This window comes from Bacillus sp. AP50, assembly GCF_040492675.1.
GTDB classification, from domain to species: Bacteria; Bacillota; Bacilli; order Bacillales; family Bacillaceae_G; genus Bacillus_A; species Bacillus_A cereus.
In genome coordinates this window covers 1-57,671 of record NZ_JBEUTW010000001.1, presented here as the reverse complement: position 1 = coordinate 57,671, position 57,671 = coordinate 1, and the positions used below count along the sequence as shown (strand labels likewise).

The window sequence follows — 57,671 nt, the reverse complement described above, 5'->3', positions numbered from 1 at the left end:
TTACGCAATGTCGTGGGCGAGGTGTATTTAGAAAAAATAAAATTACACCACTTGTAGGAGACCAAGTTGTTTTTCAGGCAGATAATCCAACTGAAGGTTATGTGCTTGAAGTGTTTGATCGAAAAAATGAACTTGTTAGACCTCCTATTGCTAATGTCGATCAAGCGATCCTTGTGTTCTCTGCAGTAGAACCAGATTTTAATCCTGGACTGTTAGATCGATTTTTAGTGCTGATTGAATATCATAACATTAAGCCAATTATTTGTATTAGCAAGATGGATTTAGTAGATGAAAAGATGAAAGCAACTGTTGAAGCTTATGCGAATGATTATCGTGAGATGGGTTATGATGTTTTATTTACTTCTATTAATACTTCAGAAAGTATTGATATATTAAAACCATACTTAGAAAATTGTGTTTCTGTCGTTGCGGGCCAATCTGGTGTTGGGAAATCTTCAATGCTTAATGTGCTACGTCCAGAATTAGAGCTGAAAACAAATGATATTTCTTCCCATTTAGGACGCGGGAAGCATACGACAAGACACGTAGAATTAATTGCAATTGGGAGTGGACTAGTAGCAGATACACCGGGTTTTAGTTCACTAGATTTCATTGATATAGAAGTAGAAGATCTTACATATTGTTTTCCAGAGTTGAAAGAAGCGAGCCAATACTGTAAATTTAGAGGGTGTACACATCTTTCTGAACCGAAATGTGCGGTGAAAGCTGCGGTTGAAGAAGGGAAGATTACAGAATATCGCTATAAGAACTATAAACAATTCGTAGAAGAAATTAGAGAGAGAAAGCCGAGGTATTAGTTATGATTAAAATTGCACCATCGATTTTATCAGCAGATTTTTCAAAATTAGGGGAAGAGATTAAAGATGTAGAAAAGGGCGGAGCGGATTACATTCACGTTGACGTAATGGATGGACATTTCGTACCAAATATTACGATTGGACCGTTAATTGTAGAAGCAATCCGTCCGATTACATCATTACCATTAGATGTACATTTAATGATTGAAAATCCTGATAACTATATCCCGACTTTCGCACAAGCGGGAGCGGATATTATTACTGTTCACGTAGAGGCGTGTCCGCATCTACATCGTACAATTCAGTTAATTAAATCTCATGGTATTAAAGCGGGCGTTGTATTAAATCCACATACGCCAGTTTCAGTGATTGAGCATGTATTAGAAGATATAGATATGGTATTACTTATGACAGTAAACCCTGGATTTGGTGGACAGAAGTTTATCCATTCTGTATTACCGAAAATTAAACAAGTTGCAGACATGGTGAAAGAGCGCAATCTAGAAGTGGAAATTGAAGTTGATGGTGGTGTAAATGCTGAAACAGCAAGACTTTGTGTGGAAGCAGGAGCAAATGTACTTGTAGCTGGGTCAGCAGTATACAATCAAAAAGACCGCGGTGAAGCAATTCGCGTAATTCGTGGGTAGTGATGAACTTTTATCCTAGTAAGGCATTTATAGGATAGGATAAAAATATGTAAAAAGGCAATCTACCGAATGGCAGATTGCCTTTTTACAATGGAAGGAGAAGAAAAAATGATTATTCATATTTTGGCAGGAGGACCTTCGGAATATTGCGCAGATTTTGCTCGATACGAGAATGAGGAAGTAGTGTGGGCAGCGGTTGATAGGGGAGTATACCGTCTATTAAAGAAAGGGATTACCCCGGCTGTTGCGTTTGGAGATTACGATTCAGTTACTGAAGAAGAATTAGTATGGATGGGACAGCAAACGAACGAATTACATATTGTTCCGCGGGAAAAAGATCAAACGGATTTAGAAATTGCAATCAACTGGGCATTAGAACAGAAGCCGGCACTAATTCGTATTTTTGGTGCTACTGGTGGAAGGCTTGATCACGGTTTGGCAAATATACAGATGCTTTTAAAAGGGTTAGAAGTAGAGATAGAAATGTGTATTGTGGACAATAAAAATGAAATAACAGTTAAAAAAATGGGTACACATATAATTGAAGAAAATAAAAATTTTCCTTATGTATCTTTTGTACCAGTTACTGAAATAGTGGAAGGGATTACATTGTTTGGTTTTAAGTACCCTCTTACTAATAAAACAATAGAGTGGGGATCAACACTTTGTATTAGTAACGAACTCGTTGAGGAAAAAGGTACTTTTTCATTTACTTCTGGCATATTAATGTTGATAAGAAGCACTGATTGAAGAAACAATTTTGCTCCTTACATCATATAGTGACCAAGTGGAGTAATGGGGATTAGGAGGGAAACCATGAGATTTTATACAATTAAGTTACCTAAATTTCTTGGTGGAATAGTTCGTGCAATGTTAAATACCTTCAAAAAAGATTAAAAAAAGCACCTATCACCGGTGCTTTTTCCATTGTTATAGTAAAAAAAGAGCCTATCGGCTCTTTTTTTTATTATTAAACACGTTCGATTTTGCCAGATTTTAATGCTCTAGCAGAAACGTAAACACGTTGAACTTTTCCGTCGATGCGTACGCGAACTTTTTGAAGGTTAGCGCCCCATTTACGTTTTGTAGCGTTCATTGCGTGAGAACGAGAGTTACCAGAACGAGCTTTTCTTCCAGTAATAGCACAAACACGAGCCATTTATATTTCCCTCCCTTGATACCTTACCATACGTAATTTTTCAATGTTAGTCTTTTATGCGATGCTAAAAACACTACTATAATTTAACACAACTAAAAAGAGAATGCAACACCGTAGAAAAAAGAAATCAAGAAAATTTACTTGACACTATATGTCAATGAAGAAAAGTTGAAATCCATAAAAATTGCTTGACATATTATAGTGGTACATGTTGTATAATAACAATGGACTATTTTGCTCATCATAAAAAAGTGTAATTTAAAACATAAAATATGAGAGTGAAAAGAAAGAACGATGGAATTTTCTTTAAAAAGATTATATGATAGTAACTAAAGTAGTCTAGCTCACTTTCACCATTTATGAAGGGGGAAACGAGATGTCAATTGAAATTAAAACGAAGTACGGTCAAATTGATATTAGTACAGATGTAATTGCAACAATTGCTGGAGGTGCCGCGGTAGATTGCTACGGTATCGTAGGTATGGCATCAAAAAATCAGTTAAAAGATGGATTAACAGACATTTTACGAAAAGAAAACTTCACTAGAGGTGTTATTGTTCGTAAAGATGAAGATGAAGTACATATTGATATGTATATTATTGTGAGCTATGGTACGAAAATTTCAGAAGTGGCACATAATGTGCAGACGAAAGTGAAATATACATTAGATCAAACTGTAGGACTAGCAGTAGATTCTGTAAACATCTACGTACAAGGAGTTAAAGTAATAAACTTGTAATGTGCATTAAGGAGGAAAATCTGTGTCAATTCAAAAAATTGATGGAAAACGTTTATCACAAATGATCATGCAAGGAGCGAATAATTTAACAAACAATGTTCAGCTTGTTGATGCATTAAACGTATTTCCAGTTCCAGATGGCGATACCGGTACAAACATGAACTTATCTATGACTTCAGGTGCGCGTGAAGTGAAAGCAAACCCTTCACAGCATGCTGGTAAAGTCGGCGTAAGTTTAGCCAAAGGATTATTAATGGGAGCTCGTGGTAACTCTGGAGTTATTTTATCTCAGTTGTTCCGTGGTTTCTCTAAATCCATTGAACAAAAAGAAGAATTAACAACAGTTGATTTTGCTGCAGCACTAGAAGCTGGAGTAGAGGCGGCTTATAAAGCGGTTATGAAACCGATTGAAGGAACGATTTTAACGGTTGCAAGAGAAACGGGTAAATATGCAGTAACAGTTGCGAAAAAACAGCGCGACTTTGTTTTGTTTATGGAAGACGTTGTGAAAGAAGCAAACGCATCGTTAAATCGTACGCCAGATTTATTACCTGTATTAAAACAAGTTGGCGTTGTAGATAGCGGTGGTAAAGGTCTTGTAGTGGTATACGAAGGATTTTTAGCTGACTTAAAAGGAGAAACGATTTCTTCTGATGCACCGACGCAACCATCTATGAATGAAATGGTACGCGCAGAACATCACCGTAGTGTACAAAGCCAATTGAGTACAGAAGATATTAAGTATGGATATTGTACGGAATTCATGGTGAAATTAGAGGCTGAAAAGGTGAAAGAGCATAATTTCTCTGAACAAAAATTCCGTGAAGATATTAGTGTATATGGTGATTCTCTACTAGTTGTGTCTGATGATGAAATTGTAAAAGTTCATATCCATGCAGAACATCCTGGAGACGCTATGAACTACGGGCAAAAATACGGTAGTTTAATTAAGATTAAAGTAGAAAATATGCGTGAACAGCATACTGCTTTATTAGATGAACCTACTATGGTTCCTGAACAACCAGCTCAATCGAAAGAAAAACAACCATATGGTATCGTAACTGTAGCTATGGGGTCTGGTATTAAAACTTTATTTGAGAGCATCGGCGCAACGAAAGTTATCGAAGGTGGTCAAACGATGAATCCAAGTACGGAGGATATCGTGAAGGCAATTGAAGAAGCAAATGCTGAAAAAATCATTATTTTACCGAATAACGGAAATATTGTAATGGCAGCAGAACAAGCGGCATCAGTTGTAGATCAAGAAGTTATTGTTGTTCGTTCGAAAACAGTTCCTCAAGGTATGGCAGCAATGTTAGCATTTAACCCAGTTGGAACGTTAGAAGAGAATGAAGAAAACATGCAAGAAGCTTTATCTCATGTGAAAACAGGTCAAATTACGTATGCTGTACGTGATACGGAAATTGATGGTGTAGCAATTCAAAAAGATGATTTCATGTGTATTGCAGATGGGAAAATTGTATCTACAAATGCTGAAAAAGTAGGAGCTGCGAAGCAATTACTAGAAGCGCTTATTGATGAAGATTCTGAAATCGTAACGATTCTACAAGGTGAAGATGCAACTGACGAAGAAGTAGCGGAGTTAGTTGAATTTGTAGAAGAGAAATTTGAAGATGCAGAAGTAGAAGTGCATGCTGGAAACCAACCAGTGTATTCTTTCATCTTCTCTGTAGAATAAGATAAGATTCGTTTTGAAAATAAATGGATTACTTACTTGCTAATGGATAAGAAGTAGTAATATGAAGTTTATTACTAGTTTTTATTCAAAAGGCTAGCATATTGAAGAGAGAAAAGAGCCTTGCTGCTAATAGTGAGGCTCTTTTTTACTTGTTTTATATAAGGGATTTGAGTAGTTTCTCTTAGAATGCCTATGATAGAATATATAAGGTGAAAGAGAGCGATTACAGATGCTAATTGGTACTCAAATAAAATGCAATAAAGAAAATAATGTGACGGGGTGTGAGAATCTTGAATGATGTTGTACAAGTTCCTGTTACGGATGTAAAGGGGATAGGAGGAGAAACATCTGAGTTACTACATGAGATGGGTATTTATACAGTTTCTCATCTATTAGAACATTTTCCGTACCGTTATGAAGATTATGCGATGAAAGATCTTGCTGAAGTAAAGCATGATGAACGTGTAACGGTTGAAGGGAAGATTCATAGTGCTCCTTTGCTGCAATATTATGGTAAGAAGAAATCGCGTTTAACAGTTCGTGTTCTCGTCGGTCGTTATTTAATTACGGCGGTATGTTTTAATAGGCCTTACTATAAGCAAAAATTAAAGTTAGATGAAACGGTAACGATTACTGGTAAATGGGATCAACATCGTCAAACAATTGCTGTATCAGAACTTCATTTTGGGCCGGTTGTACGTCAACAAGAAGTGGAACCTGTTTATTCAGTAAAGGGGAAACTTACAGTAAAACAGATGCGTCGTTTTATTGCTCAAGCGTTAAAGGAATATGGAGATTCTATAGTCGAAGTGTTACCGGATGGTTTGTTAGGGCGATATAAATTATTACCAAGATATGAAGCGCTTAGGGCATTGCATTTTCCGGTAGGACAGGAAGATTTGAAGCAAGCGCGTCGCCGTTTTGTATATGAAGAATTTTTCTTATTTCAGCTGAAAATGCAAACGCTCCGGAAAATGGAGAGGGAAAATTCAAAAGGGACGAAGAAAGAGATTCCGTCAGTAGAATTACAAGAATTTATCGATGCACTGCCGTTTCCATTAACGGGTGCGCAGCGCCGAGTTGTAGATGAAATTTTGAAAGATATGACATCTCCTTATCGGATGAACCGACTATTGCAAGGTGATGTTGGTTCTGGGAAAACAGTTGTTGCTGCGATTGGCCTTTATGCATCGAAATTAGCTCATTATCAAGGTGCTTTAATGGTTCCTACAGAAATTTTAGCTGAGCAACATTATCAGTCGCTTGCTGAAACGTTTTCGCATTTTGGTATGAAGGTGGAACTGTTAACAAGTTCTGTTAAAGGTGCGAGACGTCGAGAAATTTTAGCGAAGTTAGAACAAGGAGAAATAGATATTCTTGTTGGAACGCATGCCTTAATTCAAGATGAAGTTATATTTCATAGATTGGGTCTCGTTATTACAGATGAACAGCATCGATTTGGTGTAGCGCAGCGCCGAGTTTTACGGGAGAAAGGTGAAAGTCCAGATGTATTATTTATGACAGCGACACCAATTCCGCGTACGCTTGCAATTACTGCATTTGGAGAGATGGATGTTTCGATAATCGATGAGATGCCAGCAGGTAGAAAGGTGATTGAAACATATTGGGCAAAACATGATATGTTAGATCGCGTTCTCGGTTTTGTTGAAAAGGAGATAAAAAAAGGAAGACAGGCATACGTTATTTGTCCTCTAATTGAAGAATCTGAGAAACTTGATGTGCAAAATGCTATCGACTTACATAGTATGCTGACGCATCATTACCAAGGGAAATGCCAAGTTGGATTGATGCATGGGAGATTATCGTCTCAGGAAAAAGAAGAGATAATGGGACAGTTTAGTGAAAATAAAGTGCAAATTCTTGTATCGACAACAGTTGTTGAAGTAGGTGTGAACGTACCGAATGCGACTGTAATGGTTATTTATGATGCAGAACGTTTCGGTTTATCGCAGCTTCATCAGCTTAGAGGGCGTGTCGGCCGTGGTAGTGAGCAATCATATTGTTTATTAATAGCAGACCCTAAATCAGAAACAGGGAAAGAAAGAATGCGCATAATGACTGAAACAAATGATGGATTTGTATTGTCAGAAAAAGATTTAGAATTACGAGGTCCTGGAGATTTCTTTGGGAGTAAGCAAAGTGGCTTACCAGAATTTAAGGTTGCTGACATGGTACATGATTATCGAGCGTTAGAAACAGCAAGGCAAGATGCGGCGATACTAGTAGATTCAGAAGCGTTTTGGCACAATGATCAGTACGCTGCCTTGCGTACGTATCTTGATGGGACAGGTGTGTTCCAAGGAGAGAAGCTCGATTAAAGGGAGTCAACAAAAGTTTTTGTTGCATTCTACTTTTAATGATTATATACTACTGTTAGTACCTAGTCATAAAAATGGATGGTGCGGTATGAAAAAAAGAAGAAGTAAAAAAGAAAGACAAGAGTTATTACAACAAACAATCGAATCAAATCCTTTTATTACGGATGAAGATTTAGCGGAAAAATTTCAAGTGAGTATACAAACAGTACGACTTGATCGTATGGAATTGTCTATTCCTGAATTAAGAGAGAGAATTAAACATGTAGCTACAAAGCAACATGAAGAAGATGTGAAATCTTTACCGTTAGAAGAGGTTGTTGGAGAAATTATTGATATTGAATTAGATAGACATGCAATCTCTATCTTTGAAGTAAAGGTAGAACATGTATTTAAAAGAAATCAAATTGCCCGTGGGCATCATCTGTTTGCGCAAGCAAACTCACTAGCTGTTGCAGTTATTGATGAAGAATTAGCTTTAACTGCAAAGTCTACCATTCGATACATTCGCCCTGTAAAATTAGGAGAGCGTGTTGTTGCAAAAGCGCGCGTTGAAGATGTAGAGAATGATAAGGGACGGACGGTTGTCAAAGTGCGTAGCTTCGTTGGAGAAGAACTTGTTTTTACAGGCACTTTTGAAATGTATCGATCTAGTAATTATAGTGAGGAAGGTAACAACTTATGAAAATCGCAATAGATGCAATGGGCGGAGATCACGCTCCAAAGGCTGTAGTATTAGGGGCAATGAAAGCTATTAAGGAATATTCTGATTTACATATTACGTTAGTAGGGAAAGAAGAGGAAATTCGTCAATACTTAACGAGTGATGAACGAATTACTATTCTTCATACAGACGAAAAAATAGAATCAACGGAGGAACCAGTAAGAGCGGTTCGTCGAAAAAAACAAGCTTCAATGGTGCTTGCGGCACAACAAGTAAAGGATGGAGAAGCAGACGCTTGTATATCCGCAGGTAGTACAGGAGCTTTAATGGCAGCTGGATTATTTGTTGTCGGTCGTATGGAAGGAATTGAGCGACCAGCTTTATCGCCTACAATGCCAACTGTAGATGGAAAAGGTTTTGTTATGTTAGATGTTGGAGCAAATGTTGATGCAAAACCAATTCATTTATATCAATATGCAGTAATGGGATCTGTTTATGCTGAGAAGGTAAGAAGAATTGAAAATCCTCGCGTTGGACTATTAAACGTTGGAACAGAGGATGGAAAAGGAAACGAGCTTTCAAAGCAAGTATTTGCAATGCTTAAAGATGCGCCAATTAATTTCGTTGGGAACATTGAATCAAGAGATTTATTGCAAGGTGTAGCAGATGTTGTTGTATGTGATGGTTTTACAGGGAATGTAGCGTTGAAATCATTAGAGGGAACAGCACTTGCGCTATTCTCTATGTTGAAAGAACAATTAATGAGTTCATTTACGAGTAAATTAGCAGCGGCGGTATTAAAGCCAAAACTTATGGTATTAAAAGATAAAATGGATTATTCGGAGTATGGAGGAGCTGCATTATTTGGATTGAAAGCACCTGTCATTAAGGCTCACGGTTCTTCTAATGACCAGTCGATATTTAGTGCGATTCGTCAAACGAGAGAAATGGTAGCGAAAGAAGTAATTCCTACGATTTCAAGCGTAATGGAGAAAGAGTCACTCCAATAAGAGGAGGATTTGAAATGGGAAAAATAGCATTTCTTTTTCCGGGCCAAGGTTCACAGGCAGTTGGAATGGGTAAACAATTAGCAGAGAATAATAAAGAGGTTGCAAAAGTGTTTGCAAAAGCAGATGAGGTGTTGCAAGATTCACTTTCAGAAGTGATTTTTGAAGGACCGCAGGAAAAGCTTACATTAACAACAAATGCGCAGCCTGCATTATTAACAACGAGTTTTGCTATTTTGACAGCTTTGAAAGAGTATGACATTACACCTGACTTTGTCGCTGGTCATAGTTTAGGTGAATATAGCGCTCTTGTAGCAGCTGGTGCATTAACTTTTGAAGATGCGGTATATGCTGTAAGGAAACGCGGGGAATATATGGAAGAAGCTGTTCCGGGCGGGGAAGGTGCAATGGCAGCTATATTAGGTGCTGACCCACATATGCTGAAACAAGTTACAGAAGAAGTAACAAGTGAAGGATATGCAGTGCAAATCGCTAATATGAATAGTACGAAGCAAATTGTAATTTCTGGAACGAAGCAAGGCGTAGAGGTTGCTTCTCAAAGAGCGAAAGAAAATGGTGCAAAGAGAGCAATTCCACTAAAAGTAAGTGGGCCATTCCATTCTTCACTTATGAAGCCGGCAGCTGAGAAGTTTCAAAGCGTTTTGAATGAAATTACAATTCATGATACGAACATTCCTGTTATTGCAAATGTTACGGCGGATGTTATTACACGTGGTGCCGACATTCAAGAAAAGTTAATCGAACAGCTTTATTCGCCTGTATTATGGTACCCGTCTATTGAATGTATGGTGAAGCAGGGAGTAGATACATTTATTGAAATTGGGCCTGGAAAAGTACTTGCTGGACTTATGAAGTCAATTGATTCATCAGTGAAAGCATATGCGATATATGATGAAGAGACATTAAAAGATACCATTTCAAATTTGAGAGGAGAAAACTGATGTTAAAAGGGAAGGTAGCATTAGTAACTGGCGCTTCACGTGGAATTGGTCGCGCGATTGCGATCGATTTAGCGAAACAAGGGGCAAATGTAGTAGTAAATTATGCAGGTAATGAACAAAAAGCAAATGAAGTAGTAGATGAAATTAAGAAATTAGGTTCTGATGCAATTGCGGTAAAAGCAGATGTTGCAAATGCTGATGATGTTACAAATATGGTGAAACAAACAGTAGATACATTTGGACAAGTTGATATTCTTGTAAATAATGCTGGTGTAACAAAAGATAATTTATTAATGCGTATGAAAGAAGAAGAATGGGATACAGTTATTAATACAAACTTAAAAGGTGTATTCTTATGTACAAAAGCAGTATCTCGTTATATGATGCGTCAACGTCACGGTAGAATTATAAATATCGCTTCTGTTGTGGGTGTTATAGGAAACCCAGGGCAAGCTAATTATGTTGCTGCTAAAGCGGGTGTTATTGGATTAACAAAAACATCTGCAAAAGAGTTAGCAAGTCGAAATATTACTGTGAATGCAATTGCGCCGGGCTTTATTGCGACTGATATGACGGATGTACTAGATGAGAATATTAAAGCTGAAATGTTAAAAGTTATTCCAGCTGCTCAATTTGGTGAAGCGAAAGATATCGCGAATGCTGTAACGTTTTTTGCTTCTGATCAAAGCAAATATGTTACAGGTCAAACGTTAAATGTTGATGGCGGTATGGTAATGTAATAAAAGAATCGATTTCACCTAGTTTTTTTGGTCAATATTTAATATAATATTTGAGGGGAGGTGAATGGAATGGCAGATGTTTTAGAGCGCGTAACAAAAATCATCGTTGATCGTTTAGGAGTAGAAGAGACTGAGGTAGTACCAGCTGCAAGCTTCAAGGAAGATTTAGGAGCAGACTCCCTAGATGTAGTAGAACTTGTAATGCAATTAGAAGATGAATTCGAAATGGAAATTTCTGATGAAGATGCTGAAAAGATTGCTACTGTTGGCGATGCTGTGACTTACATAGAGAGTCATCTATAATGCTTAAGTGAAGTCCCGTTTTTTAGCGGGGCTTTCTGGCTTATATCTGGAGGGACCTATGCCGTACCGAAAATATAGAGAAAAAAAATACGAAACAAAATATCGTGAAGCATTTAAAGTGTTTCAAGAAAAGATAGGTATTACGTTTACAGATGAAAAATTATTGATTCAAGCATTTACGCATTCATCGTATGTGAATGAGCATCGAAAAAAACCGCATGAAGATAATGAGCGTCTTGAATTTCTTGGAGATGCAGTATTGGAACTGACTGTATCACAGTATCTGTTTCAAAAATATCCGACAATGAGCGAAGGAGAGTTAACAAAACTACGTGCAGCTATTGTATGTGAGCCATCTCTTGTTCGTTTTGCGAACGAATTGTCATTTGGCAGCCTTGTTTTATTAGGAAAAGGTGAAGAAATGACAGGTGGACGTGAACGACCAGCTTTATTAGCGGATGTCTTTGAAGCGTTTATTGGTGCCCTTTATCTTGATCAAGGGCTAGAAACAGTTTGGGAATTCTTAAAAGAAATTGTATATCCGAAAATTAATGAGGGTGCTTTTTCTCATGTGATGGATTATAAGAGTCAGTTGCAAGAATTGATTCAGCGTGATGGCAGTGGCAATGTTGAGTATCAAATTTTGCAAGAAAAAGGACCAGCTCACAATCGAGAATTTGTGTCACGTGTTACGTTAAATAACGTAGCTTTAGGTCTTGGTAGTGGTAAGTCGAAAAAAGAAGCAGAGCAACAAGCTGCTGCAGAAGCATTGAAAAAATTAAAAGAACAACTATAAGGAATCCCCCTTTGAATGAGGGGGATTCCTTATGCATAGAATGAAACTTTCTTTTTGTTTATAAAGAAAAAGAAGGTAAATCCGTATAATACTTGTTTTTATATAGAGAACATTTATAACGACGGAGAATAGGAGGAAGGCCTTTCGTGTTTTTAAAAAGATTAGAAATAGCAGGGTTTAAGTCTTTTGCTGAGCGTGTATCTGTTGATTTTGTCCCAGGTGTAACTTCTGTAGTAGGACCTAATGGAAGCGGGAAAAGTAATATTACTGATGCAATTCGCTGGGTACTTGGTGAACAATCTGCAAAATCATTACGTGGTGCAAAGATGGAGGATATTATTTTTGCAGGCAGTGATACGAGGAGAGCGGTTAATGTTGCTGAAGTAACAATAACTTTAAATAATGAAGATCAACGTTTACCAATTGAATACAATGAGGTGTGTGTAACACGTCGTGTATCTCGTTCAGGTGATAGTGATTTTTATATTAATAAACAATCATGTAGATTGAAAGATATTATCGATTTATTTATGGACTCTGGTATGGGAAGAGAAGCTTTTTCAATTATTAGCCAGGGGAAAGTGGAAGAGATTTTAAGTAGTAAGTCAGAAGAGCGTCGAGGTGTATTTGAAGAAGCGGCAGGCGTACTAAAATACAAACTTCGCAAAAAGAAAGCTGAAGGGAAACTAGCAGAAACACAAGAAAACTTAAATCGTGTACAAGATATAATTCATGAATTAAGTAGTCAAGTAGAACCTTTAGAAAGACAAGCTTCTATTGCGAAAGATTATCTTGAGAATAAAGAAGAATTAGAGAAAGTAGAAGCTGCGCTTATTGTTCATGAAATTGAAGAATTGCATGAGAAATGGGAAGCGCTTCGAAATCAGTTTGGGCATAATAAAAACGAAGAAGCTAAAATGTCAACGAATTTACAAAAAAGTGAAGAAGAGCTTGAGGAATTACGAGGACAATTACAAGCGGTAGACGAGTCTGTAGACTCGTTGCAAGAAGTACTTCTTCTTTCTAGTAAAGAGCTAGAAAAACTAGAAGGGCAGCGTGAGTTGTTAAAAGAAAGAAAGCAAAATGCTACGACGCATTGTGCGCAACTTGAGCAGTTAATTGTTGAATTAACTGAGAAAGCTAAAAGTTACGATGGTGAGATTGAGTCAAGTACAGAATCTTTAATGCAATTTGTGAATGAAGTAAAAGAGTTGGAGCAAAAATTGCATGATAATGAGCAACTGCTTGCTACTTTTGCTGACAATTTAGAGGAACAGATTGAGAATTTAAAAGGTGACTATATTGAGCTTTTAAATCAACAAGCTAGTCATCGTAATGAATTATCTATGATTGAAGAACAATCGAAACAGCAAACGTCTAAAAACGAGCGTCTAGATGAAGAGAATGCGAAATATGTAGAAATGCGTATGGAAATTACAGCGAAAAAGACGAAACTTGTAGAAAGTTACGAACAAGCGAAAGAAAAAGTAGCTGGCATTCTCTCAAATATACAGAAGACAGAGGCGGCGCTTGGGAAATGTAAGACGCAGTATAGTGAAAATGAAACAAAACTGTATCAAGCATATCAATTTGTGCAACAGGCACGTTCTCGAAAAGAAATGCTTGAAGAGATGCAAGAAGATTATTCTGGATTCTATCAAGGTGTACGTGAAGTATTGAAAGCTAGAGAAAATAGGTTGCAAGGTATCGAGGGTGCTGTTGCGGAACTGTTAACGGTACCGAAAGAATACGAAGTTGCAATGGAAATCGCTCTAGGTGCAGCGATGCAGCATATTGTTGTACAAACAGAGGAACATGCTCGTAATGCGATTGCATTTCTAAAGCAAAATAAACATGGACGTGCAACGTTTTTACCGCAAGCTGTTATTAAAAGCAGATCGTTATCATTTGAGCAATTACGCATTGCAAATCAACACCCATCGTTTGTAGGTGTGGCGGCAGAACTTGTGCAGTACAACAATAAATATGAAAATGTAGTTTCAAATTTATTAGGTACTGTTATTGTTGCGAAAGATTTACGTGGAGCAAATGAGTTGGCGAAACAACTGCAATACCGTTATCGCATTGTAACAATCGAAGGTGACGTAGTGAATCCTGGCGGTTCTATGACTGGTGGGGCGGTAAAGCAAGCGAAATCTTCTTTATTAGGACGCCAACGTGAACTGGAAGAGTGGACTCGCAAGTTAACTGATATGGAAGAAAAAACAACGAAGTTAGAAAACTTTGTTAAAGCAGTAAAACAAGAGATTCAAGAAAAAGAAGTGAAAATACGCGAACTAAGGCAAACTGTAGAAGCAGATCGTGTAGATGAGCAGAAATTAAGAGAAGAGATTAATCGTTTAGAATTAGAAGAACATCGTATTAATGATCGGTTGTCTATTTATGATTTAGAGATTGAAGGGTTTTTACAAGATCGAGTAAAAATGCAAGGGCGTAAAGAGGAGTTAGAAGGGGTTTTAACGAATCTTCAAGCTGAAATCACTAAGTTAGATAGTAAAATTGTAGCTTTAACAAAACAAAAAAGTGAGCAACATTCTTCGAAAGAAAAAGTTCAAAAAGAAATGACTGAGTTAAAAGTGCTGGCAGCTGAAAAGCAACAACGCTTATCTAATCAAAAAGAAAAAGTTGAACGATTGACGAAGGAAAAAGAAGAAACGGATGCGACACTTGTAAAAACGAAAGAGGATTTAGCGTTCTTAAAACAAGAAATGACATCTAATTCAAGTGGTGAAGAGCAAATTACGAATATGATTGAGAAGAAAGCATATGATCGTAATCAAACTTCAGAATTAATTCGCTCTCGTCGTGAACAACGTGTATCGTTGCAAGAGAGAGTAGAACATTTAGAGCGCAATTTGAAAGAAACGACAGGTAAACATAAATATGTTCTTGAAATGTTGAAAGATCAAGAAGTGAGAATAAATCGACTGGATGTAGAGTTGGAAAATAGATTACAACATTTACGTGAAACATATACGATTTCATTTGAAGCGGCAAAACTAAAATATACAATGACAATGCCTGCAGAAGATGCGCGTAAGAAAGTAAAATTAATCAAATTATCCATAGAAGAGTTAGGTACAGTGAACCTAGGGGCAATTGATGAATATGAACGTGTAGCGGAGCGTCATACATTCTTACTAGAGCAGAGAGACGACTTAGAAGAAGCGAAAGCGACATTGCACCAGCTTATTACCGAAATGGATGAAGAAATGAAAAAACGCTTTTCTACTACGTTTGAAGGCATTAGAATGGAGTTTCAATCGGTATTCTCTGAATTATTTGGAGGCGGTAGAGCGGATTTAGTAATGACTAATCCAGAGGATTTACTAAATACGGGTATTGATATTGTAGCACAACCGCCAGGGAAGAAACTGCAGAACTTAGGTTTACTTTCAGGTGGAGAGCGTGCTTTAACAGCAATTGCGCTTTTATTTGGTATTTTAAAAGTACGCCCAGTACCGTTCTGTGTACTAGATGAGGTAGAGGCAGCCCTTGATGAGGCGAATGTAGCTCGTTTTGCACAGTATTTAAAGAAATTCAGTGATGAGACGCAGTTTATTGTAATTACACATAGAAAAGGTACAATGGAAGAGTCTGATGTGTTGTACGGTGTAACAATGCAAGAATCGGGGGTATCTAAACTTGTTTCGGTTCGTTTAGACGCCGGAGAAGAACTTATTGCAAGTGAATAGGAAGGATGGGAAAGTATGAGTTTTTTTAAAAAACTAAAAGAAAAAATTTCAAAACAAACGGATACAGTTACAGAGAAATTTAAACAAGGATTAGAAAAAACGAGAAATTCATTTGCGGATAAAGTGAATGATTTAGTGTATCGTTACCGTAAAGTGGACGAAGATTTCTTCGAAGAGTTAGAAGAAATTTTAATCGGTGCAGACGTTGGCGTTGCGACGGTAATGGAATTAATTGACCAATTGAAAGAAGAAGTACAACGTCGTAACATTCAAGATCCAAAAGAAGTACAAGCTGTTATTTCAGAAAAACTAGTAGGAATTTACAAAGGTGACAGCGATTTTAGTAACGAAATTAATATGCAAGAGGACCAATTAACGGTCGTTTTATTTGTTGGTGTTAATGGTGTAGGAAAAACGACGACAATTGGTAAACTGGCGCATAAGTTTAAATCAGAAGGTAAGTCAGTCCTATTGGCGGCAGGAGACACATTCCGTGCTGGAGCGATTGAACAATTAGAAGTATGGGGCGATCGCGTTGGTGTAGAAGTGATTAAACAAGGATCTGGATCTGATCCAGCGGCGGTTATGTATGACGCTGTACAAGCAGCGAAAGCACGTAAGGTAGATGTATTACTATGTGACACAGCAGGACGCTTGCAAAATAAAGTGAACTTAATGAAAGAGTTAGAGAAGGTGAAGCGTGTAATTGAGCGTGAAGTACCAGGTGCTCCTCATGAAGTATTGCTTGTTATTGATGCAACAACAGGACAAAACGGTTTAAGCCAAGCGAAAACATTCCGTGAAGCAACGAATGTAACTGGTATTGTTTTAACGAAGTTAGATGGAACTGCTAAAGGTGGTATTGTATTAGCGATTCGTAACGAAATGGATGTACCGGTGAAGTTTGTTGGATTAGGAGAGCAAATGGATGACTTGCAGCAGTTTGATCCAGAACAATATGTGTATGGTTTATTTGCGAACTTAGTAGAAACAGAAGAAGTATAAGCGAAAGAAGCGGTATTTCCGCTTCTTTTTCTATAAAAAATATATGATGTTAAGAAAAAAACTTGACACTCTTTTGGACTACATGTAAACTAATTCATGTAAAGGGAAATCACTTAACAAAGGATGATCCAACATGCTCGAAAAAACAACGAGAATGAACTATTTATTTGATTTTTATCAATCGTTGTTAACGCAAAAACAAAGAAGTTATATGTCGCTTTATTATCTAGATGATTTATCTCTTGGTGAAATTGCGGAAGAATTTGATGTAAGTCGCCAAGCCGTGTATGATAACATTAAACGGACTGAAGCGATGCTTGAAGAATATGAAGAAAAATTAGTATTACTTCAAAAGTTTCAAGAGCGACAGCGACTTGTTGCAAAGCTAAAACAGCTAATCAGCGAAGAAGAGCATGTGAATGAAGAAATGAAACAAGTTGTTGAAGCTATCGAAAAATTAGATTAGGAGGGCGGCAATATGGCATTTGAAGGATTAGCCGACCGACTTCAACAGACAATGCAAAAAATCCGCGGCAAAGGAAAAGTTTCTGAAGCCGATGTGAAAGAAATGATGAGAGAAGTTCGTCTAGCTCTTTTAGAAGCGGATGTTAACTTTAAAGTAGTAAAAGATTTTGTGAAGCGTGTGTCTGAACGTGCTGTCGGACAAGATGTAATGAAAAGTTTGACACCTGGACAACAAGTAATTAAAGTTGTACAGGAAGAACTTACAGAACTTATGGGCGGAGAGCAAAGCAAAATTGCTGTTGCTAATAAGCCACCGACTGTTATTATGATGGTTGGTCTGCAAGGTGCGGGTAAAACAACGACGACAGGTAAGCTTGCGAATTTGCTTCGTAAAAAGCATAATCGTAAACCGATGCTTGTTGCAGCGGATATTTACCGTCCAGCAGCGATTAAACAGCTTGAAACATTAGGGAAGCAATTGGACATGCCTGTATTTTCTTTAGGAGATCAAGTAAGTCCTGTTGAAATTGCGAAACAAGCGATTGCAAAAGCAAAAGAAGATCATCACGATTATGTTTTAATCGATACAGCGGGTCGCCTGCATATTGATGAAGAATTAATGGATGAATTAGCGAAAGTGAAAGAAGTTGCGAAACCGGATGAAATTTTCCTTGTTGTCGATGCGATGACGGGGCAAGACGCGGTAAATGTTGCACAAAGTTTCCATGAACAGTTAGGTTTAACAGGTGTTGTATTAACGAAATTAGATGGTGATACGCGCGGTGGTGCTGCATTATCTATTAAGGCTGTAACAAACACGCCGATTAAATTTGCTGGTATGGGTGAAAAACTAGATGCAATTGAAGCGTTCCATCCAGAGCGTATGGCATCCCGTATTTTAGGGATGGGCGATGTCTTAACGTTAATTGAAAAAGCGCAAGCTACAGTTGATGAAGAGAAAGCAAAAGAACTTGAGCAAAAAATGCGTACGCTTTCGTTTACGCTTGACGATTTCCTAGAACAACTTGGACAAGTGCGCCAACTTGGGCCGCTTGATGAATTGTTAGGAATGCTTCCTGGTGCAAATAAAATTAAAGGGCTGAAAAATGCGCAAGTTGATGAAAAACAAATTGGGCATATTGAGGCAATTATTCGTTCTATGACTAAATTAGAACGAGAACAACCGGAAATAATCAATGCTAGTCGCAAAAAGCGCATTGCCAAAGGTAGCGGTACAACTGTACAAGAAATCAATCGTCTAATTAAGCAATTCGATGACATGAAAAAAATGATGAAGACGATGACGGGAATGCAAAAAGGTAAGAAAAAAGGACTAGGTGGATTGAAGTTTCCATTCATGTAAGGAAAAAAAGATGGCTCTGTTAAGAAAAAATACTTTACAAAGCAATAGTCTTTTTGCTAATATAATTATCTGTGTGAAATAAATTCGGAGGTGCTTTATAAATGGCAGTTAAAATTCGTTTAAAACGTATGGGAGCTAAAAAAACTCCTTTCTATCGTGTAGTTGTTGCAGATTCTCGTTCTCCTCGTGACGGACGTTTCATTGAGGAAATCGGAACTTACAATCCAGTTGCTCAACCAGCTGAAGTTAAGATCAACGAAGAAGCAGCATTAAAATGGTTAGGAAATGGTGCTAAACCATCTGATACAGTTCGTAACTTATTCTCTAACCAAGGTATCATGGAGAAATTCCACTTATCTAAACAAGGTAAGTAATTGAGGCAATGACTATGAAGAAGTTAGTCGAGACGATTGTCAAGCCTCTTGTCGATTATCCTGAAGATGTAAAAGTTACACAGGAACTTTGCAACGGAGAGATAAAGTATCGATTAACTGTACATCCTGAGGATGTTGGAAAAGTCATTGGAAAGCAAGGGAGAGTTGCGAAAGCGATTCGAATGCTCTTGTATTCAGTGGGACATCATAATGATGAAAAAGTAACACTGGAAATTCAATAAACGTAAAAAGGGCGAGGAGTTATTCCTCTCCCTTTTTTAACATTTAAATAGAGATTGCATGTTCCATCTGCGAAATGGAGATGCTTAATTTATATAGAAACCAGGGGTGACATACTATTTATGACAAAATGGTTTAACGTAGGGAAAATTGTAAATACTCATGGCGTAAGAGGAGAAATCCGTGTTATTTCTCGTACTGATTTTCCAGAAGAGCGATATAAAGTAGGAAACACGCTATACATATCGAATGAGAAAGGCACAGACTATCTTCCGGTGAAGGTAACTTCTCATCGCCAACATAAGACATTCGATTTATTAACATTTGAAGGATATAACAATGTAGATGAAGTAGAGAAGTTTAAAGGTTCTTTAATAAAAGTACCAGAAGAGCAGTTAGGCGAACTTGCTGAAGGTGAATACTACTATCATGAAATTATTGGTTGCAGTGTTGTAACGGAAGAAGGAGAAGCGCTAGGGACAATCAAAGAGATTCTATCTCCTGGTGCAAATGATGTTTGGGTAATTAAACGCCCGAAGGGTCAAGATCTCTTAATTCCTTATATCGATGATGTTGTACTTCAAGTTAATATTGAAAATAAATTAGTAACCATTCATGTAATGGAAGGGCTGCTATAATGAAAATTGATATTTTAACGTTGTTCCCAGACATGTTTACCGGTGTATTTGGATCTTCTATATTAAAGAAGGCGCAAGAAAAAGAAGCGGTAAACCTTCGTGTTGTTAACTTTCGTGATTATACAACAAGTAAGCATAATAGCGTAGACGATTATCCTTACGGCGGAGGAGCTGGTATGGTGCTTACTCCTCAGCCTATTTTTGATGCTGTAGAGGATTTGACGAAAGAGACAGAGCGTAAGCCGAGAGTTGTCTTAATGTGTCCGCAGGGCGAAAGATTTACGCAGAAGAAAGCGGAAGAGCTTGCAGGGGAAGAACATTTAATCTTCGTATGTGGGCATTATGAAGGATATGACGAACGAATTCGTGAGCATCTCGTAACGGATGAGATTTCTATTGGTGACTATGTATTAACGGGCGGAGAATTAGCCTCTATGGTTATTACTGATAGTGTGGTACGTCTCTTGCCAGGTGTGCTAGGAAATCATGCTTCACAAGTAGAGGATTCGTTTAGTACAGGTTTATTAGAGCATCCTCATTATACACGTCCAGCTGATTTTCGTGGTATGAAGGTACCGGATGTATTAATGTCAGGGAATCATAAAAACATTGATGAATGGCGACATAAGGAATCTTTGCGCCGAACGTATACGCGTAGACCTGATTTATTAGATGAGAGAGAGCTATCTAAACAAGAGAAAAAATGGCTTGAGGAAATAAAGCGAGAGCAGTAATAACTTCATATATTTGCTATTGCAACAGGCCTAGTAATATGCTATTATAACATTTGTGCTACTGAAATCAGTAGCCGTATTAACGATGTTCCGCTGTAATTTATTAAGACTTTATAAGAGCATCTGTTTAAAGGAGAGAATTTAATATGCAACAATTAATCGCAGAAATTACAAAAGGCCAATTAAAAACTGACCTTCCTTCATTCCGTCCTGGTGACACTTTACGTGTACACGTAAAAGTTGTTGAGGGAACTCGTGAAAGAATTCAGCTTTTCGAAGGTGTTGTAATTAAACGTCGTGGTGGCGGAATCAGTGAAACATTCACAGTTCGTAAGATTTCTTACGGTGTAGGTGTTGAGCGTACATTCCCAGTTCACACGCCAAGAATCGCGAAAATCGAAGTACTTCGCCGTGGTAAAGTACGTCGTGCTAAGTTATACTACTTACGTAACCTTCGCGGTAAAAAAGCACGTATTAAAGAAATTCGATAAGACATGTATGGGAGCTTGTAAATGCACAAGCTCCCTTTTTCCAATCTATATGAAATTTTGGTATAATACGAGCAGTTTACATAACCGTGGAGGGGAAATGCATGAAAAAAGAGAAGAGTTCACTTTGGGAATGGATTAAAGCAATTTTGATTGCTGTTGTATTAGCTGGTGTTATTAGACAGTTTTTCTTTGCGCCAATTCTCGTAGACGGGGTATCGATGGCACCTACTTTACATGATCGTGATCGAATGATTGTGAATAAAATTGGTTATCACATTGGAGATCCAAAACGCTTTGATATTATCGTATTTCGAGCAACAGAAGATAAAGATTACATTAAGCGCATTATAGGCCTGCCAGGCGATGAAATAGAGTATCGTAATGATAAACTGTATATTAACGGAAAGGCTTATGAGGAGCCGTATTTAGACAAGCAGAAAAAGCAAATTGCTGACGGACCGCTTACATATGATTTTAATCTTGAAGAAATGACAGGCAAGAAAACCGTTCCAAAAGATCAATTATTTGTTTTAGGTGATAATCGTCGTTTTAGTAAAGATAGCCGTTCAATCGGTACGATTTCAATGGATCAAGTAATTGGTAAAGCTAATATGTTATATTGGCCGTTAGAAGACGCACGTATTGTGAAATAAATGAAAAAGAAGGTGGCAACATGGTAATTCAATGGTTTCCAGGGCATATGGCGAAGGCTAGACGCCAAGTAACGGAGAAATTAAAATTAATTGATGTTGTAATTGAACTTGTAGATGCTCGATTACCATTATCATCTCGAAACCCAATGATTGATGAAATCATTACACATAAGCCAAGGCTTGTTGTTTTAAATAAAGCGGATATGGCAGATGATCGTTTAACAAAACAATGGATCGCATATTTTAAAGAAAAAGGCCATATGGCAATTTCAATTAACGCGCAAGCTGGACAAGGTATGAAGGAAATTGCAGCAGCTTGTAAAGTGCTTGTTAAAGAAAAATTTGATAAAATGGTTGCAAAAGGTATTAGACCGAGAGCGATTCGTGCATTAATTGTAGGTATACCAAATGTTGGTAAATCTACATTGATTAATAAATTGGCAAAGAAAAATATTGCTAAAACAGGAGATCGTCCAGGTGTGACAACAGCTCAACAATGGATTAAAGTTGGGAAGGAAATGGAATTGTTAGATACACCAGGTATTCTGTGGCCTAAATTTGAAGATCAATTAGTGGGTCTTCGCTTAGCGACAACGGGTGCAATTAAAGATTCAATTTTAAATTTACAAGATGTAGCTGTTTACGCATTACGTTTTATGGAGAAACATTATCCAGAACGCTTGAAAGAACGCTATAATTTAAATGAGATTCCAGAAGATATTGTGGAATTATTCGATGCAATTGGAAAAAATAGAGGCTGCTTAATGGGCGGCGGAATGATTGATTATGATAAGACATCTGAGCTTGTGCTTCGTGAGCTTCGTGGTGGCAAACTTGGAAAAATGACGTTTGAAACACCGGAAGAGTTTGCAGAGCAAGTAGAAGATGTGGAAAAAATAGAAGAAGTATAAGACGTGCGTTTGTGCGTCTTTTCTTTTTGGATATGTTTAAAAAGGAGCTTGTATAAATGCAAACTATGACGATAAAAGAAGCAGAAAATGTATTGAAAGAAATTATGAATGAAGAAGATGATCGCTTTCAACTGTTAATGAAAGATGATCGAAAAGGTGTTCAAAAGCTCGTTTTGAAGTGGTATAAACAAAAAGAGTTAGAACAGAAAGAAAAAGAGAAGTTTTTTGAAATGTCCAAGTATGAAAATGCTTTGCGTGAAAAAGGGGTCACATATATCGCGGGTATTGATGAAGTAGGGCGCGGGCCATTGGCTGGGCCTGTTGTGACGGCAGCTGTCGTTCTTCCTGAGGATTTTTATATTCCAGGGTTAAATGATTCGAAAAAGTTGAGTGAAGCGAAACGTGAGCGTTTTTATGATGAAATAAAAGTACAAGCAATTGCAATTGGAGTAGGAATTGTATCGCCGCAAGTTATTGATGACATTAATATTTACCAAGCAACGAAACAAGCGATGTTAGATGCAGTTGCGAATTTATCTTGTACACCCCAACATTTATTAATTGATGCGATGAAACTTCCTACACCAATTCCGCAAACATCAATTATTAAAGGTGATGCGAAAAGTGTTTCGATTTCAGCCGCATCCATTATCGCAAAAGTAACGAGAGATCGTATGATGAAAGAACTGGGAGAGAAGTATCCTCAATATGGATTTGAGCAACATATGGGATATGGCACAAAGCAACATTTAGAGGCAATTCAAGTGCATGGAGTATTAGATGAACACCGAAAGTCATTCGCGCCAATTAAAGATATGATTCAAAAATAAGCTGTAAATATACAGCTTATTTTTTTATTTTGGCATATAAACATTACTATTTCCGAAAAAGAATAAAGCGATTTCAGTTTTCTGACACTTTATTGTAGACAGCGTGCCAATCATCTTATACAATGGCAATGTAATGTTTTTTAAACATTAAAAAACTTTTCGAGTAAAACAGGAAAACAGGGGAGGATGGGACCATGAATATCCATGAGTACCAAGGTAAGGCAGTCCTTAGAAGCTATGGGGTTAGCGTTCCGAACGGGAAGGTTGCATTTACAGTAGAAGAAGCTGTAGAAGCGGCGAAAGAATTAGGAACAGATGTATGTGTAGTGAAAGCACAAATTCACGCTGGTGGACGCGGCAAAGCTGGCGGAGTAAAAGTTGCAAAAAATTTAGATGAAGTTCGTACATATGCAGAAAGCATTTTAGGAACTACACTTGTGACACATCAAACAGGTCCTGAAGGTAAGGAAGTAAAACGCTTACTTATCGAAGAAGGTTGCGATATTAAAAAAGAATATTATGTAGGTCTAGTTTTAGATCGTGCAACTTCTCAAGTTGTTTTAATGGCGTCTGAAGAAGGCGGAACAGAAATTGAAGAAGTAGCAGAAAAAACACCTGAAAAAATCTTTAAAGAATATATTGATCCAGCAGTAGGCTTACAAGGTTTCCAAGCGCGCCGAATCGCATTTAACATCAATATTCCAAAAGAGCTTGTAGGACAAGCTGTGAAGTTTATGATGGGCTTATACCGTGCGTTTATCGAAAAAGATTGCTCTATCGCTGAGATTAACCCACTTGTTACAACAGGTGAAGGTAAAGTTATGGCATTAGATGCAAAATTAAACTTTGATTCTAATGCATTATATCGCCATAAAGACATTTTAGAGCTTCGTGATCTTGATGAAGAGGATTCAAAAGAAATTGAAGCTTCAAAATACGACTTAAACTACATTCCTTTAGATGGAAATATCGGTTGTATGGTTAATGGTGCAGGTTTAGCGATGGCTACAATGGATATCATTAAACATTACCACGGTGACCCAGCTAACTTCTTAGATGTTGGTGGCGGTGCAACTGCAGAAAAAGTTACAGAAGCATTCAAAATTATCCTTTCTGACAAAAATGTAAAAGGTATCTTTGTTAACATTTTTGGTGGCATTATGAAGTGTGATGTTATTGCAGAAGGTGTTATTGAAGCAACGAAACAAGTAGGTCTTGAGTTACCTTTAGTTGTACGTCTTGAAGGTACAAACGTAGAACTAGGTAAGAAAATTTTAAATGAGTCTGGCTTAAATATTGTTGCAGCAGAATCTATGGCAGACGGTGCACAAAAAATTGTTTCACTAGTGGGCTAATAGAAAGCGGGGGAGAAAAATGAGCGTATTAGTTAATAAAGATACAAAAGTTATTGTTCAAGGTATTACAGGTTCTCAAGGTTTATTCCATACAAAACAAATGATTGAATACGGTACGAAAATTGTCGGTGGTGTAACACCAGGTAAGGGCGGCACTGATATTGAAGGTGTACCAGTATTTGATACAGTAGAAGATGCAGTGAAAGCAACAGGCGCAAACGCTTCAGTTGTATACGTTCCACCCGCTTTTGCGGCAGATGCAATTATGGAAGCTGTTGATGCAGAAATTGATTTAGTAGTATGTATTACTGAAGGGATTCCTGTATTAGATATGGTAAACGTAAAGAGATATATGGCGGGTAAACATACACGTTTACTTGGACCAAACTGCCCAGGTGTAATCACACCGGATGAATGTAAGATTGGTATTATGCCAGGATATATTCATAAAAAAGGTCATGTTGGTATCGTATCTCGCTCTGGTACATTAACGTATGAAGCTGTACATCAGTTAACACAAGAAGGTATTGGCCAATCTACTGCTGTAGGTATCGGCGGAGACCCTGTTAACGGTACAGACTTTATTGATGCTTTAAAAGCATTTAATGAAGATGAAGAAACACATGCTGTAATTATGATTGGTGAAATCGGCGGTACAGCAGAAGAAGAGGCAGCTGAATGGGTAAAAGCTAATATGACAAAACCTGTTGTAGGCTTCATTGGTGGTCAAACAGCGCCTGCTGGCAAACGTATGGGCCATGCTGGTGCAATCATTTCTGGCGGTAAAGGAACTGCTGCTGAAAAGATTAAAACAATGGAAGCTTGTGGCATTAAAGTAGCTGAAACTCCAGCAGTTATGGGAGAAACGCTAATCTCTGTTTTAAAAGAAAAAGGTTTATTTGAGACTTGTAAAAACTATTAATCTGTTGAAAGACACCTTCTTACTTGAGGGTGTCTTTTTAGACTTTTTCTGTTTACATAATAAAAATTATGGGTAAGGAGAATCAAGATGAAAAGAGAGAGATTATTACATCTTCATTACTTGCTAGCAGATTATTGGAAAGCGATGGAGAGGCTACTATATGTCGATCCAGAATTAGAGAACATATATAATTTTAACGAAAAACAAATGGAACACTACACTGGAATATCCTCGAAAAAATCTTCAGAACTAGTAAAATTTCTTCAAAGTTCAAATCTTCCGCAATATATATCTTATTTAGAGAAAAATCGTATTTTTTATATAACGATATGGGATGAAAATTATCCGCAATTATTACGTGAAATACAAGACCCTCCCTTCGTTTTATATGGAAAAGGAGAGAAAGATTTCCTGAATAAAGTAAATAAATTAGCAGTTGTTGGAACGAGAGAACCATCATTATATGGTCATGAGAGTTTGAAGTTTATTTTACACCCTTTATTAGAAAGAGAGTGGCTTATTGTCAGTGGGTTTGCAAAAGGGATAGATACAATGTCTCATGAGATTACAGTAAGGCATCATTGCCCGACTATTGCGATATTAGGGCATGGATTGTCTTTTATGTATCCGAAAGAAAATAGACCTTTATATGAAATGTGGAAGGAATATATATTGTTATTGACAGAGTATCCGCCGCACTATGCACCGAAAAAATGGTATTTTCCAAAAAGAAACCGGATTATTAGTGGTATAAGTAAAGGTGTTTTAGTTGTAGAAGCGAAATCGAGAAGTGGAACACTTATTACTGCGGACCTTGCGTTAGAGCAAAGTAGAGAGGTATTTGCGCTTCCTGGACCTATATTTATAGAGGGGGCATCGGGAACGAATCATCTTATTCAGCAAGGAGCAAAACTAGTAAGAAATGCAGAAGATATCTTGGAAGAGATTTTAAATTAACCTTATATTTTTATGTTTTTATTAAACAATTATTGACAAATGGTAGATTGGCACTGTATGGTATATTCATTCTTGATTGACAAAAACAAGAGAAATCAATAAGATTAATGAAGACTTGAATCCACCTCTTAAGGAGGCACTAGCATGTCAGATTACCTCGTAATCGTGGAGTCGCCTTCTAAGGCGAAGACCATTGAGAAATATTTAGGGAAAAAATACAAAGTTGTCGCGTCTATGGGACATGTTCGCGATTTGCCAAAAAGTCAAATGGGGATAGAAGTAAAGAACAACTTCACCCCGAAGTATATTACCATTCGTGGTAAAGGTCCCGTCTTAAAAGATTTAAAATCAGCGGCCAAAAAAGCAAAGAAAGTCTATCTCGCGGCCGATCCAGACCGTGAAGGGGAAGCGATTGCTTGGCATTTAGCGAATACGTTAAATGTGGACGTTGAATCAGATTGTCGGGTTGTGTTTAATGAGATTACGAAAGATGCGATCAAAGAATCATTTAAACATCCTCGTGCAATTAATATGGATTTAGTGGATGCACAACAAGCAAGACGTATACTTGATCGTCTTGTTGGTTACAATATTAGTCCTTTATTATGGAAGAAAGTAAAAAAAGGATTAAGTGCAGGACGTGTACAATCTGTAGCAGTTCGTTTAATCATCGAGCGTGAAAGGGAAATTCAAAACTTTGAACCTGAAGAATTCTGGACAATTAAAACAGAATTTGTAAAAGGAAAAGACACATTTGAAGCAAGCTTTTACGGTGTAGATGGTGAAAAAGTTCAATTAACAAATGAAACGCAAGTGAATGAAATAATTGAACAGATGAAAGACAATGCGTTTTCAGTTGAAAATGTAACGCGCAAAGAGCGAAAACGTAACCCTGCATTACCGTTTACAACATCTTCCTTGCAACAAGAAGCAGCCCGTAAGTTAAACATGCGAGCAAAGAAAACAATGATGCTTGCACAGCAATTGTATGAAGGGATAGATCTTGGAAAACAAGGAACTGTAGGTCTTATTACGTATATGAGAACTGATTCAACACGTATCTCAGAAACAGCTCAAACAGAGGCTCGTACTTACATCACTGAAGCGTATGGTACGGAATACATAGGAACAGAAAAGAAGAAAGAAACGAAAAAGTCAAATGCACAAGATGCGCATGAGGCAATTCGTCCTACTTCGGTAATGAGAAAGCCAGAGGAACTAAAAAGTTTCTTAGGTCGTGATCAACTTCGATTATATAAATTGATTTGGGAGCGATTTGTTGCAAGTCAAATGGCGTCTGCTATAATGGATACTGTGACAGCGAGACTCATTAATAACAATGTTCAGTTCCGTGCAAGTGGATCGGTTGTAAAGTTCCCGGGATTTATGAAAGTGTATGTAGAGTCAAAAGATGATGGTGCTGAAGAAAAGGATAAGATGTTGCCGCCTTTAGAAGTAGGGGAAACTGTATTTTCAAAGGATTTAGAACCAAAGCAACATTTTACACAACCTCCTCCGCGCTATACAGAGGCTCGCCTAGTAAGAACACTTGAAGAACTTGGAATTGGAAGACCGTCGACATATGTACCTACACTTGAAACGATTCAAAAGCGTGGGTATGTAGGCTTGGATAATAAACGCTTTGTTCCGACTGAACTTGGTGAAATAGTAATTGAACTTATTTTAGAGTTTTTCCCAGAAATTATTAACATTGAATTTACTGCCAATATGGAGCAAAGCCTTGATGAAGTAGAAGAAGGAAATGCGAATTGGGTAAAAATTGTTGATGATTTCTACGTAGGTTTTGAACCGCGTTTAGAAAAAGCGGAAAAAGAAATGCGTGAAGTGGAAATTAAAGATGAACCAGCTGGGGAAGATTGTGAATTATGTAATCACCCAATGGTCTTTAAAATGGGTAAATACGGGAAATTTATGGCTTGCTCGAATTTCCCAGATTGTCGTAATACAAAGCCGATTGTGAAAGAAATCGGTGTTACTTGTCCAAAGTGTGATAAGGGTCAAATTATTGAACGCCGTAGTAATAAAAAGAAACGTCTTTTCTATGGGTGCGGTACGTATCCGGAATGCGACTTTGTATCTTGGGATAAGCCAATTGGTCGTAAGTGTCCGAAGTGCGAAGGCATGCTTGTAGAGAAAAAGTTGAAAAAAGGCGTGCAAGTACAATGTATTTCGTGCGATTATGAAGAAGAACAACAAATGTGAGCGTAACTGCTCACATTTTTTTCGGGAAGAAAAGGAAAGGTGATATAAATGACAACACAAGTAGTAAACGTCATTGGCGCAGGTCTTGCAGGAAGTGAAGCAGCTTATCAAATTGCAAAACGTGGTGTCCAAGTTAGATTATATGAAATGAGACCGGTAAGGCAAACGCCAGCTCATCACACAGATAAATTCGCTGAATTAGTATGTAGTAACTCACTTCGTGCAAACACTTTAACAAATGCAGTTGGAGTTATTAAAGAGGAAATGCGCTTAATGGATTCTGTAATTATTCGTGCGGCGGATGAGTGCTCTGTACCAGCTGGAGGCGCTTTAGCTGTAGACCGTCATGAGTTCGCAGCTAAAGTAACAGAATACGTAAAGAACCATCCAAATGTAACTGTAATGAATGAAGAAATTACAGATATTCCAGAGGGACCGACAATTATTGCTACAGGTCCATTAACATCTCCTGATCTTTCTGCAAAATTGAAAGAATTAACAGGAGAAGATTATTTCTACTTCTATGATGCTGCAGCCCCAATCGTAGAAAAAGACAGCATTGACATGAATAAAGTATATTTAAAATCGCGTTATGACAAAGGTGAAGCTGCATATTTAAATTGCCCAATGACAGAAGAAGAGTTTGATCGTTTTTATGAGGCTCTAATTGCTGCTGAGACAGTGCCTTTAAAAGAGTTTGAAAAAGAAATTTTCTTTGAAGGTTGTATGCCAGTAGAGGTTATGGCAAGTAGAGGGAGACAGACGTTAGTATTTGGACCTATGAAACCTGTTGGATTGGAAGATCCAAAAACAGGGAAAACGCCATATGCTGTTGTTCAGTTACGTCAAGATGATGCAGCGGGGACTTTATACAATATCGTAGGTTTCCAAACACATTTAAAGTGGGGACCGCAAAAAGAAGTGTTACAGTTAATTCCAGGATTAGAAAATGCAGAGATTGTACGTTATGGTGTAATGCATCGTAATACGTTTATTAATTCACCTAATTTGCTTCGTCCAACATATCAATATAAACAACGGGATGATTTATTCTTCGCTGGTCAAATGACTGGAGTAGAGGGATATGTTGAATCGGCAGCATCAGGATTATTAGCAGGAATTAATGCTGCGCGTCTTGTGCAAGGTGAAGAGCCAGTTGTATTACCGCCAGTAACTGCGATGGGTAGCATGGCAAATTACATTACGGCAACGAACGCTAAAAACTTCCAACCGATGAATGCGAACTTCGGTCTATTTGCACCGTTAGAGAAGAAGATTAAAAAGAAAGCAGAACGAAATGAAGCGTACGCAGCACGCGCTTTAGAAACGATTCGAAATTTTGTAAATATTTAGTTAAATTTCTTGCAAAGGCTACTAAGTTGTGATACGATTTAGTAGCCTTTATTGAGGTGAGTTGTGTGAATGTGAAGAAATTGTTACAATTATTCGTTGGATATTTACAAATTGAAAGAAATTATTCAAAATATACAATTGCAAGTTATCAAAATGATTTAGAACATTTTGTGCAATTTATGGAACGAGAAGGTATATCCTCTTTTTTAGACGTTACATACGCGGATGTTCGTTTGTACTTAACGACGTTGCACGATGAGAAGTTAGCCCGTAAATCTGTCGCAAGAAAAGTATCAAGCTTACGAAGTTTATATCGTTTTTTGATGCGTGAAGGTTATCGAAAGGATAATCCGTTTGCACTTGCGTCACTCCCCAAAAAAGAATTGTCAATCCCAAAGTTTTTATATGCTGAAGAGTTAGAGGAATTATTTGAAGTTTCTGACACAGAAACGCCATTAGGTCAAAGGAATCAAGCTTTGTTAGAGTTGATGTATGCGACTGGGATCCGTGTGAGTGAATGTGTCAATTTACAACTTACCGATATTGACTTTGCGGTGGGAACAATTTTAGTAATGGGAAAAGGAAAAAAACAAAGGTATATTCCGTTCGGAAGCTATGCGCAAGATTCTTTAATTACTTATATAGAGAATGGGAGAAAACAGTTAGTTAATAAGACTGACGAAGACTCTCATATGGTATTTTTAAATGCGAAAGGTAAACCGCTAACAAGTCGTGGAGTTCGTTATGTTTTAAATGAACTCATTAAAAAGGCTTCGCTGACAATGCGGATAAGTCCCCATATGTTAAGGCATACATTTGCTACACATATGCTAGATGAAGGGGCGGATTTACGTACTGTACAGGAGTTATTAGGCCATGAAAATTTGTCGACGACACAAATTTATACGCATGTCTCTAAAGAAAGATTGCGTTCTGTTTACATGAAGCATCACCCGCGGGCATAAATTGCTTTAAAAGCTATAAAAACAAATAAAGGAGTTTTTTCTATGGGAAATTTCCACGCTACAACGATATTTGCAGTTCATCATAATGGAGAATGTGCAATGGCTGGAGATGGCCAAGTGACAATGGGAAATGCTGTTGTAATGAAACATACAGCTCGTAAAGTTCGTAAACTTTTCCAAGGTAAAGTTTTGGCTGGTTTCGCAGGATCAGTTGCTGACGCATTTACTCTTTTTGAAATGTTTGAAGGGAAATTAGAAGAGTATAACGGCAACTTGCAGCGTGCTGCTGTTGAAATGGCCAAACAATGGCGTGGCGATAAAATGTTACGTCAGCTAGAAGCAATGCTCATTGTCATGGATAAAACAACTATGCTCCTTGTTTCAGGTACAGGAGAAGTAATTGAACCGGATGATGGTATTTTAGCAATTGGATCTGGTGGGAATTATGCACTTTCTGCAGGTCGTGCTTTAAAGCAATATGCAAGTGAACACTTAACAGCGAAGCAAATTGCGAAAGCGAGTTTAGAGATTGCTGGCGATATTTGTGTTTATACGAATCACAACATAATTGTTGAAGAATTGTAGAATCGTAAGGGAGGCATTTTATATGCATTTACATTTTACTCCGCGCCAAATTGTGGAAAAATTAGATCAATACATCATCGGTCAAAAAGACGCAAAGAAAGCGGTTGCTGTAGCGTTGAGAAATCGATATCGTCGCAGTAAATTAGCTGAAAATTTACGTGACGAAATTGCACCTAAAAATATCTTAATGATTGGACCGACAGGTGTTGGGAAAACAGAGGTAGCACGACGAATGGCGAAACTCGTTGGAGCACCTTTTATTAAGGTTGAGGCTACAAAATTCACAGAAGTTGGATATGTGGGTAGAGATGTAGAGTCGATGGTACGTGACCTAGTGGAAACATCGGTTCGTATCGTAAAAGAAGAAATGGTAGTGAAAGTTCAAGATAAAGCCGAAGAGCAAGCGAATCAACGTCTTGTTGAAATTTTAGTGCCGAGTCCAGAGAAACAATCTGGATTCAAAAATCCATTAGAGATGCTTTTTGGAGGCACTCAAAATTCGAATCAAACGTCTGATACACAAGAAGATGTTGAAATCGAAAAGAAGCGTCAAGATGTGGAGAGAAAGCTTGCTGCAGGGCTTCTTGAAGACGAAATTGTATCGATTGAAGTGACTGAACAACAGTCTTCCATGTTTGATATGTTACAAGGAACTGGCATGGAGCAAATGGGAATGAATTTCCAAGATGCGCTAGGAAGTTTTATGCCGAAAAAAACGAAAAAACGTAAACTTTCTGTAAAAGAAGCAAGAAAACTCTTGACAAATGAAGAGGCACAGCGCTTAATTGATATGGATGAAGTTACACAAGAGGCTGTTTATCGTGCTGAACAGCTCGGGATTATTTTTATCGATGAAATTGACAAAATTGCTGGTAAGCAGTCGAATAGCGTAGATGTATCACGTGAAGGTGTGCAACGTGACATTTTGCCGATTGTAGAAGGGTCGAATGTTGCGACAAAATACGGATCAGTAAAAACGGATTATATTTTATTCGTTGCAGCTGGAGCGTTCCATATGTCTAAACCGTCGGATTTAATTCCGGAATTGCAAGGGAGATTTCCGATTCGAGTAGAATTAACAAAATTATCGACAGACGATTTTGTTAAAATACTAATCGAGCCTGACAATGCGTTAATTAAACAATATATGGCATTATTAGCGACTGAAGGTATAGAAATTGAATTTTCAGACGAAGCTATTCGTAAGATTGCTGAGATTGCTTATCAAGTTAATCAGGATACAGATAATATTGGAGCAAGAAGACTTCATACGATTATGGAGAAGCTCCTTGAAGATTTATCGTTTGAAGCATCTGAAATTACGTTAGAGAAAATAACGATAACACCTCAATACGTTGAGGAGAAATTAGCAACAATTGCTAAAAATAAAGATGTGAGCCAGTTTATTTTGTAATAGTGTCATCAGGTGACTCGCCCTAGTTTCCAAGTGATGAAAAAATATGTGAGTAACATGTAGGAGGAACTTTTGAAATGGAATTATTAGCAAAAACGAGAAAATTAAATGCGTTATTACAGAGCGCAGCAGGGAAGCCTGTAAACTTTAGAGAAATGTCTGACACAATGTGTGAAGTAATCGAAGCAAACGTATTCGTAGTTAGCCGTCGTGGTAAATTACTAGGTTATGCAATTCACCAACAAATCGAAAACGAACGCATGAAGCAAATGCTTGCAGAACGTCAATTCCCAGAAGAATATACACAAAGCTTATTCAACATTACAGAAACATCTTCAAACTTAGATGTGAACAGTGCTTACACAGCATTCCCAGTAGAAAACAGAGAATTATTTGGTCAAGGTTTAACTACAATCGTACCAATCGTTGGTGGCGGTGAGCGTCTAGGTACATTAGTATTAGCTCGTCTTGGTCAAGAGTTCTTAGATGATGATTTAATCCTTGCTGAGTACAGCTCAACTGTTGTAGGTATGGAAATCTTACGTGAAAAAGCAGAAGAAATCGAAGAGGAAGCACGTAGTAAAGCTGTTGTTCAAATGGCGATCAGCTCATTATCTTACAGTGAGTTAGAAGCAATTGAGCACATCTTCGAAGAATTAAATGGAACAGAAGGTTTACTTGTTGCAAGTAAAATTGCTGATCGCGTAGGAATTACTCGTTCTGTAATCGTAAATGCACTACGTAAATTAGAAAGTGCTGGTGTTATTGAGTCTCGTTCTTTAGGTATGAAAGGAACATACATTAAAGTGCTAAACGACAAGTTTCTACAGGAACTTGCTAAATTAAAAACAAACTAATTTATAAAAAACTCTCCTCGATTGAGGAGAGTTTTTTATGTGCAATGGATAGATGGTGCTTGTGAAAAGTGTCATAAGCGTGTTTTCTGGGAAAACTATTAATTGTATTTATTTTTTTTGCTTAAAAGAAATGAAGGTTGGTAATACTAGAATTCGAGTATGAACAAAGAAAGTTTTACATTGTTCGCATTTTCGACTTGATTGTAATATTTCAGTATGATATAGTAAGCAGTGGTGTCAGTACAAAGTACACACGTTTACTGATTTAAGTGTTGGTGCTACGTTTGTAGTTTCGCTTAGAGATGAAGTAAACGGAGGATATCAAAAACCATTTAGGAGGAACTATATTATGTCAGTAATTTCTATGAAGCAATTGCTTGAAGCTGGTGTTCATTTCGGACATCAAACTCGTCGTTGGAACCCAAAAATGAAGCGTTACATTTTCACAGAGCGTAACGGTATCTACATCATCGACTTACAAAAAACTGTGAAAAAAGTTGAGGAAGCTTACAGAACGATGCGCGACATCGCTGCTGAAGGCGGAGACATCTTATTCGTAGGTACTAAAAAACAAGCACAAGAAGCTATTAAAGAAGAAGCAACTCGTGCTGGTATGTACTTCGTTAACCAACGTTGGTTAGGCGGAACTTTAACAAACTTCCAAACAATCCAAAAGCGTATCAAGCGTCTTAAAGACATCGAAAGAATGCAAGAAGATGGTACTTTCGAAGTACTTCCTAAGAAAGAAGTTGTTCAACTTAAAAAAGAGTTAGAGCGTCTTGAGAAATTCTTAGGCGGTATTAAAGATATGAAAGGTCTTCCAAGTGCATTATTCGTAGTAGACCCTCGTAAAGAGCGTATTGCAGTTGCTGAAGCACGCAAATTACACATTCCAATCATCGGTATCGTTGATACAAACTGTGATCCAGACGAAATCGATCACGTTATCCCAGCAAACGATGATGCAATTCGTGCTGTAAAACTTCTTACATCTAAAATGGCAGACGCGATCCTTGAAGCAAAACAAGGTGAAGAAACTGTTACTGCGTAACAAAGTTGGAAAGGTGATAAGGGGTTCGGCCTTTTATCACCTTTTTTAAGGTATAAACACCTTTATAAAAGGTATAAATACATATTTTAGGAGGATGAAAAGTATGGCAATCACTGCTCAAATGGTAAAAGAATTACGTGAAAAAACTGGCGCAGGTATGATGGACTGCAAAAAAGCTTTAACAGAAACTAACGGCGACATGGAGAAGGCAATTGACTTCTTACGTGAAAAAGGTATTGCGAAAGCTGCTAAAAAAGCTGACCGCATTGCTGCTGAAGGTTTAACTTTCATCGAAACAAACGGTAACGACGCTTTAATCTTAGAATTAAACTCTGAAACTGATTTCGTTGCGAAAAACGAAGGTTTCCAAACACTAATTAAAGAATTAGCTGCTCACTTATTAACTAACAAACCAGCTAACGTTGAAGAAGCTATGGCTCAAACAATGGAAAACGGTAAAAAGGTTGAAGAGCACATCAACGAAGCAATCGCTAAAATTGGTGAAAAACTTACACTTCGTCGTTTCGAAATCGTATCAAAAACTGATGCAGATGCATTCGGCGCTTACCTACACATGGGTGGACGCATTGGTGTATTAACAGTTCTTGAAGGTTCTACTGATGAAGCTGCTGCTAAAGATGTTGCAATGCACATCGCTGCAGTTAACCCTAAATACATCGACCGCGATGCTGTAACAGCTGAAGAAGTTGAGCATGAGCGTCAAGTATTAACACAACAAGCATTAAACGAAGGCAAGCCTGAGAAAATCGTTGCAAAAATGGTTGAAGGCCGTTTAGGCAAATTCTTCGAAGAGATTTGCTTACTTGACCAAGCATTCGTTAAAAACCCTGATATGAAAGTTCGTCAGTTCGTTGAGTCTAAAGGCGGAACATTAAAAGGATTCGTTCGCTACGCTGTTGGTGAAGGTATCGAAAAACGCGAAGACAACTTTGCTGAAGAAGTAATGAACCAAGTAAAAGGTAGCAACTAATACAGATTAGGGAACACATTGTGTTCCCTTTTTTAAAATAAAGATGTAAGCAATTGGAGGTTCATTATGAGTAAACCGAAATATAATCGTGTCGTTTTAAAGCTAAGTGGAGAAGCTTTAGCTGGAGAGCAAGGATTTGGAATTAACCCAACTGTTATTAAGTCAGTTGCGGAACAAGTAAAAGAAATTGCAGAACTTGATGTAGAGGTTGCTGTTGTTGTTGGTGGCGGTAACATTTGGCGTGGGAAAATTGGAAGTGAAATGGGCATGGATCGTGCAGGGGCAGATTACATGGGCATGTTAGCGACAGTTATGAATTCATTAGCTCTTCAAGATAGCTTGGAGAATATCGGAATTCAAACTCGTGTACAAACTTCAATTGAGATGCGTCAAGTTGCAGAACCTTACATTCGTCGTAAAGCAGTTCGTCACTTAGAGAAAAAACGTGTTGTTATCTTTGCAGCAGGTACAGGTAACCCATACTTCTCTACAGATACAACAGCAGCATTACGTGCGGCAGAAATTGAAGCAGATGTAATTTTAATGGCGAAAAACAATGTAGATGGTGTATATAATGCGGATCCATCTATTGATCCAACAGCTACGAAATATGAAACGCTTACTTACTTAGACGTATTAAAAGAAGGTTTAGGTGTAATGGATTCTACAGCTTCTTCTCTATGTATGGATAATGATATTCCATTAATTGTATTCTCAGTTATGGAAAAAGGTAATATTAAACGTGCCGTTTTAGGCGAAAATATCGGAACAGTGGTAAGGGGGAAATAAATATGGGACAACAAGTATTGAAGTCTTCAAATGAAAAAATGGAAAAAGCAGTTGCTGCTTATTCTCGTGAATTAGCAACAGTTCGTGCTGGCCGTGCAAACGCGTCTGTATTAGATAAGGTACAAGTTGATTACTATGGTGCACCAACACCAGTTGTGCAATTAGCGAACATTACAGTTCCAGAAGCGCGTTTACTAGTAATTCAACCTTATGATAAAACTTCTATCGGTGATATTGAAAAAGCAATTTTAAAAGCAGATTTAGGCTTAAATCCTTCTAATGATGGAACTGTAATTCGTATTGCATTCCCTGCATTAACAGAAGAACGTCGTCGTGATCTTGTAAAAGTTGTGAAAAAATATGCTGAAGAAGCTAAAGTTGCTGTTCGTAACGTACGTCGTGACGGAAATGATGATCTTAAGAAGCTTGAAAAAGCTGGCGAGATTACAGAAGATGATTTAAGAGGATATACTGAAGATATCCAAAAAGAAACAGATAAATATATTGCAAAAGTTGACGAAATCGCAAAAAACAAAGAAAAAGAAATCATGGAAGTGTAATAGCGATAACTTCGCAATTATGACCCTCTTCTTAAGGGGGTCTTTTTACACTTTTAGGCATACGTCTGCTTGCTGGAGGGTATGAATGATGTTTAAAAACTTTCCTTTTTTTAAAGGTAAAAAGGACACATCGTTTGATCATCTCGTTGAAGAAGTGAAAAAAGGATATATCCCAGAACATATTGCCATCATTATGGATGGGAATGGAAGATGGGCAAAGAGGAGAGCAATGCCTCGTATTGCGGGACATCATGAAGGTATGCAAGTTGTAAAGAAAATTACAAAATTTGCAAGTAAACTTAATGTGAAAGTGTTAACTCTTTATGCTTTTTCAACTGAGAACTGGAAAAGACCGAAAAAGGAAGTTGATTATTTAATGAAGCTTCCAGAAGAATTTCTAGGTACATTTTTACCAGAATTGATTGAAGAAAACGTACAAGTCCGAGTAATAGGGCAAAAAGATCGTCTTCCTACGCATACACGCAGAGCGATGGAGAAAGCCATGGAAGATACGAAAGAGAATACGGGATTAATTCTTAATTTCGCGTTAAACTATGGAAGTCGAGATGAAATCGTTTCTGCTGTGCAACATATGATGAAAGATAATGAGGAAGGAAAAATTCGTTCTGAAGAGGTAAGTGAAGAAATGCTTTCCTCCTACTTAATGACGAGTTCTTTACCTGATCCAGAGTTGTTAATCCGAACAAGCGGAGAGCTACGTATTAGTAATTTCATGTTATGGCAAATTGCATATTCGGAGTTTTGGTTTACAGACGTGTATTGGCCAGACTTCAAAGAAGAACATTTGCTAAATGCGATTACTGACTTTCAACATAGAGGGCGCAGATTCGGAGGCGTGTAGAAAGAGAGGGTTTGGTAGTGAAACAGAGAATTATTACTGGAGTGGTTGCTGCCGCGCTATTCATTCCCATCGTAATATACGGTGGCGTGCCTTTTACGGTTTTAGTGTATGCACTTGCTTCTATAGGTTTATATGAATTAATTCGTATGAATAAGCTTACGCTTATTTCAGTACCGACAGTTTTAGCTGCAGTATTATTGTGGATTCTTTTAATTCCAAGTAGTGCATCAGAACTGTTTACATGGATTGGATTAGGTAAATTGGAAATCACATTTGTGATTGTTTTATTACTTTTATCATATACAGTCCTTTCTAAGAATACATTTACTTTTGATAATGCTTCATTTTTACTGATGGCAACGACATATGTGGCAATGGGATTCTTATATTTAAATGAAACGAGAATATTAGGAATTAAATATGTATTTTGCGCATTATTTGTTATATGGGCTACTGATTCAGGCGCATATTTCGTAGGAAAAGCATTGGGCAAGAGAAAATTGTGGCCAGAAATCAGTCCAAATAAAACGATTGAAGGTTCATTAGGGGGCATCGTTTGTGGAATTATTGTGGCACTTGTTTACAACGTGTTCTTCCCAGTCGAATCGAATGTAGTAATTTTAATTGTGCTGACAATTATTATTTCTATTTTTGGACAAATTGGTGATTTAGTACAATCTGCTTTTAAACGTCATTATGGCGTAAAGGATTCAGGTACAATTTTACCTGGGCATGGTGGTATATTAGACCGAACAGATAGTTGGTTATTCGTTTTACCAATTCTCTACTTCTTATTACAATATAATTAATAAATGAACGAGGGGTTGGAGTCATGAAAAACATTAGTTTATTAGGTGCAAGCGGATCAATTGGTACACAAACTTTAGATGTATTACGCTCGCACCCAGACCAATTCCGTCTCGTTGCTTTTTCTGTAGGGAAAAATATTGACTACGCAGTAAAGGTAATTCAAGAATTTTCTCCGCAAATCGTCTCTGTGCAAAGAGAAGAAGATGTTTTAAAATTACAATCTGTTTCTGGTAATACAAAAATTGTATATGGTAGTGAAGGACTTTTAGAAGTAGCACTACATCCAGATGCGGAGATTGTAGTAAATGCTGTTGTAGGTAGCGTAGGGTTGTTACCAACACTTCGTGCAATTGAGGCGAAAAAAACAATTGGAATTGCAAATAAAGAAACGTTAGTAACTGCAGGACATCTTGTAATGGAAGCAGCACGAAAACATAATGTTTCGTTACTTCCAGTTGATAGTGAACATTCGGCTATTTTTCAATGCTTGAATGGTGAAAATGAAAAAAGAGTTTCTCGTCTTATTATAACGGCTTCTGGTGGAAGTTTCCGCGATAAAACGAGGGATGAATTGCATCATGTGACCGTAGAAGATGCGCTTCGACATCCAAACTGGTCAATGGGTTCGAAAATTACAATTGATTCTGCTACAATGATGAATAAGGGACTAGAAGTAATTGAAGCACATTGGCTTTTTGGTATCCCTTATGAGCAAATCGATGTTGTTTTACATAAAGAAAGTATTATCCATTCTATGGTTGAATTTGAAGATCGTAGTGTAATGGCGCAGCTTGGTTCACCTGATATGCGAGTACCAATTCAATACGCACTTACATATCCGGATAGATTGCCTCTTTCAGACACAAAACAGTTAAACTTATGGGAAATAGGGACGTTGCATTTTGAGAAAATGGACCAAGAACGATTCCGTTGTTTACGTTTTGCGTATGAAGCTGGAAAAGCAGGTGGAAGTATGCCAGCTGTAATGAACGCAGCGAATGAAGTAGCTGTTGAAGCCTTTTTACAAAAGAGAATTGATTTCTTAACAGTGGAAGACCTCATTGAAAAAGCAATGAACCATCACAATGTCATTGCACGACCGAGCTTAGAGGAAATTTTGGAAATTGATGCGGCCACAAGACGGTTTGTGATGGAACAAATTTAGCAAAGGTGGTTATGGAATTGAATACAGCGATTGCCTTTATATTAATTTTCGGTGCACTCGTATTTTTCCATGAGCTAGGGCATCTATATTTCGCAAAAAGAGCAGGTATTTTATGCCGCGAGTTTGCGATTGGTTTTGGTCCGAAAATATTCTCATTTGAAAAGAATGAAACGGTGTATACGATTCGATTACTGCCCCTTGGTGGCTATGTAAGAATGGCTGGCGAGGATGCGGACACAGTTGAGTTAAAGCCTGGGAAAAAGGTTGGCCTTGTATTAAATGAAAAAGACGAAGTTGTGAAATTAGTTTTTGATGGATATGAAAAGTATCCAAATGTTCGTGTTATTGAAGTCGAACAAGCTGATTTGGAGCATAATTTAACAATTTCGGGCTATGAAGAGTACGAGGAAGAGCTTCAAACATTCCGAGTGAATGAAAAGGCTCGTATTATTACTGCGGGGGAAGAAATTCAAATTGCCCCGTATAATAGACAATTTGGCTCGAAAAAACTAGGGCAACGCGCTTTAACAATCTTTGCGGGTCCTGCAATGAACTTCATTTTAGCATTTGTTATTTTTGTGATTCTTGGATTTGTACAAGGGGTTCCTGTTGACAAACCAATGGTCGGAAAAGTGATGGATAACAGTGCAGCACAGCAAGCTGGATTGAAAGAGAATGATACAATTCAAGCTATTGATGGGAAAAACACAAGTACATGGAAAGATGTTGTTACTATTGTACGTGAAAACCCAAATAAAGAAATTACGTTACAAGTAAAGCGTGATAATGAACAGTTTAATGTGAAAGTAACGCCAACACTCGATAAAGAAGGTAAAGAAGAAGTTGGTAGAATTGGTGTCTACTCTCCTGTAGAGAAAACAGTGATGGGTTCTATTAAATCAGGTTTTGAACAAACGTACCAATGGACGAAACTAATTTTTGAGTCTCTTGTGAAATTAGTAACTGGTCAATTTTCTATTAATGAGTTGTCAGGTCCAGTAGGAATTTATAATCTAACAGATCAAGTTGTAGATTATGGGTTTACGCGTGTACTAAGTTTAGCTGCAGTTCTAAGCATTAATCTTGGTTTATTTAATTTATTACCAGTTCCTGCTTTAGATGGTGGCCGTTTATTCTTCTTCTTAATTGAAGCGTTACGAGGGAAACCAATTGATCGCCAAAAAGAAGGAATGGTTCACTTTATTGGTTTTGCATTATTAATGTTACTTATGTTAGTTGTAACTTGGAATGACATTCGTAAGTTTTTCTTGTAAAATAAAGTGAAACTTATAATGAAATAGAGCTCGTAGAATAAAATCCCTCACCTAACTCGAGGTGAGGGGTTTTACTGCGTGTAAGAGTAAAATGAAGAGGTGCAAATAAATGAAACAAAGTATGGTATTCAGTCCTACATTACGTGAAGTTCCAGCTGATGCTGAAATTAAGAGTCATCAGCTATTACTTCGTGCAGGTTTTATGCGTCAAAATGCTTCTGGTATTTATAGCTTTCTACCATTTGGATTAAAAGTATTACACAAAGTAGAACGTATAGTTCGAGAAGAAATGGAGCGCGCAGGAGCTGTAGAATTATTAATGCCAGCTATGCAAGCTGCAGAATTATGGCAAGAATCAGGTCGTTGGTATTCTTACGGATCTGAATTAATGCGTATGAAAGATCGTAACGCTCGTGAATTCGCATTAGGAGCGACACATGAGGAAGTAATTACGGATCTTGTGCGTGATGAAGTGAAATCATATAAAAAATTACCGTTAACATTATACCAAATTCAAACAAAATTCCGTGATGAGCAAAGACCTCGTTTCGGCTTATTACGTGGAAGAGAGTTTCTAATGAAAGATGCATACTCTTTCCATGCTACACAAGAGAGCTTAGATGAAGTATACGATCGCTTATATAAAGCATACTCTAACATTTTTACTCGCTGTGGCTTGAATTTCCGTGCAGTTATTGCTGATTCTGGAGCAATGGGCGGAAAAGATACACATGAATTTATGGTATTATCTGATGTTGGTGAAGATACAATTGCATACTCTGACACATCTGATTATGCAGCAAACATCGAAATGGCTCCTGTTGTAGCTACGTATACGAAGAGTGACGAAGCAGAAAAAGCACTTGAAAAAGTAGCAACACCAGACCAAAAAGCAATTGAAGAAGTATCTGCATTCTTAAACATTGCAGCTGACAAGTGCATTAAGTCTATGGTGTATAAAGTAGATGAGAAATTAGTAGTTGTACTTGTTCGTGGTGATCACGAAGTAAACGATGTGAAAGTGAAAAATGTATATGGCGCTTCAGTTGTTGAGCTTGCTTCTCATGAAGAAGTAAAAGCATTATTAAATTGTGAAGTTGGTTCATTAGGACCGATTAATGTAACAGGTGATATCGAAATTATTGCTGATCACGCTGTAGCATCAATTGTTAACGGATGTTCAGGAGCGAATGAAGAAGGGTTCCATTATGTAAATGTAAATCCAGAACGTGACTTTAAAGTAAGTCAATATACAGATTTACGCTTTATTCAAGAAGGAGACCAATCTCCAGATGGAAACGGAACAATTCTTTTCGCACGCGGAATTGAAGTTGGTCATGTATTCAAATTAGGAACTCGTTATAGTGAAGCAATGAACGCAACATTCCTAGATGAAAATGGAAAAACACAACCACTTATTATGGGTTGTTACGGTATCGGTGTATCTCGTACAGTAGCAGCAATTGCAGAGCAATTTAACGATGAGAACGGCTTAGTTTGGCCAAAAGCGGTAGCACCGTTCCATGTGCATGTAATTCCAGTAAATATGAAATCTGATGCACAACGTGAAATGGGTGAAAATATCTACAACTCATTACAAGAACAAGGCTATGAAGTGTTATTAGACGATCGTGCAGAACGTGCAGGTGTTAAATTTGCAGATGCAGATTTATTCGGTCTTCCAGTTCGTGTTACAGTTGGTAAAAAAGCAGACGAAGGTATTGTAGAAGTGAAAGTACGTGCTACAGGTGAGTCTGAAGAAGTAAAAGTAGAAGAACTTCAAACATATATTGCAAATATTTTAAAATAAGAAGAGGTACCTCGTAATGGGGTACCTTCTCTTTCTTTGTAAACGTATTTTGTAAAAGAAGAGGTGAGAAATCTTTCTTTGTGGTACGTTTCAATTTATAATAGCAAATGGAAGGAGAGTGCTTATGTCTTTAACAAATGAACAACAAGAGCGATTTCAAATTTTGCTCCAGCAGTTGCAAATACCAGACGACCTTATAAATCAATATTTACAAGGCGGTGGTATTGAAAGGCTCGTTATTGATAAAGCGAATAAAAGTTGGCATTTTGATTTACAAGTGCCACGTATTTTGCCTACAGAATTATATGAATTGCTAGAAACAAAGCTTAAGCAATCATTTTCTCATATTGCAAGAACAACATTTGCATTAGAAACAGAGAATAAACAATTTACAGAAGAAGAAGTGAGGGCGTATTGGCCGCTTTGTACGGAACGAATTACATTTTCACCTATGTTCGCATACTTAAAGAAGCAGCTTCCACAGGTGAATGGAGTGAAGTTGTTAATAAATGTAAATAACGAGCTGGAGTCTACGGCTTTAAAGAAAAACGTTGCGAAACCAGTAGGGGATCAATACGAAGTTTTTGGATTCCCGCGTTTTCAGTTAGACACACATATACAGCAAAATACAGAAGAAATGCAAAAGTTTCGTGAACAAACGCAGCAAGAAGACCGTGAGCGTGTTATACAAGCTATGGAAGAAATGGCGAAGAAGCAAGCTGAAGAAAGCAGCGTTGTGTATGAAGGACCGATTACACTCGGGTATCTTATTAAGCCAGATGAAGAGATTACACCGATGCGAGAAATTCAAGATGAAGAAAGAAGAAAAACGGTTCAAGGATATGTCTTCCATGTAGAAACAAAAGAGCTTCGTAGTGGGCGTACGTTATTAACTTTAAAAATAACGGATTATACGGATTCTATTATGATCAAAATGTTCTCGCGTGACAAAGAAGATATTCCAATGCTGCAATCCTTGAAAAAAGGAATGTGGGTGAAAGCGCGTGGTTCTGTTCAAAACGATACATTCGTTCGAGATTTAGTAATGATTGCAAATGATATTAATGAAATAACAGGACCGTCTCGTAAAGATAAAGCACCAGAAGGCGAAAAACGAGTAGAGCTGCATCTCCATACTCCGATGAGTCAAATGGACGCTGTCACTCCAGTTTCTAAGCTTGTTGCTCAAGCTGGTAAATGGGGACATGAGGCTATTGCGGTTACAGATCATGCCGTGGCTCAGTCCTTCCCAGAGGCGTATTCTGCAGGGAAGAAGGCTGGTGTTAAAGTTATATATGGTGTAGAAGCAAATCTAGTTAATGATGGTGTACCGATAGCGTATAACGAAGCGCATCGTTTACTTGCAGAGGAAACGTATGTTGTTTTCGACGTTGAGACGACAGGTTTATCAGCTGTATACGATACAGTCATTGAGTTGGCTGCCGTAAAAGTAAAGGGTGGCGAAATTATTGATCGCTTTGAATCTTTCGCAAATCCACATCAACCATTATCAGCGACGATTATTGAATTGACAGGTATTACGGATGATATGTTAACTGATGCACCTGAAGTGGACGAAGTGTTTAAAAAGTTTGAGGAATGGATGGGCGACCATACACTTGTTGCCCATAACGCGAGCTTTGATATGGGCTTTATTAACGTAGGTTTTAAAAAGGCTGGACTAGAAAAAACGAATAATCCAGTTATTGATACGTTAGAACTTGCACGATTTTTATTCCCAGAAATGAAAAATCATCGATTAAATACGATGTGTAAAAAACTTGATATTGAATTAACACAACATCACCGTGCGATTTATGATACAGAAGCGACGGGATATTTACTTGTGAAAATGTTGAAAGACGTAATTGAAAAGGGATTTGAATATCACGATCAATTAAATGATAGCATGGGACAAGGGGATGCGTATAAGCGTGGCCGTCCAAGTCATATGACGTTACTTGCCACATCAGATGTTGGATTGAAAAATTTATATAAACTTGTTTCATATTCTCACCTTAATTACTTTTACCGTGTACCACGTGTGCCGAGATCACTATTAAAAAAATATCGTGAAGGGATTTTAGTAGGAACGGCTTGTGATAAAGGTGAAGTGTTCGAGGCAATGATGCAAAAGGCACCTGAAGAGGTAGAAGAAATTGCCCAGTTCTATGATTACATTGAAGTAATGCCTCCAGAGGTGTTGCGTCATTTAGTAGAACGTGAGCTTGTTCGAGACGAAGGTCAATTAAAAACAATTATTTCTAACTTAGTAAAACTAGGTGAGACGTTAGATAAACCAGTTGTTGCTACAGGAAACGTGCATTATTTAGACCCTGAGGATGCGATGTATCGTAAAATTTTAGTCAGTTCGCAGGGCGGAGCCAATCCGTTAAATCGACATTCATTACCGCCAGTACATTTCCGTACAACTGATGAGATGTTAGAATGTTTTTCATTCTTAGGTGAAGACAAAGCGAAAGAAGTTGTTGTAACAAATACACAAAAGATTGCGTCATTAATTGGTGATGTGCATCCAGTAAAAGACGATCTATACACACCGAAAATTGAAGGTGCTGATGATGAAACGCGTGATATGAGTTATAAAATGGCGCGTAGCATTTATGGTGAAGAGCTACCGGAAATTGTAGAAGCACGTTTAGAAAAAGAATTAAAAAGTATTATTGGGCATGGATTCGCCGTAATTTATTTAATTTCACATAAGCTTGTGAAAAAATCGTTAGTAGACGGATATCTAGTAGGTTCGCGTGGATCGGTAGGGTCATCATTTGTTGCAACGATGATGGAAATTACAGAAGTAAACCCATTACCACCACACTATGTATGTCCGAAGTGTAAGCAATCAGAATTCTTTAATGATGGTTCTGTAGGTTCTGGTTTTGACTTACCAGATAAAGAATGTCCTGCTTGTAATATTCCATATGTAAAAGATGGACATGACATTCCTTTCGAAACGTTCCTTGGATTTAAAGGAGATAAGGTGCCCGATATCGATTTGAACTTCTCCGGGGAATACCAACCACGTGCCCATAACTATACGAAAGTCCTGTTCGGTGAAGACTATGTATATCGTGCAGGAACGATTGGTACAGTTGCGGAAAAAACTGCTTACGGATATGTAAAAGGTTATGCAAATGATCATAACTTAACGATTCGAAATGCAGAGATTGATCGCTTAGTAGCAGGGTGTACCGGTGTAAAACGTACAACAGGACAGCATCCAGGCGGTATTATCGTTGTGCCAGATTACATGGATATCTTTGATTTCTCACCAATACAGTACCCAGCTGATTCAATTGGTGCTGAATGGAGAACAACGCATTTTGATTTCCACTCGATTCATGATAATTTATTAAAACTTGATATACTAGGACACGATGATCCGACCGTTATTCGTATGTTACAAGATTTAAGTGGTATTGATCCGAAAACAATCCCAACGGATGATCCAGAAGTAATGAAAATTTTCTCTGGTCCAGAATCGTTAGGGGTAACGGAAGAGCAAATTAACTGTAAAACAGGTACACTTGGTATACCAGAGTTTGGTACAAAATTCGTAAGACAGATGTTAGAAGAGACAAAACCGACGACATTCTCAGAGTTAGTCCAAATTTCTGGACTATCACATGGTACTGACGTATGGCTTGGTAATGCAAACGAGTTAATTTATAACGGTACATGTACGCTGAGCGAAGTTATCGGTTGTCGTGATGACATCATGGTATATTTAATCTATCAAGGTCTAGATCCATCATTAGCCTTCAAAATCATGGAGTCGGTTCGTAAAGGTAAAGGTGTACCGGAAGAATGGGAAGAAGACATGAAAAATAATAATGTACCAGGTTGGTATATTGATTCATGTAAGAAGATTAAATACATGTTCCCTAAAGCCCATGCGGCTGCTTACGTACTTATGGCTGTACGTATCGCATACTTTAAAGTACATTTTGCACTGTTATTCTATGCCGCATATTTTACAGTTCGTGCAGATGATTTTGATGTAGAGGCAATGGCGAAAGGTTCAGCATCTATACGTGCAAGAATTGATGAAATTGCTCAAAAGGGACTCGATGCTGCGCCGAAAGAGAAGAGTTTATTAACAGTACTAGAAATGACACTTGAAATGTGTGAGCGTGGATACTCATTCCAAAAGGTGGATTTATACCGCTCACATGCAACAGAATTTATTATTGATGGAGACACATTAATTCCTCCATTTAATGCGGTACCTGGTCTTGGTACAAACGCAGCTTTAAGTATTGTGGAAGCACGTAAAAATGGAGACTTCTTATCAAAAGAGGACTTGCAGCAGCGTAGTAAGGTTTCGAAAACAATTATTGAGTATTTAGATAGTCAAGGTTGTTTAGGAGATTTACCGGATCAAAACCAGTTATCACTGTTCTAGTAGGTAGGAAAAGTCTTTGCAAATCAACATTTCCTATGATATACTATTAACCGAGATAACCATGTCATGTATATTGTGTAAAGAAAAGAGTGGGGAAACCCACTCTTTCGTGTTACTATCTATGTTTTCTCTACGTAGATAGGTAAAAGATTTCTGTCGTATATACATATTTTGTTACAAGTTTTACTTCTTAAATTTGGTAATACTAAGACAGATAATCCCTGCTGAACAGCAGGGGCTTTTGTTAGCTAACGAGAAAGAATAAGATAGACCGTTTTTAAAGTGGCGGGGTCTTCTTCTTTTAAATGGTACATGACGGCAGGAAGGAGGCTGTTTATGGATAAGAAAGTCACAGAAGTTGTAGAAGCATTTGCGCAGCCGATCGTTGAAGAGTTAAATCTTGAACTTGTAGATGTAGAGTATGTGAAAGAAGGACAAGACTGGTTCTTACGCGTATTCATCGATTCTGAAAAGGGAGTCGACATTGAAGAATGCGGTGCGGTAAGTGAACGTTTAAGCGAAGCTTTAGATAAAGAGGATCCAATTCCTCATCTTTACTTTTTGGATGTATCATCTCCTGGAGCGGAACGCCCATTAAAGAAAGAAAAAGACTTCCAGCAAGCGGTAGGAAAACAAGTGGCAATTAAAACATATGAGCCGATTGATGGTGAAAAGATGTTTGAAGGAAAACTGCTTTCTTACGATGGTACAACAATAACATTATTATTAACAATTAAAACACGTAAAAAAGAAATCCAAATTTCGATGGATAAAGTCGCAAATGCGCGACTTGCTGTTACGTTTTAGTTAGAAGGGGGATCTTCATGAGCACTGAGTTATTAGATGCTTTGCTCGTATTAGAATCTGAAAAAGGCATTAGCAAAGACATTATTATTGATGCGATTGAAGCAGCTTTAATCTCTGCTTATAAGCGCAATTTTAATCAAGCACAAAACGTTCGTGTGAGCTTTAACCCAGAAGTGGGAACAATTCAAGTTTTAGCACGTAAAGACGTAGTAGACAATGTGTTTGATCCACGTCTTGAAATTTCTGTAGAGGAAGCAAGACAAATTAATCCAAACTACCAAGATGGTGACGTACTAGAAATTGAAGTAACACCAAAAGACTTTGGTCGTATTGCAGCACAAACTGCAAAACAAGTTGTCACACAACGAGTGCGTGAAGCAGAGCGCGGTGTTATTTACTCTGAGTTTAGTGACCGTGAAGAAGATATTATGGTAGGTATTGTACAACGTCAAGATGCTCGTTTCATCTATGTAAGCTTAGGAAAAGTAGAAGCTTTATTACCTGTAAGTGAGCAAATGCCTAATGAGCAATACAAACCACATGATCGTATTCGCGTATTCATTACGAAAGTAGAAAAAACGACAAAAGGACCACAAATTTACGTATCACGTACACATCCTGGTCTTTTAAAACGTTTATTCGAAATGGAAGTTCCTGAAATCTATGATGGAACTGTAGAAATTCGTTCTGTAGCACGTGAAGCTGGCGATCGCTCTAAGATCTCTGTATATGCAGAGAACACTGATGTTGATCCAGTTGGTTCTTGTGTAGGACCAAAAGGGCAACGTGTACAACGCATTGTAGACGAATTAAAAGGTGAAAAAATTGACATCGTCCGCTGGTCAAATGATCCAGTTGAATATGTTGCAAATGCATTAAGCCCATCACAAGTTGTTAAAGTACTTGTAGATGAAGAAGAAAAAGCGACAACAGTAGTTGTTCCAGACCACCAGTTATCATTAGCTATCGGTAAGCGTGGACAAAATGCACGTCTTGCAGCTAAATTAACAGGCTGGAAAATTGATATTAAGAGTGAGTCTGATGCGAAACAACTTGGTATTGTAACAGAAGAAGATAGCGTAATCGCATTTGGATTCGATTCAGTGGAAGACGAAATCGAATAGAGGTGATGAGTATGAGCAATCGAAAAGTTCCGTTACGAAAATGTGTTGCAACGCAAGAAATGAAATCAAAACGAGAGCTCGTTCGCATTGTTCGTTCCAAAGAGGGAGAAGTGTCCATTGATTTAACTGGGAAAAAATCAGGACGAGGTGCTTACTTGTCGAAGGACAAGGAGAGCATTCTTCAAGCTCAAAAGAAAAATGTTTTGGAACATCATCTAAAAGCGAAAATCGACGGTTCTTTATATGAAGAGCTTCTTGAGCTTGTTGAGAAGGAGTCGAAATAAGTGTCCGATTGGAAATCGTTTTTAGGACTAGCAAACCGGGCTCGGAAAATTATTTCGGGTGAAGAACTCGTTTTAAAAGAAGTACGAAGTGGCAAAGCAAAACTTGTATTGCTATCTGAAGATGCGTCAGTAAATACTACAAAACGCATCACAGATAAAACTACGTACTACAACGTACCAATGAGAAAGGTCGAAAATCGACAACAATTAGGGCATGCGATTGGGAGAGATGAGCGAGTCGTTGTAGCTGTGTTAGATGTAGGCTTTGCGAAAAAGCTGCGTAGCATGCTCGATACAAATTACCGGGGGTGAAGGTATGAGTAAAATTCGAGTGCATGAATATGCAAAAAAACATAATATCTCAAGTAAAGATCTTATGACAAAACTAAAAGAAATGAATATCGAGGTTTCGAATCATATGACAATGTTAGACGATGAAGTAGTAAATAAATTAGATAATGAATATCAAACTGAAAAACCTTCTGTTGCAGATGAGTTTGAAGTAGAAGAAAAAGTTGTTCGCAGTAAAAAGAACAGCAATAAGAAAAAGAAAAAAGGCAAAGGAAACGAAGACAAACGTCAAGAGAACTTTGCTGGTAGACAACAAACTCAAATTGTAGAAACACCAGATAAAATTACTTTCTCTGGAAGCCTTACAGTAGGAGATCTTGCTAAAAAATTAAGCAAAGAGCCATCTGAAATTATTAAGAAGCTCTTCATGCTTGGAATTATGGCAACAATTAACCAAGACTTGGATAAAGATACAATTGAGTTAATTGCTAACGACTACGGTATTGAAGTAGAAGAAGAAGTAATTGTAAGCGAGACTGAGTTTGAAACATTCATTGATGAGCAAGATGATGAAGAGAACTTAAAAGAACGTCCAGCTGTAGTTACAATCATGGGACACGTTGACCATGGTAAAACAACATTACTGGATTCTATTCGTAACTCAAAAGTAACTGCAGGCGAAGCGGGTGGAATTACTCAGCATATCGGTGCATATCAAGTTGAAGTAAACGATAAGAAGATTACATTCTTAGATACACCTGGTCACGCAGCATTTACAACGATGCGTGCTCGTGGGGCACAAGTAACGGATATTACAATCCTTGTTGTTGCAGCGGATGACGGTGTTATGCCACAAACGGTTGAAGCAATTAACCATGCGAAGGCAGCAGGAGTACCAATTATTGTTGCTGTGAATAAAATGGATAAACCAGCTGCAAACCCTGATCGCGTAATGCAAGAACTAACTGAATATGAATTAGTTCCAGAAGCTTGGGGCGGAGATACTATTTTCGTACCAATTTCTGCAATTCAAGGCGAAGGCATTGACAACTTACTAGAAATGATCCTTCTTGTAAGTGAAGTAGAAGAATATAAAGCAAATCCAAACCGCTATGCAACTGGTACAGTAATCGAAGCACAGCTTGATAAAGGTAAAGGAACTATCGCGACATTACTTGTTCAAAATGGTACGCTTCGAGTTGGAGATCCAATCGTTGTTGGAACTTCATTCGGACGTGTTCGTGCAATGGTAAGTGATATTGGTCGTCGTGTAAAAGTTGCTGGTCCATCAACTCCTGTTGAAATTACTGGTTTAAACGAAGTACCACAGGCTGGAGATCGTTTCATGGCATTTGCTGATGAGAAGAAAGCTCGTCAAATTGGTGAATCACGTGCACAAGAAGCGTTAGTTGCACAACGTGGTGAGAAATCTAAATTAAGCCTTGAAGATTTATTCCAACAAATCCAAGAGGGCGATGTAAAAGAAATTAACTTAATCGTAAAAGCAGACGTACAAGGTTCTGTTGAAGCGATGGCAGCATCACTTCGTAAAATTGATGTTGAAGGCGTAAAAGTTAAAATCATTCACACTGGTGTAGGTGCGATTACAGAATCTGATATCATTTTAGCTTCTGCATCTAATGCAATTGTAATTGGATTTAACGTACGTCCAGATGTGAACGCGAAGCGTACAGCTGAATTAGAGAACGTTGATATTCGTTTACACCGTATTATTTATAAAGTAATCGAAGAGATTGAAGCAGCTATGCAAGGTATGCTTGATCCAGAATTCGAAGAAAAAGTAATCGGTCAAGCAGAAGTTCGTCAAACGTTTAAAGTAACAAAAGTTGGAACAATCGCAGGTTGTTACGTAACAGACGGTAAAATTACGCGTGATAGTGGCGTACGTATTATCCGTGACGGCGTAGTAATTTTCGAAGGACAACTTGATACGTTAAAACGTTTCAAAGACGACGTAAAAGAAGTTGCACAAAACTATGAGTGTGGTATTACAATTGAGAGATATAATGATCTTAAAGAAGGGGACATCATTGAAGCGTACATTATGGAAGAAGTGAAGCGATGATTATCGCTTCACTCTCATTCGAGTGTATGATTTACGATGTGCATTCTTTAAAAGAGAAACGTGCAATTTTACAACGTGTGTTAACTCGTGTAAAACAGCGCTATAATGTAGCTGTTTCTGAAGTTGGGCACCAAGATGTATGGCAACGTACAGAAATTGCAGTTGTTTCCGTATCCTCAAATCGTGTTATCTGTGAGAAAGAAATGAATCGTGTACTTGAGTACATCGATTCATTTCCTGAAATTGAACGTACAATAACACATTTGGAATGGTATTGAATGAGGTGAAGAGTTATGAAATTACGTGCGAACCGTGTGGGCGAGCAAATGAAAAAAGAATTAGGCGACATTATCAGTCGTAAAATTAAAGACCCACGTATTGGATTTGTTACAGTAACTGATGTACAAGTGAGTGGTGATTTACAAATTGCTAAAGTATATATTTCTGTTTTAGGTGATGAAGAACAGAAAGAAAATACTTTAAAAGGTTTAGCGAAGGCAAAAGGCTTTATTCGTTCAGAAATTGGCCAACGTATTCGTCTTCGTAAAACACCAGAAATTACCTTTGAGTTTGATGAGTCTATCGGATATGGTCATCGAATTGATACACTTTTACATGAAATTAATAAAGACGGTAAACGTGAAGAATAATGGATAGACATTTGTCTATCCATTTTTTCAATGCAAAATAAGTTTTGGATATTTACTACGAGAGAATTATGATGAGGTGAACATATATGGAAGGTGTAGTATTATTACATAAGCCAAAAGGCATGACATCACATGATTGTGTATTTAAATTAAGAAAGATATTGCGAGAAAAGAGAATTGGTCATACGGGAACATTAGACCCTGATGTAACAGGAGTATTACCAATTTGCGTTGGAAGAGCAACGAAAATTGCACAATTTTTAACAAGTGAAACGAAAACATATGAAGGTGAAGTAACATTAGGGTTTTCAACGACAACTGAAGATGCTTCTGGTGAGGTTGTTGAAACGAAAAATGTAGATCGTACTATTACTCGTAAGGAAGTAGAGAAAGTCCTTGCGGAATTAACAGGCACGATTGAACAAATGCCACCAATGTTCTCGGCTGTAAAAGTAAACGGGAAAAAATTATACGAATATGCAAGAGCAGGGCAAGAGGTGGAACGTCCAGTTCGTACAATTACAATTCATGAATTCATATTACTTGATGATCGTGAAGTTTTTGAAGGAGAAAATATTTCATTCCGTTTCCGTGTAACGTGTAGTAAAGGAACATATGTAAGAACGTTAGCTGTAATGATCGGGGAAAAACTTGGTTTCCCATCACATATGTCGCACCTTATAAGAACGGCATCTGGTGAATTTTTATTAGAAGATTGCATATCATTTGAAGAAATTGAAGAAAACGTGCAAAATGGAACAGTAGAGTCTATCTTCATTTCAATTGATGAAGCATTAAGTAAGTTTCCAAAAATGGTTGTAGATGAAAAGCAAGCAGAGAAAATAAAGAATGGTATGTTCTTAAAAAATGAATTAGAAATAACAGCACCATTTATTACAGTGTTTGATAAAAATGATCGTTGCTTAGCAATTTATGAACATCATCCGAAACATCCTGGTATGTTAAAGCCGATGAAAGTACTTGTGAATAATCAAGAACTAAAGCTATAATGAATTATTGGAAGGATTATTACAGAAAAAGGTGAATTCAAGCGTGAAACTTATTCATTTAACTCATCCACATGAACAAAATAAATTAGAATTACCACCTACTGTAATGGCATTAGGATTTTTTGATGGCATTCATTTAGGACATCAATGTGTAATTCGAACTGCGAAAAAAATAGCGGACGACCGAGGATATAAAAGTGCAGTTATGACATTTCATCCTCATCCATCTGTTGTTTTAGGAAAAAAGGATGCGCATGTGGAGTATATTACACCGATGCGCGATAAAGAAAAAATAGTCGAAAGCTTAGGAATCGATATATTATATGTAATTAAATTTGATGAATCATTTGCAGGGTTATTACCGCAACAATTTGTAGATGATTATATTATTGGTTTAAATGTAAAGCATGTAGTAGCAGGGTTTGATTATTCATATGGACGTTTAGGAAAAGGAAAGATGGAGACTTTACCATTTCATGCAAGAGGGGAGTTTACACAGACTGTGATTGAAAAAGTTGAATTTCAAGAAGAGAAAGTAAGTTCTACAGCATTACGAAAGTTAATTCGAAATGGCGAAATGGAGCAAATTCCATCTATTTTAGGTAGAGCCTATACTGTAGCGGGAACAGTTATACACGGCGACAAACGTGGACGTCAAATTGGTTTTCCAACAGCTAATGTAGGTTTAAGTGATGAGTATTTATTGCCACCTGTAGGTGTTTATGCAGTGAGATTAAAAGTTCACGGTGAATGGTACGATGGTGTATGTAATATTGGATATAAACCGACTTTTAAAGAAGATGAGCGTCAATTATCAATTGAAGTGCATTTATTTGAATTTAACAAAGATATATACGATCAAAATGTTACAGTAGAGTGGCATATGCGTATAAGAGCAGAAAAGAAATTCAACGGTATTGATGAGTTAGTTGAACAAATCGCAAAAGATAAGAAAACAGCCCAAGAATATTTTGTGAGCGAAAAGAATATACTTGCTTTTTCAAATGAAAAGTAGTATTCTATGTTATGTACTTTATGACAACCATTGCTTGGCATTGCGACTCACCGACGCTTGCTAGGTAATTGGGGGTTTAATTAATAGGAGGTGAAATAGGATGGCTTTAACACAAGAGCGTAAAAATGAAATCATTGCACAATTTAGAACTCATGAGACTGATACTGGTTCTCCAGAGGTTCAAATTGCTGTCCTAACGGAGCAAATTAACACTCTAAACGAGCACTTACGTACTCACAAGAAAGATCATCATTCACGTCGTGGTCTATTAAAGATGGTTGGTAAACGTCGTAACTTACTAACTTACCTTCGTAATAGCGATATCACACGTTACCGTGAATTAATCACAAAGCTTGGCTTACGTCGATAGTCAAAGAAGCGGGAATATTCCCGCTTTTTTGTTAGGTAAAAATATATCTTCTACGCTTTATAGCTTACTTAATTTTAGGCAATACTAGAGGTAGAATATTGTGATATACTATCCATTTACATAGAAGAATTGAATACTTTAAATTGAGAGGGGTACTTAAATGAGTCAAGAAAAGCAAGTCTTCTCGATAGATTTAGCTGGTCGCCAGCTAACAGTTGAAACTGGTCAGCTTGCAAAACAAGCGAACGGAGCAGTATTAGTAAGATATGGCGATACAGCGGTTCTATCTACAGCAACTGCATCAAAAGAAGCAAAAAATGTAGATTTCTTCCCACTTACAGTAAACTATGAAGAGCGTTTATATGCAGTCGGAAAAATTCCTGGCGGTTTCATTAAACGTGAAGGTCGTCCAAGTGAAAAAGCAATTTTGGCAAGTCGTTTAATCGACCGTCCAATCCGTCCACTTTTCGCAGATGGTTTCCGTAACGAAGTACAAGTTGTCAGCATCGTAATGAGTGTTGATCAAGATTGTTCTTCTGAAATGGCAGCTATGCTTGGTTCTTCATTAGCGTTATCGATTTCAGATATTCCATTTGAAGGTCCAATCGCGGGTGCAACAGTTGGTCGTATTAACGGCGAATTCGTTATCAACCCAACAGTAGAACAGCAAGAACAAAGTGATATTCACCTTGTTGTAGCTGGTACGAAAGATGCAATTAACATGGTTGAAGCAGGAGCAGATCAAGTGCCTGAGGAAACAATGTTAGAAGCAATTATGTTTGGTCATGACGAAATTAAACGTCTAATTGCATTCCAAGAAGAGATTGTACAAGCTGTAGGTAAAGAGAAATCAGAAGTGAAACTTTATGAAGTTGACGCTGATCTTAACCAAGCTGTACGTGAAATGGCTGAAGAAGATATGCATTCAGCAATTCAAGTACATGAGAAACATGCACGTGAAGATGCAATTAACGAAGTGAAAAAGCGTGTTATTGAGCATTACGAAGCGCAGGAAGCTGACGCTGATACATTAGGACAAGTAAATGAGATTTTATATAAAATTGTAAAAGAAGAAGTACGTCGTCTTATTACAGTTGAAAAAATCCGCCCAGATGGCCGTAAAGGTGACGAAATCCGTCCATTAGCATCAGAGGTTGGCATTTTATCTCGTACACACGGTTCTGGTTTGTTCACTCGTGGACAAACACAAGCATTAAGTATTTGTACATTAGGTGCATTAGGCGATGTGCAAATTTTAGATGGTCTTGGTGTAGAAGAATCAAAACGCTTTATGCACCATTACAATTTCCCATCATTTAGTGTTGGTGAAACTAGACCAATGCGTGGACCAGGTCGTCGTGAAATCGGTCACGGTGCACTAGGAGAACGCGCACTTGAGCCTGTAATTCCATCTGAAAAAGATTTCCCATACACAGTACGTCTTGTATCTGAAGTTTTAGAATCAAATGGTTCTACTTCACAAGCAAGTATTTGTGGTAGTACTTTAGCAATGATGGATGCTGGTGTTCCACTTAAAGCTCCAGTTGCAGGTATTGCAATGGGTCTAGTTAAAACTGGTGAGCATTACACAATTTTATCTGATATTCAAGGTATGGAAGATCATTTAGGTGATATGGACTTTAAAGTAGCAGGTACAGCACAAGGTGTAACTGCACTACAAATGGACATTAAAATCGATGGTCTATCTCGTGAAATTTTAGAAGAGGCATTACAACAAGCGAAAGTTGGTCGTGTGCACATTCTAAATCATATGTTATCTGTTATTCCAGAGCCACGCACTGAATTATCAGCGTACGCTCCAAAGATTATTACAATGACAATTAATCCAGATAAAATCCGTGACGTTATCGGACCGAGCGGTAAACAAATCAATAAAATTATTGAAGAAACTGGCGTTAAAATTGACATCGAGCAAGATGGCACAGTATTCATTTCTTCAATAAACCAAGAAATGAACGACAAAGCTAAGAAAATTATCGAAGATATCGTTCGCGAAGTACAAGTAGGTGAAATCTACGAAGGAAAAGTGAAACGTGTTGAGAAATTCGGTGCTTTCGTTGAATTATTCAGCGGTAAAGATGGATTAGTTCACATTTCTGAACTTGCACTTGAGCGTGTAGGTAAAGTAGAAGACGTTGTAAAAATCGGTGACGTAATTACGGTTAAAGTTATCGAGATTGACAAGCAAGGTCGTGTTAATCTATCTAGAAAAGTATTGCTAAAAGAAGAGCAAGAAAAAGAAGCTGCTAAAGAAGAAAACAAACAAGAGCAGCAATAAGCGAAAGCCAGTTTAACTGGCTTTTTTTGTTATGTAAAAATATGATTTATATATATTTTTATGTCAGTATAGGTAT

At 37.6% G+C, this 57,671-nt stretch carries 56 protein-coding genes (1 of these 56 running past the window's edge); 55 read left to right on the top strand and 1 reads right to left on the bottom strand.

Features of this window, described 5'->3' with window-relative positions:
- The 4 genes from rsgA to spoVM form a co-directional block, all read left to right on the top strand.
- A protein-coding gene (gene rsgA, locus ABWK52_RS00280) for a ribosome small subunit-dependent GTPase A (protein WP_001113932.1) crosses the window boundary here: on the top strand, positions 1-818 show its 3' portion. Its footprint begins 64 nt before the window's first position; the window shows 818 of its 882 coding nt (coding positions 65-882); its start codon lies off the left edge, out of view; its stop codon occupies positions 816-818.
- A 2-nt stretch (positions 819-820) separates the two neighbouring features.
- Positions 821-1,465, top strand: coding sequence for a ribulose-phosphate 3-epimerase (gene rpe / locus ABWK52_RS00275; RefSeq protein ID WP_000589974.1), 645 nt, complete (start codon positions 821-823; stop codon positions 1,463-1,465).
- 69 nt (positions 1,466-1,534) lie between these two features.
- Complete coding sequence (locus ABWK52_RS00270) at positions 1,535-2,215, top strand: thiamine diphosphokinase (protein WP_000752663.1); 681 nt, start codon at positions 1,535-1,537, stop codon at positions 2,213-2,215.
- A 66-nt stretch (positions 2,216-2,281) separates the two neighbouring features.
- Complete coding sequence (spoVM, locus tag ABWK52_RS00265) at positions 2,282-2,362, top strand: stage V sporulation protein SpoVM (protein ID WP_001213599.1); 81 nt, start codon at positions 2,282-2,284, stop codon at positions 2,360-2,362.
- Between the two features lie 73 nt (positions 2,363-2,435).
- Here spoVM and rpmB read toward each other — a convergent pair whose 3' ends face one another.
- Positions 2,436-2,624 (bottom strand): 50S ribosomal protein L28, encoded by a 189-nt coding sequence (gene rpmB, locus ABWK52_RS00260; protein ID WP_000124776.1) that lies wholly within the window; start codon positions 2,622-2,624, stop codon positions 2,436-2,438.
- Positions 2,625-3,000: 376 nt separating this feature from the next.
- On the opposite strand from rpmB, the gene ABWK52_RS00255 reads away from it, so the two are divergent.
- The 51 genes from ABWK52_RS00255 (at position 3,001) to pnp (ending at position 57,595) form a co-directional block, all read left to right on the top strand.
- Positions 3,001-3,363 (top strand): Asp23/Gls24 family envelope stress response protein, encoded by a 363-nt coding sequence (locus ABWK52_RS00255; protein ID WP_000021109.1) that lies wholly within the window; start codon positions 3,001-3,003, stop codon positions 3,361-3,363.
- Between the two features lie 22 nt (positions 3,364-3,385).
- On the top strand, positions 3,386-5,062 hold the full coding sequence (locus tag ABWK52_RS00250) for a DAK2 domain-containing protein (protein WP_000027129.1): 1,677 nt from the start codon (positions 3,386-3,388) through the stop codon (positions 5,060-5,062).
- A 290-nt stretch (positions 5,063-5,352) separates the two neighbouring features.
- On the top strand, positions 5,353-7,401 hold the full coding sequence (gene recG / locus ABWK52_RS00245; RefSeq protein WP_001000813.1) for an ATP-dependent DNA helicase RecG: 2,049 nt from the start codon (positions 5,353-5,355) through the stop codon (positions 7,399-7,401).
- 88 nt (positions 7,402-7,489) lie between these two features.
- The gene (fapR, locus tag ABWK52_RS00240) at positions 7,490-8,083 is read left to right on the top strand and encodes a transcription factor FapR (RefSeq protein WP_000747349.1); all 594 of its coding nucleotides are present in this window, start codon (positions 7,490-7,492) and stop codon (positions 8,081-8,083) included.
- On the top strand, positions 8,080-9,072 hold the full coding sequence (gene plsX, locus ABWK52_RS00235; protein ID WP_098541599.1) for a phosphate acyltransferase PlsX: 993 nt from the start codon (positions 8,080-8,082) through the stop codon (positions 9,070-9,072). Before fapR ends, plsX begins: the two co-directional genes overlap by 4 nt.
- Before the next feature lie 14 nt (positions 9,073-9,086).
- Positions 9,087-10,031 carry an ACP S-malonyltransferase gene (fabD, locus tag ABWK52_RS00230; protein ID WP_000515903.1) on the top strand — a complete coding sequence of 315 codons (945 nt, stop codon included), beginning with the start codon at positions 9,087-9,089 and terminating at the stop codon, positions 10,029-10,031.
- On the top strand, positions 10,031-10,771 hold the full coding sequence (gene fabG / locus ABWK52_RS00225) for a 3-oxoacyl-[acyl-carrier-protein] reductase (protein ID WP_000911768.1): 741 nt from the start codon (positions 10,031-10,033) through the stop codon (positions 10,769-10,771). The genes fabD and fabG overlap by 1 nt, the downstream gene beginning before the upstream one ends.
- 69 nt (positions 10,772-10,840) lie before the next feature.
- A complete protein-coding gene (gene acpP / locus ABWK52_RS00220; RefSeq protein WP_000786062.1) occupies positions 10,841-11,074 on the top strand; it encodes an acyl carrier protein in 234 nt (77 codons plus the stop codon).
- Positions 11,075-11,132: 58 nt separating this feature from the next.
- Positions 11,133-11,870, top strand: a complete 738-nt coding sequence (gene rncS, locus ABWK52_RS00215; RefSeq protein WP_001146875.1) for a ribonuclease III — start codon at positions 11,133-11,135, stop codon at positions 11,868-11,870.
- A 146-nt stretch (positions 11,871-12,016) separates the two neighbouring features.
- Entirely contained in the window at positions 12,017-15,586 is a 3,570-nt protein-coding gene (gene smc, locus ABWK52_RS00210) for a chromosome segregation protein SMC (RefSeq protein WP_000478977.1), read from the top strand.
- 15 nt (positions 15,587-15,601) lie between these two features.
- Positions 15,602-16,591 carry a signal recognition particle-docking protein FtsY gene (ftsY, locus tag ABWK52_RS00205; protein WP_000007655.1) on the top strand — a complete coding sequence of 330 codons (990 nt, stop codon included), beginning with the start codon at positions 15,602-15,604 and terminating at the stop codon, positions 16,589-16,591.
- Between the two features lie 133 nt (positions 16,592-16,724).
- Complete coding sequence (locus ABWK52_RS00200; protein ID WP_000891062.1) at positions 16,725-17,057, top strand: putative DNA-binding protein; 333 nt, start codon at positions 16,725-16,727, stop codon at positions 17,055-17,057.
- 12 nt (positions 17,058-17,069) lie between these two features.
- A complete protein-coding gene (gene ffh / locus ABWK52_RS00195) occupies positions 17,070-18,419 on the top strand; it encodes a signal recognition particle protein (protein ID WP_000863460.1) in 1,350 nt (449 codons plus the stop codon).
- Positions 18,420-18,520: 101 nt separating this feature from the next.
- Positions 18,521-18,793, top strand: coding sequence for a 30S ribosomal protein S16 (rpsP, locus tag ABWK52_RS00190; protein WP_000268750.1), 273 nt, complete (start codon positions 18,521-18,523; stop codon positions 18,791-18,793).
- Positions 18,794-18,807: 14 nt separating this feature from the next.
- Entirely contained in the window at positions 18,808-19,035 is a 228-nt protein-coding gene (locus tag ABWK52_RS00185; RefSeq protein WP_000737401.1) for a KH domain-containing protein, read from the top strand.
- Positions 19,036-19,155: 120 nt separating this feature from the next.
- Entirely contained in the window at positions 19,156-19,671 is a 516-nt protein-coding gene (gene rimM, locus ABWK52_RS00180) for a ribosome maturation factor RimM (RefSeq protein WP_000170278.1), read from the top strand.
- Entirely contained in the window at positions 19,671-20,405 is a 735-nt protein-coding gene (gene trmD / locus ABWK52_RS00175) for a tRNA (guanosine(37)-N1)-methyltransferase TrmD (RefSeq protein ID WP_000686903.1), read from the top strand. Before rimM ends, trmD begins: the two co-directional genes overlap by 1 nt.
- 146 nt (positions 20,406-20,551) lie before the next feature.
- Positions 20,552-20,896, top strand: coding sequence for a 50S ribosomal protein L19 (gene rplS / locus ABWK52_RS00170; RefSeq protein WP_001186516.1), 345 nt, complete (start codon positions 20,552-20,554; stop codon positions 20,894-20,896).
- A gap of 101 nt (positions 20,897-20,997) precedes the next feature.
- Positions 20,998-21,549: a signal peptidase I gene (gene lepB / locus ABWK52_RS00165; protein WP_000711851.1), complete on the top strand. Its 552-nt coding sequence runs from the start codon at positions 20,998-21,000 to the stop codon at positions 21,547-21,549.
- A 20-nt stretch (positions 21,550-21,569) separates the two neighbouring features.
- Positions 21,570-22,460 carry a ribosome biogenesis GTPase YlqF gene (gene ylqF / locus ABWK52_RS00160; protein WP_000236702.1) on the top strand — a complete coding sequence of 297 codons (891 nt, stop codon included), beginning with the start codon at positions 21,570-21,572 and terminating at the stop codon, positions 22,458-22,460.
- A 56-nt stretch (positions 22,461-22,516) separates the two neighbouring features.
- Entirely contained in the window at positions 22,517-23,290 is a 774-nt protein-coding gene (locus ABWK52_RS00155) for a ribonuclease HII (RefSeq protein WP_001194267.1), read from the top strand.
- Positions 23,291-23,484: 194 nt separating this feature from the next.
- Positions 23,485-24,645, top strand: coding sequence for an ADP-forming succinate--CoA ligase subunit beta (gene sucC / locus ABWK52_RS00150; protein WP_001020791.1), 1,161 nt, complete (start codon positions 23,485-23,487; stop codon positions 24,643-24,645).
- A gap of 19 nt (positions 24,646-24,664) precedes the next feature.
- Positions 24,665-25,567 (top strand): succinate--CoA ligase subunit alpha, encoded by a 903-nt coding sequence (gene sucD, locus ABWK52_RS00145; RefSeq protein WP_000115178.1) that lies wholly within the window; start codon positions 24,665-24,667, stop codon positions 25,565-25,567.
- Between the two features lie 87 nt (positions 25,568-25,654).
- The gene (dprA, locus tag ABWK52_RS00140; RefSeq protein WP_000818039.1) at positions 25,655-26,524 is read left to right on the top strand and encodes a DNA-processing protein DprA; all 870 of its coding nucleotides are present in this window, start codon (positions 25,655-25,657) and stop codon (positions 26,522-26,524) included.
- Positions 26,525-26,668: 144 nt separating this feature from the next.
- Positions 26,669-28,747, top strand: a complete 2,079-nt coding sequence (gene topA, locus ABWK52_RS00135; protein WP_001286963.1) for a type I DNA topoisomerase — start codon at positions 26,669-26,671, stop codon at positions 28,745-28,747.
- A gap of 48 nt (positions 28,748-28,795) precedes the next feature.
- Positions 28,796-30,100, top strand: coding sequence for an FADH(2)-oxidizing methylenetetrahydrofolate--tRNA-(uracil(54)-C(5))-methyltransferase TrmFO (gene trmFO / locus ABWK52_RS00130; RefSeq protein ID WP_000213002.1), 1,305 nt, complete (start codon positions 28,796-28,798; stop codon positions 30,098-30,100).
- Positions 30,101-30,165: 65 nt separating this feature from the next.
- On the top strand, positions 30,166-31,065 hold the full coding sequence (gene xerC / locus ABWK52_RS00125; RefSeq protein ID WP_001101241.1) for a tyrosine recombinase XerC: 900 nt from the start codon (positions 30,166-30,168) through the stop codon (positions 31,063-31,065).
- Positions 31,066-31,107: 42 nt separating this feature from the next.
- A complete protein-coding gene (gene hslV, locus ABWK52_RS00120) occupies positions 31,108-31,650 on the top strand; it encodes an ATP-dependent protease proteolytic subunit HslV (RefSeq protein WP_000526272.1) in 543 nt (180 codons plus the stop codon).
- Positions 31,651-31,672: 22 nt separating this feature from the next.
- On the top strand, positions 31,673-33,064 hold the full coding sequence (gene hslU / locus ABWK52_RS00115; protein ID WP_000550087.1) for an ATP-dependent protease ATPase subunit HslU: 1,392 nt from the start codon (positions 31,673-31,675) through the stop codon (positions 33,062-33,064).
- Positions 33,065-33,141: 77 nt separating this feature from the next.
- The gene (gene codY, locus ABWK52_RS00110; protein ID WP_000421290.1) at positions 33,142-33,921 is read left to right on the top strand and encodes a GTP-sensing pleiotropic transcriptional regulator CodY; all 780 of its coding nucleotides are present in this window, start codon (positions 33,142-33,144) and stop codon (positions 33,919-33,921) included.
- A gap of 349 nt (positions 33,922-34,270) precedes the next feature.
- On the top strand, positions 34,271-34,972 hold the full coding sequence (rpsB, locus tag ABWK52_RS00105; RefSeq protein WP_000111485.1) for a 30S ribosomal protein S2: 702 nt from the start codon (positions 34,271-34,273) through the stop codon (positions 34,970-34,972).
- A gap of 103 nt (positions 34,973-35,075) precedes the next feature.
- Positions 35,076-35,963 carry a translation elongation factor Ts gene (gene tsf / locus ABWK52_RS00100; protein ID WP_001018578.1) on the top strand — a complete coding sequence of 296 codons (888 nt, stop codon included), beginning with the start codon at positions 35,076-35,078 and terminating at the stop codon, positions 35,961-35,963.
- A gap of 66 nt (positions 35,964-36,029) precedes the next feature.
- Positions 36,030-36,752 carry a UMP kinase gene (gene pyrH, locus ABWK52_RS00095; protein ID WP_000042668.1) on the top strand — a complete coding sequence of 241 codons (723 nt, stop codon included), beginning with the start codon at positions 36,030-36,032 and terminating at the stop codon, positions 36,750-36,752.
- A gap of 2 nt (positions 36,753-36,754) precedes the next feature.
- Complete coding sequence (gene frr / locus ABWK52_RS00090; RefSeq protein WP_000531501.1) at positions 36,755-37,312, top strand: ribosome recycling factor; 558 nt, start codon at positions 36,755-36,757, stop codon at positions 37,310-37,312.
- An 85-nt stretch (positions 37,313-37,397) separates the two neighbouring features.
- Positions 37,398-38,174: an isoprenyl transferase gene (uppS, locus tag ABWK52_RS00085; RefSeq protein WP_000971296.1), complete on the top strand. Its 777-nt coding sequence runs from the start codon at positions 37,398-37,400 to the stop codon at positions 38,172-38,174.
- A 17-nt stretch (positions 38,175-38,191) separates the two neighbouring features.
- Entirely contained in the window at positions 38,192-38,983 is a 792-nt protein-coding gene (gene cdsA, locus ABWK52_RS00080) for a phosphatidate cytidylyltransferase (protein WP_000813592.1), read from the top strand.
- A gap of 23 nt (positions 38,984-39,006) precedes the next feature.
- Positions 39,007-40,149 carry a 1-deoxy-D-xylulose-5-phosphate reductoisomerase gene (gene dxr / locus ABWK52_RS00075; RefSeq protein ID WP_000790377.1) on the top strand — a complete coding sequence of 381 codons (1,143 nt, stop codon included), beginning with the start codon at positions 39,007-39,009 and terminating at the stop codon, positions 40,147-40,149.
- 17 nt (positions 40,150-40,166) lie between these two features.
- Positions 40,167-41,423, top strand: a complete 1,257-nt coding sequence (rseP, locus tag ABWK52_RS00070; RefSeq protein ID WP_001090245.1) for an RIP metalloprotease RseP — start codon at positions 40,167-40,169, stop codon at positions 41,421-41,423.
- 109 nt (positions 41,424-41,532) lie between these two features.
- Entirely contained in the window at positions 41,533-43,233 is a 1,701-nt protein-coding gene (locus ABWK52_RS00065; RefSeq protein ID WP_098312409.1) for a proline--tRNA ligase, read from the top strand.
- A gap of 124 nt (positions 43,234-43,357) precedes the next feature.
- Positions 43,358-47,659, top strand: a complete 4,302-nt coding sequence (locus tag ABWK52_RS00060) for a PolC-type DNA polymerase III (RefSeq protein ID WP_000060005.1) — start codon at positions 43,358-43,360, stop codon at positions 47,657-47,659.
- A 336-nt stretch (positions 47,660-47,995) separates the two neighbouring features.
- Positions 47,996-48,466, top strand: a complete 471-nt coding sequence (gene rimP / locus ABWK52_RS00055) for a ribosome maturation factor RimP (RefSeq protein ID WP_000359096.1) — start codon at positions 47,996-47,998, stop codon at positions 48,464-48,466.
- A 17-nt stretch (positions 48,467-48,483) separates the two neighbouring features.
- On the top strand, positions 48,484-49,590 hold the full coding sequence (nusA, locus tag ABWK52_RS00050; protein ID WP_000102604.1) for a transcription termination factor NusA: 1,107 nt from the start codon (positions 48,484-48,486) through the stop codon (positions 49,588-49,590).
- Between the two features lie 11 nt (positions 49,591-49,601).
- Entirely contained in the window at positions 49,602-49,874 is a 273-nt protein-coding gene (gene rnpM, locus ABWK52_RS00045) for an RNase P modulator RnpM (protein WP_000071127.1), read from the top strand.
- Positions 49,875-50,186 carry a YlxQ family RNA-binding protein gene (locus ABWK52_RS00040; RefSeq protein ID WP_001286524.1) on the top strand — a complete coding sequence of 104 codons (312 nt, stop codon included), beginning with the start codon at positions 49,875-49,877 and terminating at the stop codon, positions 50,184-50,186. It begins immediately after the preceding gene.
- A gap of 4 nt (positions 50,187-50,190) precedes the next feature.
- The gene (infB, locus tag ABWK52_RS00035) at positions 50,191-52,251 is read left to right on the top strand and encodes a translation initiation factor IF-2 (RefSeq protein WP_000036343.1); all 2,061 of its coding nucleotides are present in this window, start codon (positions 50,191-50,193) and stop codon (positions 52,249-52,251) included.
- Positions 52,248-52,529 (top strand): DUF503 domain-containing protein, encoded by a 282-nt coding sequence (locus ABWK52_RS00030; RefSeq protein WP_000582367.1) that lies wholly within the window; start codon positions 52,248-52,250, stop codon positions 52,527-52,529. The genes infB and ABWK52_RS00030 overlap by 4 nt, the downstream gene beginning before the upstream one ends.
- A gap of 15 nt (positions 52,530-52,544) precedes the next feature.
- Positions 52,545-52,901, top strand: coding sequence for a 30S ribosome-binding factor RbfA (gene rbfA / locus ABWK52_RS00025; protein WP_000776437.1), 357 nt, complete (start codon positions 52,545-52,547; stop codon positions 52,899-52,901).
- A gap of 86 nt (positions 52,902-52,987) precedes the next feature.
- On the top strand, positions 52,988-53,911 hold the full coding sequence (gene truB / locus ABWK52_RS00020; RefSeq protein WP_000399348.1) for a tRNA pseudouridine(55) synthase TruB: 924 nt from the start codon (positions 52,988-52,990) through the stop codon (positions 53,909-53,911).
- A gap of 43 nt (positions 53,912-53,954) precedes the next feature.
- The gene (gene ribF / locus ABWK52_RS00015; RefSeq protein ID WP_000766704.1) at positions 53,955-54,926 is read left to right on the top strand and encodes a bifunctional riboflavin kinase/FAD synthetase; all 972 of its coding nucleotides are present in this window, start codon (positions 53,955-53,957) and stop codon (positions 54,924-54,926) included.
- Positions 54,927-55,026: 100 nt separating this feature from the next.
- The gene (gene rpsO, locus ABWK52_RS00010; RefSeq protein WP_001229392.1) at positions 55,027-55,296 is read left to right on the top strand and encodes a 30S ribosomal protein S15; all 270 of its coding nucleotides are present in this window, start codon (positions 55,027-55,029) and stop codon (positions 55,294-55,296) included.
- 160 nt (positions 55,297-55,456) lie between these two features.
- Positions 55,457-57,595, top strand: a complete 2,139-nt coding sequence (pnp, locus tag ABWK52_RS00005) for a polyribonucleotide nucleotidyltransferase (protein WP_000076737.1) — start codon at positions 55,457-55,459, stop codon at positions 57,593-57,595.
- Positions 57,596-57,671: the final 76 nt, after the last annotated feature.

Excerpts from the sequence above, each read along its gene's own strand:
- sucD (WP_000115178.1), top strand. The coding sequence starts at position 24,665 with ATGAGCGTATTAGTTAATAAAGATACAAAAGTTATTGTTCAAGGTATT.
- fabG (WP_000911768.1), top strand. The coding sequence starts at position 10,031 with ATGTTAAAAGGGAAGGTAGCATTAGTAACTGGCGCTTCACGTGGAATT.
- pyrH (WP_000042668.1), top strand. The coding sequence starts at position 36,030 with ATGAGTAAACCGAAATATAATCGTGTCGTTTTAAAGCTAAGTGGAGAA.
- rimM (WP_000170278.1), top strand. The coding sequence starts at position 19,156 with ATGACAAAATGGTTTAACGTAGGGAAAATTGTAAATACTCATGGCGTA.
- rplS (WP_001186516.1), top strand. The coding sequence starts at position 20,552 with ATGCAACAATTAATCGCAGAAATTACAAAAGGCCAATTAAAAACTGAC.
- trmD (WP_000686903.1), top strand. The coding sequence starts at position 19,671 with ATGAAAATTGATATTTTAACGTTGTTCCCAGACATGTTTACCGGTGTA.
- rpsO (WP_001229392.1), top strand. The coding sequence starts at position 55,027 with ATGGCTTTAACACAAGAGCGTAAAAATGAAATCATTGCACAATTTAGA.
- rncS (WP_001146875.1), top strand. The coding sequence starts at position 11,133 with ATGCCGTACCGAAAATATAGAGAAAAAAAATACGAAACAAAATATCGT.
- ffh (WP_000863460.1), top strand. The coding sequence starts at position 17,070 with ATGGCATTTGAAGGATTAGCCGACCGACTTCAACAGACAATGCAAAAA.
- ABWK52_RS00030 (WP_000582367.1), top strand. The coding sequence starts at position 52,248 with ATGATTATCGCTTCACTCTCATTCGAGTGTATGATTTACGATGTGCAT.
- frr (WP_000531501.1), top strand. The coding sequence starts at position 36,755 with ATGGGACAACAAGTATTGAAGTCTTCAAATGAAAAAATGGAAAAAGCA.
- tsf (WP_001018578.1), top strand. The coding sequence starts at position 35,076 with ATGGCAATCACTGCTCAAATGGTAAAAGAATTACGTGAAAAAACTGGC.
- ABWK52_RS00200 (WP_000891062.1), top strand. The coding sequence starts at position 16,725 with ATGCTCGAAAAAACAACGAGAATGAACTATTTATTTGATTTTTATCAA.
- infB (WP_000036343.1), top strand. The coding sequence starts at position 50,191 with ATGAGTAAAATTCGAGTGCATGAATATGCAAAAAAACATAATATCTCA.
- dxr (WP_000790377.1), top strand. The coding sequence starts at position 39,007 with ATGAAAAACATTAGTTTATTAGGTGCAAGCGGATCAATTGGTACACAA.
- rpmB (WP_000124776.1), bottom strand. The coding sequence starts at position 2,624 with ATGGCTCGTGTTTGTGCTATTACTGGAAGAAAAGCTCGTTCTGGTAAC.
- nusA (WP_000102604.1), top strand. The coding sequence starts at position 48,484 with ATGAGCACTGAGTTATTAGATGCTTTGCTCGTATTAGAATCTGAAAAA.
- rpsP (WP_000268750.1), top strand. The coding sequence starts at position 18,521 with ATGGCAGTTAAAATTCGTTTAAAACGTATGGGAGCTAAAAAAACTCCT.
- rpsB (WP_000111485.1), top strand. The coding sequence starts at position 34,271 with ATGTCAGTAATTTCTATGAAGCAATTGCTTGAAGCTGGTGTTCATTTC.
- hslV (WP_000526272.1), top strand. The coding sequence starts at position 31,108 with ATGGGAAATTTCCACGCTACAACGATATTTGCAGTTCATCATAATGGA.
- fapR (WP_000747349.1), top strand. The coding sequence starts at position 7,490 with ATGAAAAAAAGAAGAAGTAAAAAAGAAAGACAAGAGTTATTACAACAA.
- ABWK52_RS00255 (WP_000021109.1), top strand. The coding sequence starts at position 3,001 with ATGTCAATTGAAATTAAAACGAAGTACGGTCAAATTGATATTAGTACA.
- truB (WP_000399348.1), top strand. The coding sequence starts at position 52,988 with ATGGAAGGTGTAGTATTATTACATAAGCCAAAAGGCATGACATCACAT.
- ABWK52_RS00185 (WP_000737401.1), top strand. The coding sequence starts at position 18,808 with ATGAAGAAGTTAGTCGAGACGATTGTCAAGCCTCTTGTCGATTATCCT.
- rbfA (WP_000776437.1), top strand. The coding sequence starts at position 52,545 with ATGAAATTACGTGCGAACCGTGTGGGCGAGCAAATGAAAAAAGAATTA.
- sucC (WP_001020791.1), top strand. The coding sequence starts at position 23,485 with ATGAATATCCATGAGTACCAAGGTAAGGCAGTCCTTAGAAGCTATGGG.
- rimP (WP_000359096.1), top strand. The coding sequence starts at position 47,996 with ATGGATAAGAAAGTCACAGAAGTTGTAGAAGCATTTGCGCAGCCGATC.
- ABWK52_RS00270 (WP_000752663.1), top strand. The coding sequence starts at position 1,535 with ATGGCAGATTGCCTTTTTACAATGGAAGGAGAAGAAAAAATGATTATT.
- acpP (WP_000786062.1), top strand. The coding sequence starts at position 10,841 with ATGGCAGATGTTTTAGAGCGCGTAACAAAAATCATCGTTGATCGTTTA.
- rpe (WP_000589974.1), top strand. The coding sequence starts at position 821 with ATGATTAAAATTGCACCATCGATTTTATCAGCAGATTTTTCAAAATTA.
- hslU (WP_000550087.1), top strand. The coding sequence starts at position 31,673 with ATGCATTTACATTTTACTCCGCGCCAAATTGTGGAAAAATTAGATCAA.
- spoVM (WP_001213599.1), top strand. The coding sequence starts at position 2,282 with ATGAGATTTTATACAATTAAGTTACCTAAATTTCTTGGTGGAATAGTT.
- trmFO (WP_000213002.1), top strand. The coding sequence starts at position 28,796 with ATGACAACACAAGTAGTAAACGTCATTGGCGCAGGTCTTGCAGGAAGT.
- rnpM (WP_000071127.1), top strand. The coding sequence starts at position 49,602 with ATGAGCAATCGAAAAGTTCCGTTACGAAAATGTGTTGCAACGCAAGAA.
- dprA (WP_000818039.1), top strand. The coding sequence starts at position 25,655 with ATGAAAAGAGAGAGATTATTACATCTTCATTACTTGCTAGCAGATTAT.
- codY (WP_000421290.1), top strand. The coding sequence starts at position 33,142 with ATGGAATTATTAGCAAAAACGAGAAAATTAAATGCGTTATTACAGAGC.
- topA (WP_001286963.1), top strand. The coding sequence starts at position 26,669 with ATGTCAGATTACCTCGTAATCGTGGAGTCGCCTTCTAAGGCGAAGACC.
- lepB (WP_000711851.1), top strand. The coding sequence starts at position 20,998 with ATGAAAAAAGAGAAGAGTTCACTTTGGGAATGGATTAAAGCAATTTTG.
- ABWK52_RS00065 (WP_098312409.1), top strand. The coding sequence starts at position 41,533 with ATGAAACAAAGTATGGTATTCAGTCCTACATTACGTGAAGTTCCAGCT.
- fabD (WP_000515903.1), top strand. The coding sequence starts at position 9,087 with ATGGGAAAAATAGCATTTCTTTTTCCGGGCCAAGGTTCACAGGCAGTT.
- ftsY (WP_000007655.1), top strand. The coding sequence starts at position 15,602 with ATGAGTTTTTTTAAAAAACTAAAAGAAAAAATTTCAAAACAAACGGAT.
- plsX (WP_098541599.1), top strand. The coding sequence starts at position 8,080 with ATGAAAATCGCAATAGATGCAATGGGCGGAGATCACGCTCCAAAGGCT.
- ABWK52_RS00060 (WP_000060005.1), top strand. The coding sequence starts at position 43,358 with ATGTCTTTAACAAATGAACAACAAGAGCGATTTCAAATTTTGCTCCAG.
- uppS (WP_000971296.1), top strand. The coding sequence starts at position 37,398 with ATGATGTTTAAAAACTTTCCTTTTTTTAAAGGTAAAAAGGACACATCG.
- ylqF (WP_000236702.1), top strand. The coding sequence starts at position 21,570 with ATGGTAATTCAATGGTTTCCAGGGCATATGGCGAAGGCTAGACGCCAA.
- ABWK52_RS00155 (WP_001194267.1), top strand. The coding sequence starts at position 22,517 with ATGCAAACTATGACGATAAAAGAAGCAGAAAATGTATTGAAAGAAATT.
- pnp (WP_000076737.1), top strand. The coding sequence starts at position 55,457 with ATGAGTCAAGAAAAGCAAGTCTTCTCGATAGATTTAGCTGGTCGCCAG.